The following is a 57671-nucleotide window of genomic DNA, read 5'->3' as shown; positions in this document are numbered from 1 at the left end:
CTGATGTATTGCTGTGTTATACCGAAACTAGCCAAACGATCAATGTTATATTCAATGATTGGTTTGTTCCCCACTTTGAGCATGGGCTTTGGCACCGAATCTGTTAGAGGTTTCAATCGTTCACCTTTGCCTCCCGCCATAATTAAGGCAGAAGCAGGAATCATTGATCGTTGTTTCTTCAGATCAAGTAGTTGAACAATTTCACCTGAACCGTTTAAAACTGGCACCAGGTAAATATCTTTTCCCCGGAATTCGTTGATCTGCTCTAAACTGATGTTTGATTCACTCAAGCGTTTAAACCCAGGGTTCATGAATACCGTACAGTTGTCGGAAATCTCTTTATCATTCAACAATCCTCGTCGTATATCACCATCAGTTATCGATCCTAATAATTTATTGGTATCATCAATTACAAAAAGCGTACGATCTTCCAATGAAGGGAGGTTATCCAACTTACGTAATGCATCACGGGCAGAAGCCGTATTTAAAATGATATGTTTACTAAAATCTTTCAATTCGTTGCTTTAACTATAACTTTTTTAAGTACTGCTATTATATTATCAGCAACATTACCCTGATAATAGCTATTGCGTCCTATATATTCACCTAGTTGCTTTGCTTTTTTGCAAGCTACCAGTATTTCATGCTTTGTTGGAGCCACCTGAATAATGTTTTCTGAAACAGCACGTCCTTTTTGTCTATCGCCAACATTGATAACGTACTTATTCAACGAAGCAGCTTCAATAATTCCACTGGATGTATTACCCAACAAATAGGCTGCATATTTCATACATGAAAAATAGCCTTTAATCCCAAAATGTTCAATGCCAATTACATTCTCTTTTCCATCAATAAATTGCTGATACTCCTTGCGCATGGCATTTCCCATTGTGTCAGCATTTGGCATGGTGATCACAATCTGCTCCTCTAGCTCATCCAAAGCAGCAATCAGCTCCTTCACATAATCAATATTCTTCTCTACAGAAACCGTTTCAGGGTGAAAAGTAACCAAAACGGTTGGCTTTAAAATGTCTATTCCAAAAGCTTGATTAAATCCTTCTTTAGAATACAATTCTACATCTTTCAGATTGTCTAAACTCAATGCGCCTACATTGAAAACGTTTTCATCATTACCAATTATCTCCTTAACTCGCTGAGCATAATCAGCTGTAGCTGTAAAGTGAATTACAGAAAAAAGGCTTAAGCAATGCCTGAATTTATTATCAATGGCCCCGAGCGTTGTTTCTCCTCCATGCAAATGTGCCATTCTTATATTAAAAGGAACCGAGGCAGCTACAGCGGCAAACATCTCATAGCGGTCGCCCAAACAAAAGACTAAATCATAATTTTCCTTTTCTTGCTCCCATACAGTTGAAAACTTTTGCATGGTGATAGCCATTGACTCAGCAATATCCTTTTCAGTATCACCCTCTACAACCGTTTCAATACGATGATCGATGGCAAACCCATCTTTTTCTATTTCAGATATCGTATAACCATGTTGATAACTAAGATGCGTACCAAAAACAATTAACCGCAGATCAAAAAGGGGATCTGCATTTAATTTGCGTAACAAAGGTTGATAAATGCCGTAATCAGCCCTCGAGCTTGTTAACAGGCCAACTCTAAGCTTTGATTTTTCCACAGTTATCGATTTTACTTTAGCCTCCAACGAATTCGCCATCTAATTTAACTTATATCAAATCGCTCCAATTTAGTATTGACTCAGCGGGTAAGTTATTCTTTAGTTTTCTGCCAACCACATTAGGCAATTCCATAGGACTAATGCCTGTTCCTGGTCGTTTCATTTCCAAATCTTGTTCGGTTATAAGATGACCAGCCTGAAGGCTTGCAACAACATGAATACTCTTTCTGGCAATTGGCTTATTCTTAAGTTCAGACGCAGAAGGAGCCTTTATACCCGATCCTAATGCTACTTCAATATTTCGAATAGCAGCAACCATTGACTTTAGCTCATTAGGTTCCAAAGATGCCTTATGATCCGGGCCGTCCATGGTATTATCAAGTGTAAAATGCTTTTCTATACAAACTGCTCCTAAGGCAACAGCCGCAACAGGAACTTCAATACCTAACGTATGATCGGAATACCCCACTTTCACGCCAAACTCACTAGCAATATGATTCATTGCCAATAAATTCACATCATGCATTGGTGTGGGGTATTCAGTATTACAATGTAAAACGGTAATATCATCCTGTTTCGTTCCGGCCTGCTGCAAAACGGCTAAAGCATCACTGATTTCTTTCATATCAGCCATTCCTGTTGAAACAATCACCGGCTTTCCCATTCCTCCAATCTTTTTTAAGTAAGGATAATTTGTGATCTCTCCTGAAGGAATCTTAAACAAATCAATATTCAAGGAACTTAGCAGATCAATACTTTCAAGATCAAATGCTGTTGAAAGGAACTTAATTCCTTTTTGCTGACAATACTGAATCAACTCCTGATGATCATCCTCACTTAATTCCAGTTTCTTAAGCATCTCTAGCTGAGACTCCTTACCATTACCGGTATTTTCCACTTGATAATCGGCTTTCTTAGCTTGCTTACTGACCAATTTTTCGGCTTTAAAAGTCTGAAACTTTACGTAATCCACTCCGGCTTCAACAGCTACATCCACCAATTTTTTAGCAAGCTCAATACTTCCGTTATGATTAACTCCTGCCTCGGCAATGATTAACACATGCTTAGAACTTGTTTGTTTTGTATCACCCATTTGTTCCAACATCTTCAAGCTATTACTAAATCTTTACAGTGCTAGGTAAATTCACAAGTCGATCTTCAATCCATTCAGAAGTTGAAAGGTCGCCCTTAATCGCATTCTTAAACATTACCAGTTTATGCATCAATGTCCAGCAAGGCCGCGTCATTATGCCATTATCATTGGTATAAGTTAAAAACTCATCCCTTTCAGTTCTGTCCTTTAAGAGTATAGCATTTAGCCAATAATTCGATTTTGAATTCTCAGGCTCTTTGCAGAATGTTATTGCTGTTGACTCAAAAAACTGTTCATATTGGTTTGCCCAATTACGCTTTAGCTCGATAAACTTATCCAACTGCTCGAGTTGTGCGCAGGCCATTGCAGCGTTAAGATTAGGTAAACGGTAATTATATCCTATATGATCATGTACAAAATCCCACCGATGCGGAACCTTGGCCTGAGTAGTTAAATGTTTTGCCATTTTACCCAAATGTTCATCATTGGTAACAATCACTCCACCACCTCCACAGGTAATGGTTTTATTGCCGTTGAAACTAAATATCCCCAACAATCCAAATGTTCCGGTTTGTTGATTTTTATAAGTTGAACCGATAGATTCAGCAGCATCTTCAATTAAACAAATATGAAAACGATCACAGATTTCTTTTATACGATCAATTTCTGCCGGATGTCCAAAAGTATGCATAGGAACACATGCAGAAATTCTTCTCCCGGTTTCAATATGAAAGCACTCGTTATTGATTACTTCGGCATTTTCATTCAAAAAAACTTCCAGTTTCTCCGGAGAAAGTGACAAGGTTTTCAGATCAACATCTACAAAAACAGGTTCAGCATTTAAATAACTTATTGCATTGCAGGTTGCAATGAAGCTCAAAGATTGGGTAATAACCAAATCGTTGGAATTAACACCAGCAACCAACATAGCCATATGTAACGCGGCTGTACCATTAACTGTTGCTACGGCATACTTGGCTCCTGTATACTCGCGAATCATTTCTTCAAAACGATCAACGAATTTACCTACTGATGAAACAAAAGTTGAATCAATAGTTTCGAGCACATACGCTCGTTCGTTACCGATAAAAACAGGCTCATGCAAAGCAATGAAATTATCGGTCTGGTAATGACTCCGAATGAAATCAACAACGGGCTTATACATTGTAAATATCGGTTTTATATTGAGCTAAGTTCTTAGGATCGCGAAACCACTCAATGGTTTGTTTCAAGCCTTCTTCCAGAGAAAACTTTTGCGACCAGTTGGTGAGCTTCTTAATTTTTTCATTTGAGCCAAATAAGCGTTCTACTTCACTTTTTTCAGGACGCAGACGCTGATCGTCCGTTACTATTTTTGCATTAGGATTAATCAAATCGATTAGTTTTTGCGCCAAATCCCCCACTGAAATTTCAGAATTCGTAGCAATGTTTACTTCGTGACCTTGTAATGAATCACTCTTGGCAATTTCCGCAAAGCCGGCAACAGTATCTTTTACAAATAACAAATCGCGTGTAGGATGCAATGACCCTAGTTTGATTTCTTCTTTACCTGATAATAGCTGGGTAATAATAGTTGGGATTACTGCCCTGGCTGACTGACGCGGTCCGAAAGTATTAAACGGACGAACAATGGTTACCGGTGAATTGAAACTCCGATAATATGATTCGGCCATATGATCTGCTCCAATTTTGGTGGCAGAATAAGGCGACTGACCCTGTTTCGGGTGTTCCTCATCGATAGGAACACGTAAAGCTGTGCCATACACTTCTGAAGTAGAGGTTACCAATGTTTTTTCTATTCCAAAATCTCGTGCAGCATTTAATATATTTAAAGTTCCTTTAATATTAGTATCAACATAACTATCCGGGGAATGGTAGCTATATGGAATAGCAATTAATGCTGCCAGGTGTAATATTACATCGCATCCTTTCACTGCCGTACGAACGCCATAAGGATCACGAATATCGCCCGAAAAAATTTCAACTTCAGAAAGTACTTCTTTAGGAAAGGTATCCAACCAGCCCCAGCTATTGAATGAGTTATAATAAGTAAATGCTTTTACCTTGGCTCCTTCGTTAAGTAAATGCTCTACTAAATGGCTTCCAATGAAACCGTCTGCTCCGGTTATTAAAACCTTTTTATCTTTTAAAATCATTTTAATTTGAATAGTCAGCTGGCTAAATCCGACTTACGTAAATGCAATATTCGGAATTTAAGCTGCTCATTTTAGCGGTTGCTAAATTCGTAAGATTTATCAACTCTTTAAACTTAAAAAAGGGAATAATTATTCTTCAACTAGACGGCGACGATTCTGCCTGGATTACCTACAATGGTCACATTATCCGGAACATCATTCAATACCACACAACCTGCTCCAACAATTACATTTTTACCGATGCTTACACCTTGCTTCACCACCGAATTTGCTCCAATAAATGAATTATCTCCAACAGTAACGTTACCTGCTAAAACTGCTCCAGGAGCAATATGGACAAAATCACCTAATCGACATTCGTGCTCTACAGTGCAATTTGTATTAAGAATTACACCATTTCCAATTTCCGCAAGTGCATTCACCACAGCTCCTGCAAATATCATGACCCCTTTACCAGCTGTGATCAAAGGAGAGATTATTGCTGATGGATGATTAACATTAGTAATTTGTAATAACTCCGCCTCTAATGCCCTCTGAACTTTTTTTCTAATAAGATTATCCCCAATCGCAACTATAAAAGCATACTCTTTAAGCCCGTTTAAGCAGTCTTTATCCCCATCATTCCCTAAATAAGAAAGTCCATATGGATTGTTAGCCTTCTCTTCCTTTTCTAAATACCCTGCTATTTTAAATTTTGAAGATAATAAGGCATCTGCAACAACAAAAGCATGCCCAGAGTATCCGACAAGTACAACAGGTGACAATGAATTATTCATATTGCCTAAGTTACTATTCAAAAGTGAAACTGAAACAGATAATTTATTGGCACTTTATATGAAATTAACCTCAATAAAATCGAGTAGGAGGAAAAATAAAATAGGTTTTCCTCCTATTTCATTTTCCGACCTCTCACACCACCGTACGTACCGTTCGGTATACGGCGGTTTCTTAATTTACACAACGCAATTTTTGATAGTAGTCAGTAAAGAACAGGTAACCCGACTGCTTAAGGCGTTCATTGGTGATACTTCTGCTAAGGATTGGACTATTAGCTGTATGCCAGTAGCTTTTCCTTGTGTTGCCGTATTCCTTTGCCTTGTTTTTCGGGATATCCAGTTTTATCAGATTCCTAATTCGGGTTTTGATACTTTTCCATTGTTTCCATATCAATGACCTGATTCTTCTTCGATACCATTCATCTATGCGTTCCAACAATCCTTTCATGTCTGCCAGCTGAAAATAGTTAAGCCAGCCTGTGATGTACTGTCTTATTGCTTCCTTTCGGCGTTCATTGCCCCATCCGTTGCTCCGTGAGGTCAGTTCTCGGATTTTCTCTTTCATCTTTTCAACACTTTTCTTATGGGCGCGCATTTTGCAACCATTTTTGTTGAAGTAAAATCCATACCCCAAGAACTTAACGTCCTTGATGTGTGCAACCTTGGTTTTCTCCCTATTGACTTTCAGATAAAGCTTTTGTTCAATGTAGGTTGTAATGCCGACAAGCACCCTCTGGGCGGCTCGGCGGCTTTTACAGAATACCATACAATCATCAGCGTATCTGACAAAACGATGTCCTCTTTCCGTTAGCTCCTTGTCCAATTCGTTAAGCATTACATTACTCAATAATGGACTTAAATTCCCTCCCTGCGGAACCCCCATCGATGTCGCTTGAAAAACTCCATGCGTCATTACCCCTGCCTTTAGGTATTTATGTATCAATGACACCACCCTGCCATCAGGGATGGTTCGGGATAAAATCTCTATCAGCTTGCTTTGGTTAACAGTATCGAAGAATTTTTCCAAATCCATATCCACAACGTAACGATAACCCTCATTTGCGTTGACCTGGCATTGTTTTATTGCCTGATGAGCACTGCGTTTTGGACGAAAACCGTAACTGTTGGACGAGAACTGTCGTTCGTAAATAGGTGTTAATTGTTGGGTGATTGCCTGCTGAATGACCCTATCCACTACCGTGGGGATGCCTAAGGCTCGCTTTTTGCCGTTCTCTTTGGGTATTTCAACCCGGCGAACAGCTTGAGGCTTGTACCTCCCATTTTGTAGTGAATGAAGCAATACTTCTCGGTGGGAGTGTAAGTAGGGTAAAAGCAATTCTACGCTCATCCCGTCAACCCCACCTGTTCCATCATTACGCTTAACTTGTTTGTAGGCCGCATTAAGGTTCGACGGCGAGAGTATGTACTCCAGAAGTTGGGCTTGTTGCCCTTGCGTTGTGTTGGTGTTTCCTTTTTCAGTCATCCATAGATATGTCTGCCCTCCAGAGCTTGATTCGGTTGCCGACCTAGTTCCGCTCTGCCAGGTGTCTTGCTCCGTTTTCTGCTTTCTACCATTCATACAGTAACTTTCAGTTGATGCTCACCTCTTAAGATTCGACCCTTCCCCTGCTAGCTCGTAGCAGCGTACTTTGGTCTCTGCTGACTTCTGACAGCAATTGTTAGCCGTGTTTCATACTGCTTGTTTCCGCACGTCTGTCAGACCTCCCGTGGTAAACCTATACACTTTCTCCCCATGTAACCGCCTTATTTACACTCCAGTATCCGGGTAGTTATTGGACTTCGATTTGTGTTGCAATCTCATCCTGCTGGATATGCCTGATAGGGTTCGTGTGCCTCGGTTCAGGGATTTGCCTCAAGCTTCCTTCAGATTCCGCTTCGCAACGGACACCCTTGCTCTTGGCTAATGGTTGGTAACTACCGACCCCCATAGAGGACTTGCACCTCCTAGTTTATAGATATGCACGGCACACAACAAAAACAGGCAATGCTTCTTGCTTTGCCTGTTTTAATAGCGTAAAGAACTTCTTATTTAAAGAGTGAAATCACCAATGCTAACATTGACACCACACTTGTTGATATACCAACGGCTGCGGCCGGGCTTAATTTCTCACGCTGTTCCCGGACCGGAACATAAATTTCTGCTCCTGGTTTAATTGAAGGAAAGCTTCTAAAGAATAAAAAGTTACGTGTGCTTGCAACGGCCCCATTGGCATAAACTACATACGATTTCCCTTTTAATGCCTTTGTTGAAAAACCTCCGGCACCATTCACATAATCCTTGAATCCTTTGCTCTTATCATACCTAATTAATATAGGATATAAAACCTCTCCCTTGACTTCAACTGTTTGCAATTGAGTTGGCACCTTAAGCACATCGCCGTCTTCTAAAACTAGATCGTATTTAGAACCTGGTTTCTCCAAAATCTTTGAAAGATTGATTCCCAATAAATTCGTTTGATCTTCTAATTCCTCATCAACTGTTTTTTGGCTTGCAGTAGTATCTGTACTTTGTTTTTCCAAAGCCTCTAATCGCTTTTGCTGAAGCAACTTGTCGGTTTCGGTTAACAATTTCTTGCGAATTAAAACTGCTCCATTAGCATAGGCTAATGGAGATAAGCCTCCTGCGCGCTGAATAACATCTGAAATTCGGTCATTCTTTTTAACAATGGTATAAAGCCCTGGATACAATACCTCTCCTTCGAGTTTCACATTTTTTTGTGTTTGGTAACCCGGAGCAGGACGAATGCTCACTTCATCAAAGGGCTCTAACACAAAGGATGCCGCAGCTCCATCATCTTTTAAATCTTTGTCCAGAGCAAACTGGAAAATTTGTGCAGTTTGAGCTGTTTTCGACAATGAATCAGCCGATTTTAATCTACGAGCAACTTCAATTCTACTCAACGAAGCCCTATCTCTCAATCCACCTGCCAGAATAATCAGATCAGCAATTTTTGCATTTTCAGAGTATGGATAAATACCAGGATTTTGAACTTCCCCTTGAATCGAATATGTATAATTTTCTTTTAAATCAAATTTTGATGAGATAGTCACCACATCTTCACGTTTTAAGGCGATGTCGCTAGTCTTTCCGTTAATAATATCACCTACATTAAAGGATAAAACCTCAGGAGTATTATCTGACTTAAGGCGGTTAATCACACCACGACTCATAAAGGCATCTTCACGAACACCTTCTGCCTTAATTAACAACTGGCTCAGGGTAATACCTTCTTCCAAGGCATAAACGCCTGGTCGGAATACGGCACCATTAACTTGCACACGGTTTGCAAACCGATTAAGTACTTTTTCTACAGTATATACATCACCAGTTTGCGGTGTAAATAAGGAATACAATTCTGAAGATACATCGGCAACACTCCTTTCTTTGGCTGTGTTGCGTACCACTTTTACCATTTGACGGTAGGCATCATTCGTGAAACCACCTGTAAACTTCAACACATCCGCAAATGATTCATCCTTAGTCACCTCATAAATTCCAGGACGTTTTACCTCTCCTTCAAACTCAACTCGGGTTTCATAAGCTCCAACCTTAATTACATCCTGGTCTTGTAAACGAATGTTTTTGCTCTGATCACCTTTAACAAGAAAATCATAAACATCAATTACGGAAATAACTCGATTGTTTCTTATAATTTTGATATTACGGAAAGAACCATTCTCATTAGGACCTCCAGAAGCATATAATGCATTAAAGGCTGTTGCCAACGATGGTAGAGTAAATGTTCCAGGTAATTTAACTTCACCCAAAATCACCACTTTAATGGTGCGAATATTTCCCAATGTAATATTAACAGCAGTTTGTCCTGATTTAATACCCTGATAAACGGTTGCCAGTTGGCTTGTAATCCTTTTCTTGGCTTGTTCAATAGTTAAGCCGCTCACTGAAACCGGACCAACGTAAGGAATTCTAATGGATCCTTCAGGGCTAACCGTTAATTGGTAATTAGCTTCAGAATAACCATAAATATCCAGCAACAATTCATCACCAGGGCCTAATTGATATCCCTGAGGGGTTGCCATTTTCAGATTTGGCTCAAAACTCAATTTTTTATTATTGAAAAGCTCTGCTCCAAAAATTTTACTCTTTTTTAAAGTTGAGTCCTGCGATGGATTCTCATCTAACTCCTTTTCATCAAAACCCCTTAATTTATCTTTGTCGTTACCTTTAGTTTTAGCGTCAGACGTTTTTTGCAATCCTGTATAGCCTCCTAAACGAGTAATACGCTCCCGCAATTTGGCAAGTTCTGTTGCTGGCATACCTTTTTGCATGGCAAGTTGCTCTAACTGGGTTTCTGTAAACCCACTTTTTTGAGCCTGAGCCATAAACTGACGAATTTGGTCGTCCGTAAGATTATCAACTTTTACCGTTGACAAATTTTGCATTGTTAGCCCGGCATCTTGGGCTAAAACATTTGAAGAAAAAAACAGGGTTAAGACTAAAAGAAAGGAAACTACTTTTAAGAATCTAAAAAAGGTCATACAGGTTCGGTAAAATTGTCTATTCAAAATAATTCAGGGTTTTAAATCCTCCATCAGCCAGATACTTATCTTTCTTCATTAAATGAAGATCAGACAGTACCATATCAGTTACTAATCCCTGAAGATCGTATTTAGGCTTCCATCCTAATTTTTCGTTGGCTTTAGTTGGATCGCCTAATAACAAATCAACCTCCGTTGGGCGGTAATATTTAGGATCAACTTTTACTACAGTAGTACCTAAGTGCAAGTTTGAATTATCAATCCCAAGCTCTTTCAAGCGATCTTGATTTACATCGATAATTACTCCCTTCTCATTTTCATTTTTACCGCTGAATTCCAACTCAATTCCCAGCTCTGCAAATGCCAGTTTAACAAAGTCACGAACGCGAGTGGTTACACCGGTTGCAATTACATAATCTTCCGGTTGTTCTTGTTGTAAAATCAACCACATTGCCTCAACATAATCTTTAGCATGTCCCCAATCACGTTGTGCATCTAAGTTCCCTAAGTATAGCTTATCCTGCAATCCCAAGGCAATCTTGGCAGCTGCCCGGGTAATTTTACGAGTAACAAAAGTTTCCCCTCTAATCGGGCTTTCGTGATTAAACAAAATGCCATTACATGCGAACATCTTATAGGCTTCACGATAATTCACCGTAATCCAATAGCCATAAAGTTTGGCTACGGCATATGGTGAACGTGGATAAAACGGGGTAGTTTCACTTTGTGGAACAGCCTGTACCAAGCCATACAGTTCTGAAGTTGAAGCCTGGTAAACTCTTGTTTTTTCAGTTAATCCAAGCAAGCGAACAGCTTCCAAAATCCTTAATGTACCCAATCCATCCGCATTAGCAGTATACTCAGGGGTATCAAAACTTACCTTTACGTGGCTCATTGCTGCCAGATTGTAAATTTCGTCAGGTTGAGTTTCCTGAATTATACGAATAAGGTTGGTGGAGTCAGTCAGGTCGCTATAATGCAGTTTGAAATGCAAGTTCTCTTCATGCGGATCTTGGTACAAGTGATCAATACGATCTGTATTGAATAGCGAGCTTCGCCTCTTAAGACCATGAACGAAGTAGCCCTTTTTTAGCAAAAATTCCGCTAAGTAAGCTCCATCCTGTCCGGTTACCCCGGTAATTAAGGCTGTTTTCAATATGAAAAAAATTATAAATGAAATACGAGGCGTAAATTTTTACTCTTTACTCCTCGCAATAGATTATTGTTTACTTAAAAAATCTTTAAGCGCGTTGATGTTTGCTATTTGGTTAGAAACTGCAGCAGTTTTATCTGCAACTTGCAGTGATAACCAATCCAATTGATAAATAATGTGGAATAAGGTGTTTAGTGAATTATCTTTTACTAATAATTCCATCATTGAAGCATCAAACTTATTCAACAATTCTTTAACGAAAGCAAAACGCAAGTTAGTACGGTGATTATTGCGGCTGTTTAAGAAAATAAAGTTGGTTTCCGGCTTGTTGTAATAACTTTCAATCACATTATGATTAGCCTCCGGTAAAACATGAACAAAGGCTTCCAACTTAGCATTTTCTTGAATTTGCTGAGCAAAACGTGTTGCAACCCCTTCAAAGAATGTATCGGTAATGATTACAAACTTGCTTCTGATTGAAGGCTCAAAACGAGCTACAATTTCTGAAGTTTGCACAATGTAATCATCGCTATTTACTACAAACTCAGCAATTTTTTGAATATCGGCATTCTTATATTGACCTAATAAATCAAAAAACACTAAGAACAAATAAGTCAAAGGGCTACCCAAAGCCATACGAGGCTGAAGTCCTCCTTCTACATTATACACTAAATGACCATAATGTTCAGCCATTTTTTGCAATTCACCCCCACAGGTAATGACAATTATCTGACAACCTTTTTCTTGTGCAACTTTATATGCAGCAATAGTTTCTTCGGTATTACCAGAATATGAACAGAAAATTGCCAGTGTTTTCGAACCTACATAACGAGGTAAGTTATAATCATTAACCACTTCAACAGGCAGGTCAATTTTATCATTGAAATACCCTTTAACGATACGACCTGCAATTCCAGAACCACCCATACCGCAGATTATTATGTTAGATAATTTGCTTTTATCGATACCATGTGGTTTGTAATTATCAAGTGCGAATTTAATTTGCTTCGAAAACTGCTTTAATTCCTGGCTAATATGTTTCATGTGTATAATTGACTTTTAAAGGTTCTTATGCGGATACAATCGTTTTGTTCCCCTTCCTGTATCTATTACTTGACTATAAGTAAACTTCTTGTTGATTTAACAAATTATGCAAATAAGTACCATAACCACTTTTCTTTAATGGTTCAGCAATTTTATTTAGCTGCTCAGCATTGATAAAGCCCATTCGGTATGCCACCTCTTCAATGCAACCGATTTTTAAGCCCTGACGCTCTTCAATAACCTGTACAAATTGACCTGCTTGCATCAATGAGGCAAAAGTACCTGTATCAAGCCAAGCTGTTCCTCTATGGAGGGTTCTTACCTTAAGCTTACCCTTTTGCAGATATACATTATTTACATCTGTAATTTCGTACTCTCCACGCGCCGACGGTTTAATTTCATTTGCAATCTTTACAACTTCGTTATTGTAGAAATACAATCCAGGCACTGCAAAATTCGATTTAGGGTGTTTAGGCTTTTCCTCGATCGATATAACGTTATGATCAGCATCAAATTCAACCACTCCGTAACGCTCAGGATCAGAAACATGATAGGCAAATACAATTCCGCCATCCGGTTTATTACAAGTCTGGAGCAGCTCCGCTAATCCATCTGCAAAAAAGATATTATCTCCTAGGATTAGAGCCACGTCATCATCTCCAATAAACTCTTCCCCAATAACAAAAGCTTGTGCCAGGCCATTTGGCTGCTCCTGTACCTTATATGTGAACTTACAGCCTAATGATTCTCCGTTTCCAAGTAATCTTTCAAAATGAGGTAAATCATGTGGAGTAGAGATAATTAAGATTTCCTTTATACCTGCCAACATTAAAGTTGAAAGCGGATAATAAATCATAGGTTTGTCATAAACAGGCATTAACTGCTTGCTCATAGCCAAAGTAAGCGGGTGCAATCGAGTTCCTGAACCGCCTGCGAGAATAATTCCTTTCACGTACTGTAAGTTTACTTGATGTTAAATAATTACTTGTTCTATTTCAGTTAAGGACAGGCAATTTTCGCGGCGAATTTATGAAAATTTATTAAGAATGTGCTACATAGCAGCAACCTGCTCTTCCAATTCTTTAAACCACTGCTGGCCATACTTGCGAATCAGGGGATCTTTTAGAAATTGATAAACAGGGACCTTGAGAGCCTTGCCGTGTTCGCATGCTGCAGCACAAATATGCCACCGGTCGTAATTCAAAACCTCAAACTCTGGATACTTAGTAATCCTAATAGGGTATAAATGGCAAGAAATAGGCTTTTTAAATTCGATTATACCTTCACGATGAGCCTTCTCAATTCCGCAAAAGGCTATGCCATTTTCAAAAATGGTATAAGCACATTCTTTGTCTCCATCAACACAGGTTGTTGTATAATCATCCTCAAAGTCTTTTACATAAACACCATCCTTTTCAATGGCGGCAATTCCCTTTTCCGTCAGATAAGGCTTTACCTTTGGGTAGATTTCTTCCAAAATCTTCAACTCCTCCTCTTCTAAAGGGGCACCCGAATTCCCCATCACACAACATGCTCCTTTACAGCGGTTAAGATTACAAACAAATTCTTCCTTTATTAAATCTTCATGCACCAGGGAGTTCTCTACCAAAATCATCGTCTGAATATCTAATTATAATAAAACCCTTTAATCAACCTGTAAAAGTCAATTAAAGGGCAAAGTTACTTAAATATTTTATTGATGCCTGAAAATTACCGATATATAGAATGATAATGAATAATTTAGCGGCCTGCTCTATCTGTATCTGCAGTACCGGTGTAGCCTACAGGATATTTAAGATTTTTAAATCCAATTAGATCCAGACGAAGGGATCCGATTAAAATTTCAACCTCTGCACGAACAGGAACACGATTGGCATCATTAGTTACCCACAAATATATTTTACTATTCTTCCGAAATACGCGCCCCTCCGCTACGTCTGGAGAGAATTTCATGCATTCCACCTTTCCGAACGGTGTTTTTATATATTCATTTCCCAAATAAGTAATGGCAATTGGATAAGTTTGATCGTCAAGAAAAAAATCAATAGTAATCTTAGAGCCTTTTGAAAATTGATTCAAATCTAATGCACGCGCATAATAAAGTATGGAAAGTACATCAAGGGTATTATCACTAATAGGGAAAGAGCCTTTATTAGAATTGACTACTTTGTTTTTCCGGTCAAAACTTGCGTAGCTGTCTCTTTTGTAAGTACCTTCACGAACACTCTCAGTAAATAAAAAAGGCTTTAACGTTGCTGGATTTATATAAGAATCGTAACGATTACGCACCTTGGTTATTAATGCAACCGCACTTTTAGTTTCACCTTTAGCTATTAAACGAAAAGGCTTCACACTATTAAATTCTTTTGAGGATTCTTCTACCCTCATTACCCCTTCGGCACAATTCAAAAAACCATACTTAAACCTGTAATTAAGTTCTTCGCCTACCTGAAAAGGAGGAGGGATAAGGTCATACTTCCCCTGTGCCAGCAAAACATCTAAGGGTAATACAACAAGAGTTAAAATAAAAAGGATAAAATGCTTAGTTTTCATATTCCTGTTTTAAAGGCAGCATGCGGCAAGTTAAACGATTGTAAAGATTCTCGCAATGCTGCTATAAAATAAATTTACTCACCAAACGTACTAACCAAATTTAGTCTTTCCTTTTGTACAAGGGAACTGTCGAACAAGGTTCTCCGTACATAATGCTTTTAACTATCGGACGAAGTAATGCCGAAATTTCAACATAGGCCGAAACAGGAACCGGAATATCACCACAACCTTTCACTACAACACGTTGATCACGGTACTGTTCTAGATCAATTTTTGTTAATGCGTCTCTAAACAAGACGGTTTCTAACACCTCAAGGTTGCCAAACACTAAACGATTTACAAACGGCTCCAATTTTGTTGCCAACAACATATAGGCCCACGTAGGCACAATAGCATCAGCGGAACAGATGATTGCTACGTTCTTGCCTTCATATTGTGCCCAGTCATGATCTTTTACAAACTCTCTAAAATCCTTTTCCCTTAGTATTAACCCATGAAACAAGTTTTCTTTTATATCATATTCAATGCGTTCTCCATTATGATAATACGCCGAAAGATCAAAACTGATCAAACCACTGCTTGCAACTTTATTAACGATGTGTTCCTGTATTTCCATATGCTGAACTAAAGGTATATCTGATTTAAATTAAACTAATTACAAAAATAACTAAATCTGATCGATCTTGTTTTACTTCAATTCTAAAAAGCTAAAAAACAAAAAAAGCGTTCCGAATTGGAACGCTTTTTTATGTTGATGATTATTTATCCTAATAGAATTTTCCGCGGTTATCAACAATTTTAGCTTTGTCTTGTAAAGCCTCAAAAGTTCCGGCAGCAGAAGCTTGTTTTTGCATCATTTCTACCGAACGACGGAATGTTTTAATGTCAGCAATTGGAGTTGGATTGGTAAAGCTATCAACAACAAACGCATAAACTGATTTCTCGCCAACAACAGGTTTACCAATTTTACCGGCTTGAGAACCGAAAATCGATCCGTATAATTTCGGCTCCATTCCTGCTCCTTCAAGAACTGGATTTCCAAAGCTAACACCTTGTAATGGCTGAACAGGAGCTCCTAGCTTTTGAGCCACAGCATCAATTGAAGCTGCTCCCGCAATTGCACCTTTAACTTTTTCTGTTAATTTCTCAGCTTTTTTCTGTTGACGAACAGCAATCTCAATCTCTGATTTTACGTACTCTAAAGGCACATATCCTTTATTTCTGATTTGAATTAAGTGAGCAACAACATACTTATCGCCGGTTTCAAAAACATTCGAAACATCGTTTTGCTCAGCATTAAATGCCCAACGAGTAATCTCTCTTGATGACTCTAAACCTGGAATTTCTGAACCTGTTGCATTTAAGTTATCTGAAATGCGTTTAGCAAGTTTCGCTTTTTCGGCAGCCTCAGTAAAGCTCTTAGCCTCTTTAATTCCTGCAACAAAGCTATTTGCTTTAGCAAAAGCAGTTTGACGTGAGCTTTGACTCGGAGTGAAAACACGATCAACTACGGCAACTTGAACTGCTTTTGAAACGTTTTTCTGATCCTGAACTTCAATTAAGTGTGTTCCGAATTGAGTTTGAACAACCACTAAGTCACCTGGCTTTCCATTAAATGCAGCCTGTTCAAACTGAGGAACCATCATGTTACGACCAAAATAACCTAAATCGCCACCCTTAGCACCCGATCCTGGGTCATCAGAGTTGGCTTTAGCTAAATCAGCAAATGAAGCTTTACCACTTTGAACTAATTTTTTCAAGCTATCAGCTTTAGCTGCACCAGCTGGCGTTAAACCGCCTTTTTGTGCACCAATTAGAATATGACGAGCTTTTACCGAATCAGGCACATTTTTAACACCTAATAATTTGGCCACTTTATATGCACCGTTTTCAAAATAAGGTCCATATACAGTTCCTACTGCAGCATTAAATAACGCTGTATCTAATTTAGCGTCCAATTGTGCCTTTTTCATGAAAGTTAAAGGCATTTTGGTATCAGCGTTAGCCATATAAAACAATGAGTCCTGAGTAGAAGTTCTGAAGTCAGCAGCAACCTTGTCAATGTCTTTTTGAGCTGCCAATGAATCTTCTTTTGAAGGCACAACATCCATTACAACGTACTCAATTGTACGCTGATCTTGCTTTTGTTTGTATTTGTATTTGTTATCGTTGTAGTATTTCTCGATCTCGCTGTCTTCAACTTTAATTTCTGCATCAGGAACAGTTGAATAAGGCACTGCAACTAAACGAGCATTAGCCAATTTTGTATTAGCAGCATTAAGTTGAGTCAATTCTAATGAAGTAGCGTACATCGCACCACTCACCATGTTGATGTATTTCTGGATAGCACGGTTGCTTTGCAGGTTTTTCTCAAAATCTAACCATTGCTTCTTGGTAGCGCCGGTAGGATCGTTAGTTTCCATATTTTTAAGGAAAGTAACAACAGATTTTGGGTCAAACTCACCAGTCTGCGGGTTGGCAAAGATTCTGCGAATTTGAGGATCAGGATTTTTACCTTGGATTAGATCGAACAATTCTTCACCACCAACAGTAATTCCTGTTTTTTCAGTTTGCTTTTTGAAAACAATTTCCTGAACCATTTGATTCCAGGCTTGTTCTTGCGCATAGCCAGCCATTTGAGGAGGAACATTACCGCCCATTTGCTGCTTCATGGCTTCCATGTTTTGTTCAACCTTACCATTAAAATCTTGGTAAGAAACATCTTCACCAGCAATAACACCTACTTTATTGCGTCCATCTTGTAAAAAAGGACTTGAGGCTTTAAACATATCACTCACAATGAAGGCCACAATCGCGAGTCCGATAAACCCGATAATAATAAATCCTGCACGCTCGCGTAAGAAATTCATCAACATAATTCTTCTACTTTTATAGTTACGCTTTTAGTTTTTAGGTGCGCAAGATACAAATTTTTTTAATCTAGGAATTTTTTTTTGAAAGTAGTTACACGAATAGAAGAGTATTAGAATCAATGCTTTATTCAGCTATAAAAGCAACTAGGGGTAAAAATAGGATAGCAAATTAAGGCTGTTGCGGCACTGTTGGCTGCTTTAAATCAACCTCGCCGCTTAATTTTTTAAACTTGTATACACTTAGATCTTCAGGGGCTTCAAACCCGTATCCCTGAACAATCTTATCAGGAGATATAATTTTTACAAATTTATCAGAATAGATGATATGTTTATCCTCATCCCAAACCAACCTTTCGGAGGTAAGTTTATCTCCTTTACTATTGACCACCACAACACTATCACGCACTTCAATTTTACGCTCATTGGGCTGCCTTATTCCGTAACGGGCCGTTATAGTGCTTTCTACACGAGAGGTATTGGGAGCAAAGAATTCTACTTTCAACCCTTTGGGCATTTCGTCGTATGGTTTTTCTGTTTTGTATTGTAAAAGCAAAGGAGTAGTAAGTCGTGCCTTCACCTTGGCCGAGTCTGAGTAAATCATCTCCACACCCTTGCTGGTCTCGACTGATTTTTCCGTAATCTTTGCAGAAATAGCATTTACTTTGGCAAGATCATTCTCGCAAGCAGTAAATGCCATTCCGGCACCAATCATTACTATCAGCCTCGCTCTTTTCAATGAAGTATCCAGTTAAATTAGTCGAATTTACGCTTTATAAACCATCTGTCATTCAGCGTAAAGCCTAAATACAAATTAGCGTATTTTTCTTTAACCAATCCATTGGTAGTGGTACCACGAGTTCCTAACTGAATGCCCATATTCAGTTTTGAAGCCGTGTACAACAAACCTCCAAAATGTTGTTGAGATAATGGGAAACCCATACCTAAAGTAAGGTTCATCTCATTAATATCTTGTCCTCTTAAGTTAAGATAAGATTTATAGTAATTAAACCCGAAACGATAATCAACTCGTTTCATATAACTAGAAACCGAATAAACATCAGGTGTGTACTGAGCACCTAAACGCACCCCGTACATATTCTTAAAATTACGATTTTGACCATTCACAGCATATTGAGTCCACTGTTGGTAATCAAAATCAGCCCCAGCAAGCAGTTTATACCCTTTATTGAAAGTAAATCCAAGGCTATGTGTTGTCGGTAAAATGAAATCGCCTTTTATACCTTGAGAAGATGCAATCGTGTCAACAGAACTCGCATTTCCGTCTGATGAAGTTAAATAGCGATCAAAAACATAATCTTGTTTGGTATTCACCTTGGTTTTAAAAGATCCAGAGTAACCAATAGTCCAACGCTTTTCAGCACTCTGCACTAGCGTGTATTGTAAGCCATATTTCACTAAAAATCCACTTGCACTCGTACTTAATATAGTTCTGCTATTGTAGCTATATGCGTCATTAAGTTCGGTAGAAACGCTACGTTTAATAGTTCCGAACATATAACCCACGTTAATGCCTAAGGAAAGGTTTTTTACAATCTGTAAAGCTCCGCCCATATATACTTGTGAGTATCCGCCGTCACCACTTAATGCATTTTTACCGATTACGGTATCAACATTCTTAAAAGTAGTGTCACTACCCACTTTATACCCAGAGGTAGAAAAAGGAATTATCCCAATAGAACCTCCCATTTTGCGAGAAATCGGAAAGCCTATCGCAAAATGATCTAATGTATAGTCGTAATTATTTTGTTTAAGAGACGATGTGCTTAGCTGATTAATTCCACCATGCATACCTAAATCGATATTTGTCATTACCAATGCCGAATAAGAAGCAGGATTGGAGAGATTAATATTATCAGGAGTACGTAAACCTGCAGCTATGTTTCCCATTCCTTTTGACAAAGCAAATGTTTGTGGAACCAACGATCCAACTCCATAAGCCGAATAAGGAGAACTTGTTGTTGCCTGTGCAAAAACATTTGCACTGATAAATGTGAGTGAAATTAAGGTAAGTAACTTTGTAAATTTACGCATACTGATATTTTAATATGGCATTTAACCCGTACAACACCAAGTTAGGCTGCCAATTTACCTTGGGCGCAAAGATGCTATTTTTCAAACGACTGTCAAAAAATTTTGAATCGCCGCCACAAAGCACCACCGCAAGGTCCTCAAATTGCTTTTCGTATCTTGAAATAATGCCCTCCAGTTCGGCAATCAATCCATTTTGAACACCTGTAAGTATAGAGCTTTGGGTTGATGTACCGATCAAATTGTCGAACTCATTATCGAAACTAATTAACGGAAGTTTATCGGTAAAAGTATTCAATGCTGAAAAACGCATATTAAGCCCCGGAGAGATTCCTCCTCCCAGGTACTCATTCTTAGCAGTCAGCAATTCATAAGTAACGCAAGTCCCCCCATTGATTACCAGCACATTACTATTTTCATATAAACATTTTGCTCCACAAACAGCCGATAGTCTGTCAGTACCTAAAGTTGTAGGAGTATCATATTTATTTTTTATAGGAACAGGGGTTTGAGCACTTAATTGAGTAAAACTGGTGCTTTGGTTTAATAAACGAACAATTCCTTCATCATTAATAACTACCGATGAAAGAATTGAGTATTCCGGTTTATATTTTTCAATGAACTGCTGAATACTGTCAATTGGAGCATCTTCTATCGCCAGAAGCTCAATCAGCTTATCGTCTTCAAATGCAGCAATCTTAGTCCTAAAATTTCCGATATCAATTATCAGATTCATGAATAGTGCAAAAAGAAATAAAAAAGCAGAAAGTAAAACAACCGAAGTTAATTCACTTTCTGCTTTTATCGAAGATATTTTTTCGGATTATACTGTCTGTAAAATTGATTCGAACAATGACAAGCCATCTTGGTTTGACAAGATTGGGTCAGCAGCACGCTCAGGGTGCGGCATCATTCCAAATACATTACGATTTTTATTACAAACCCCCGCAATATTTTCCATTGCTCCATTAGGATTTGCCTCTGGAGTGATCAAGCCATTTTCATCACAATAACGGAACAATACTTGATCATTATCATTTATCATCTTCAAGGTCTCTGAATCAGCATAGTACTTTCCTTCACCATGGGCAATAGGAATTTTCAATGCTTTATCAAGCTCAACTTGTGAAGTAATTAATGAATTTTGTGTTTGAGCTTTTAAATAAACGTTTCTACCGATGAATTTGCGATTATCGTTATGTAACAAAACTCCAGGAAGTAGGTTGGCCTCAACTAATATTTGAAAACCATTGCAAATACCCATCAAATAGCCGCCTTTATTAGCAAACTCAATGATTTCTTTCATAATTGGCGAAAAGCGGGCAATAGCACCAGAACGTAAATAATCGCCGTATGAAAAACCACCAGGAAGCACTATAAAGTCGCATCCTTGTAAATCATGATCTTTATGCCAGAGGGTAACAACTTCCTGACCTAATACATTACCTAATAGATTAATGGCATCCTGATCACAATTGGAACCCGGGAAAACTACAACTCCAAATTTCATCTTGTATTTATTTTCAAAGCGCAAAGTTAGCAAATCTTATTGTAGTTCACCAGTTCAATTCGTTTTTAATTGTTTTATAAGAGTTTATGCTGAAGTATTATTCATCCTGCACTTAAATCCCTTAAAATAATTGAAAATAGAAAATAGAGATGATTAACAAAGCAAATACCCATTCATAAAACCAACGTACTTTGGCCGAAATAAAATAGAAGGTCATGAAAGTTGCAGCTGGGGCCGCTGCCAACAAAAGGTGGTTGATGCTTCTGTCAGGAATAAGAAAATAGGATGCAACAATAAGCACCATCAAAAAGCTCAGACACTGCAATGATTTACGTACCTGCACCACATTTTTAAAAAACATCACTCTTACCTGATTCAGTGACAACAATAGCACAATTACAATTGGCACTAAAGCAAAATAATCGCTTTTTTCTATTGCAAGCTCTTGAGGTAATACAAATTTAAATGGTAGCCAAAGGTGGTAAAAGTCGTTAAAGTCGTCATTCCAAAAATACCAGGTACCAAGTAATATATATGGAATAATAAGCCCAATTAAACCTGTAAACCATTCGCGCCATGAAAATGCCTTAAATACCAGCAAACTATACCAAACAATAGGAAAAATAAATAAAAAAGGAAAATACAGCAAAGAACCCAAACCTATAATAAATCCCATGTCGAAGACGCTTTGCAAAGTTGACTGGGTTCTATACAAAGAAAAAATCTTATCAAGAATCCAAAGCAAGAAGAAATTACAGAAAACTATGGGAGAAAAGGTCAGAAACTCTGTAAACATACTGCATACCACCACATACATCAATTCAGGCAAAAAGGTGGTTTTATTGAAAAAGTTATGGCGGGTAATAATTCTACCAAAAATAACAGCCTGAATAAAGACAACTACAGAAGTTATTAATATATTATTTACAGGGTTTGACAAAAAGTTAAACTGAAAGAAAACCAACAGTTTAACAAATGGTTGATAAACAATTAGGCCTTTGTATAAACCCGGATTTAGCAGTACTGCCAATCGCAACAATAAAATAACGGCTGCCAGTAAAAAAAAATTAAAAGTTTGGGCTCGGCGAAAAACGTTAATAACCATCTGAGGAAATAGAAATCTAATTGGCGCAATAATCCGTATTTTGGTTTAAAAAATGAAACCTTACTATCGTTTATTTATACAACCATATGGAAATCGATTTTTTTTGTCGCTTATACGACAACCCTTTGAGCGTACGTGGCCATTAAATGCTCTATAATTTGTGCTGTTTCATCAGGATAATTTACCGGAATATTTTTACCGTGATATACCCATTCCGTAACATTTTTAACAAACTCTTTATCAATTTTAGTCAATACCGGCACCCCAATCAACCGCAAGGCCTCTGCATTGCATTGCTGCTCCCACTGATTAGCCATAGGGACTGAAAGCACTTTTTTCCCTAAAAACAATGCCTCTGCCGGACCTTCAAATCCACCACCAGTAAGCAAACCTTCACAACCTGCCAAACTTTGATTGAAGTCTTCGTTATTAACCGGTTTAATTGAAACATTCTCTACCGAATAGCTTTTTGTAGTGTGCTTAGAGAAAATTTCCCATTTGATATCTTTTATTTGTTTCAAATGCTCAATAAGGGTACTATCAGCATAGGCTGGCAGGTATACTGTATAATGACCCAAGTTTCGGGGCTCAAGTGCCCTGATCTCTCCCCGTATTACCGGAGTATTTATAAAGCTATCGTATCGTTCAAAGTGAAATGCTACAGATTCTTGTACTGGAGCGTAATATTTGAGAACCAGCTCTTCCCAATGCGGAAAAACATGTTTAGGACGGGGAGTTTTTTCTGACAAAAATGCTGATTGATGACTCAACCCCACCATTGGCAATTTACGCAGTTTACATGCCCAGGCAGTAACCGGTTCAAAATCATTAATGATTAAATCATATTGCTCAAGAGGCATAGTCCTGATATCCTTTTGCAACTGATTTAGATTCATTATTTTATATGTCTTCCAATGATCAACACCTCCTTTTTTCCCAAACACAAAACTGAATCCGTGAAGTTTATATTGAACAGGTTGACTTAAGTTAATATCGGCTTGAGTACCGCTTATTAACAAATCGAGCGAACCAAAATTTTGCAAATGAGGTATAATCTCTTTGGCCCGGCTAACGTGCCCATTTCCGGTTCCTTGTATAGCGTAAAGTATCTTCAATGTTTGCTAGTTGGTAAATGAATTATAAAAAACAGAAATTTTTTAACTCAGTCTTTAACCATAAAGGATTGATACAACAAATTTATATCAATTTTAGCATTCAAATCTTCATTTTCTTCACTTGCAATTTCATTCTCCATATATTCAAACTCTTCCGCCGAATATTGAAACAACTCCCACTGCCCGTTTTTATATTCCAGTGCGGTTAAGCTCTCAACCCAGTCACCAGAGTTAAGATATTCCACCTTACCTTGTCCTGTTGTTATTGTTTTAATTTCAGGTTGATGAATATGTCCACAAATAACGTAATCATACCCTTTATCAATAGCTATTTCGGCGGCCGACATTTCAAAATCATTCATAAACTTAACCGCATTTTTTACGCTGCTTTTTATCTTCTTGGAAAAGCTCATCTTTTCCTTCCCTACAGCTTGCAACAGGTAATTAACAAACGTATTAAGTAAAATCAATGAATCGTAACCGATGGCACCCAATTTTGCCAGCCATTTGGAATGCTGCATGGTAATATCAAAAATATCGCCATGAAAAATCCAGGCACGCTTACCGTCAACAGGTAAAACTACTTTATTGGCAAGCCTGAAGGTTCCCATTTCAAAATCGGCAAATTTGCGCAGCATTTCGTCATGATTACCCGTAAGATAATAAACATCAACTCCCTGACTTACAAATTTCATAATCTTACGCATTACTTTCATGTGCGACTCGGGCCAATACGATTTGCTGAATTGCCAGATATCGATGATATCCCCATTTAAAACTAAAGTTTTGGGCTTTATACTTTTGAGGTACTTTAAAAGTTCTTTTGCATGACAGCCAAAAGTTCCGAGGTGCACATCGGAAATAACAACAATCTCAACTTCGCGCTTAGGCATCTTAGTTTTTACAAATTGGATAATAAACGCCGGAATTTGAGAAAGCAGGAAACATTTCTCAGCGGACAGACCTCAATCTTCTTCATCTTCAACATTGAAATCAAAAGGACTGAAATAGTATGCGCCTACAATGAAAAGACCAAAACCGACAATGAGTAAATAATTGAGCTCCATTTAATAATACTTATGGTTCAATTTGTTACGCAAATATCGTTCCGTCAAGTTACCGGCACATTTACTTCATGTTAATTTATTATAAACTAACACATTGATAATTTCCGTTCGATGCGTTCCAATTGTTCTAAGTGATGATTGGAGTGAATGAGCATAAATTGTATCCACTGATTGGCATTAAGATAACCTAATCGAGGATGCTCGATTCGTTGATTTTCTTCAGACTGCAAAATGTCCGAAATATTCAGGGCACTTACCCTTGAGTTCACTTTGGAAATTAGCTCTTTTGCCTCTGATTTATGAATATTTTGCACGCGTGACTTTACTGATTCAGGAGACTCATACTTGCCTGGCGGAAAATGCCCCAAGGCAAATAACTTTTCACCAAACTCATTCAAACCATCAGTATCGGTGGCACCATGCCCTTCAACGCAAAGCTCAAGAGCCTTTAAGTTCATTAAACCTGTAACAAAAATATGGCTGTACACTTCCCCTAACGACCATGCATTTGGCTCAGGGTGAAGTAGAAAGACCTCATCGGAATAATGATCAAGCCTGCTTTCGTATTCTTGTAAAGCTTGTTTCAACTGAGTTATAATTTCAAGCACATTCATACTCCTAGTTACAAAATTTGCAGCAGTTCGTCAAGAGATTTTATCTCATGATTTATTTTTACATTATGTTTTTCTTCCCTGGGATTAAAGAAAACACAATCCATACCTACATTAATTGCGCCCATGATATCCGCCTCAATGCTGTCTCCTATCATCATGCTTTCTGCAGCATTGGTTCCGGCCAATTGCATAGCATAATGAAATATAGCCGGATCGGGTTTATTAACTCCAATTTTTTCAGAAATATTGATATTATCGAAATACTTACCAATTCCTGTTGTCTCCACCTTAATCAACGTACTTTCATAAAATCCGTTGGAAATTAGGTGTAATTTGTATTTCGATTGTAGATAACTTAATGTGTCATGTGCCTTTGGAAAAAGATTAGTTTTAGTAGGACAAATGCGAACATAATCTGTTTCAAAACTCGTCGGAATCAATTCTTTATCTATACCAAACTCACGAAAAGTTTTGTTAAAACGCTCATGCCGCAAATGTTCTTTACTGATTAAGCCTTTATGATATTGGGCCCAAAGCTGATGATTATTTTCGGTGTAAGTTTCAATAAATAGATCAACAGAATTAATTCCAAGAGAAACCAGATTGTAGCTTACGAATAAATCTCGAAGTGTCTCCTCGGCATTTTTGTCAAAATCCCAAATGGTATGATCAAGGTCAAAAAAAAGATGGCGATAAGTTTTCATTGTAAACACAAAGGTAATAAGTTTGACACGTTGCCAATTGATGCTATAGATCTTATCTAACCGTGAAAACCCTGGTTCTTTTTAATAGATAATATGATAAAGTTTAGTTTATGATTTCATCTAAATCCATTCAGAAAAACACCATTAATCACTTAATTAAAAGACATTTATCCATGATCAATATTTTAAAATGACTGAGAAAAATGTATATTGTAAGACAGGATGACTTATACAGCTGTTTTGAACAAAGCTTGTTTCACTTTAAAAAGTTTTCATCATGTCAGCACCCGAAACTCTACCTAAACCCACTTCTTGGACGGCTAATGTCCCCCTGATAAAACCTGGCCGTTACTCTGACGGCTTGCCATTTAACGAGCCTAACTATCTTTCATTTAAATTAATACTAAAGCCTAATCATTTTGTATCTCGGAGCAGCTTTTTTGATTTTGCCAAAATAATAAAACGCCCGACTGTTAATGGAGGCATCACCTTTACTACCAATGGCTTTATTAATGAGCCTGTACAAATACGGGAGGTGCTCTTTGTGGATACACGTGATTTTAGACTTTACAACAATGGCTTTATACTACGCAGGCGAATCCGCTATCAGGATGGATTCCCGGTAGGAGATCCTGAAGTAGTCTTTAAATTCAGGCATCCGGATATTCAAAAAGTAGCAGAAACTGATGTCAGGCCACACATTTATGGCGATTATAAAATAAAATTCAAATGCCAGGCATTGCCGCTTAAAGATCAGCTTGGAGGCATCAGGCTGCTATACTCACACAATGTTCAGTTTCCGCGCTCTCATATTCGTGAAAACGATATACTTTCATTTGATGTCATCTCACAAATTTTCCCTGCCCTGGCTAATCTTAGAAAAAGTGCTGGAGAGAGGATTGAATTGGTTAATGAAACCATTATTGAAGAAGTCCTGCAGGATATTGGAACTTTTGATTTTGGCTCAGGTTTATTAGCTAAAGCAAACGTGGCTATTTGGCGTACACGCGGCGATCACCGACCACTTATTGGGGAGTTTGCTTACCAATTAAAATTCAATGATCGGAAGGAGTTGAAACTTGATGCTATGAGGCGAGCAGAAGCCCATTTTTTATCGCTTCAATATACCGTTAAAAATTGGCTGGCATTAAATGCTACCAAAACCGGTATTGTATATCGTCTGCTGGGCAATGCTCCTCAAACCTATGAATAAGTATGCCTAAACATCGAGAACAAAAAGCCCATCAAGTTCTAGATCAGCTTGCGCTAACATTTGATCAATTGCTGGCCATACGTTTTGCAGTGAATGTAGTTATTGCCACTTGGATTGTTTGGAATTCCTTACAGCTTTTAAACGACACCAACCCCATTTGGGCCATAGCATCAATGGTTGCCGCATCAGACCCACAACCTGAAGAAGCACGCAGGATGTTTAAAGCCCGGCTTACCAATGTTTTTGTAGGCTGCATAGTTGGGCTATTGTTTCTAATTTTAGGAGGTGCAAAAGAATGGATGCTGCCCGTTGCATTAGGCATAACTGTACTTATTTCCTCCTTTATCATTCGTATTAAAACCATGTGGCGCCAAGCTCCCATTACTGCCGCAGTGGTTATTGCCTCTGGGATAATGCATGGGTCATCACAAATTGGCATTGTTTACGGACTTCACAAAGTTGCAGAGGTCATTTTTGGATGTTTCGTTGGTTTGTTAGTCAGCTGGCTGATGTCGAAATTTTGGATTATACAACCGCCTGACAAAACTCCCAACGAAAAATCAAAAAACTAAGATTCTCATCATTCATTGATGAAAAAATATTTTCTAGACTCTTAATGAGCATCGAAACCCTCTTGCGGCATAATAGGATTCCGCACCATTGTGATACACAAAGACAGTGTTATAACGACGATCACAAAAGATGGCGCCGCCGAGCTTTCTAATATCAGAAGGTGTTACTATCCAACTGGACGTTTTCAAATCGAAATTTCCAAGTTTCTGTAAGGCTTGATATTGCTCTTCGGTTAAAAGCTCAATTCCCATGGCTGCAGCCATGTTAACCGCACTATCTGCAGGTTTATATTCTTTCCTTGACTCCAATGCGGCTTGATCATAACAAACACTTCTGCGGCCTTTCGGACTTTCCGCTGAACAATCATAAAAAATATATTCGCCCGTATTTTTATCCTGACCCACAACATCAGGCTCCCCTCCGGTACTTTCCATTTCATTAAGCGACCACAATTTTTCAGCATTAGCATCCAGCTTTGCTTGCACACTATCCCATTCAAGCCCCTCATGTCGGCCCCTGTTTTTCTCAAAACGGACTTTTAATATTTTGAGCAGCTCTTCACGTTGCTCAGGTAACAATTCCTTTTTATTAGGCATAATCTAATTAATGTTTTTTGCTTAGGTATTTTTCAAGCTTCTCCACATTTGATCCAGTCCCTTTGTCAGTTTTAAAAACTTCAACTCCTGCTTCAACCAATTCAATTGTTTCAAACTAATTCATTTATTTCTCATCGCGGACTAATCATTTAATCCTTTTCCACTGAGGATTTGCGGCATATACTTTTCAATCCTTGACTCTCGGGTTTTTGATTGTTTAGGTTGAGAAAAATGTAGCAGGTATGCTCGCTGCCGCCCCGGCGACAAGGCTTCAAAGGCCACTTTTAAGTCGGGAATTTCAGCTAATTTATGCTGAAATTCCTCAGGAATTGTAAACTCATCGGTCTTTTTAAATTCCACTTTCAAACCGGCTTTTTCAACTTCTAAAGCCTCATAAATATAAGCCTTAATGAGGGCTTCCATCTCAACAATTTCCCTAAGATTGCTGAACCGAATCTGACGGGCCGCCTGTACGTTTTTTGATTGTTGAATTAAAACATCTCTGGCATCCTTCAACAGGGCTCCTTTAAAAAACAAAAGCGCACAGTAGTCTTTAAACGTATGTATTAAAACAATGTTATTTTTCTGAAATGTATAACAAGGACAACCCCACTTCAATTCTTCTGTTAGATTGCAGTCAAGAACGATAAGTCTCAGTTTCTCTATTTCTTCTTGCCATTTTTCGGCGTTATTGAAGAACCAATCAACTTTTGGATTCATGCTATTCATACGGTATGATTGTTTTATTTAAAGGATAGATGGAATATTGTTTCTTTTATTGACTAACCGCTGTAATTCTTCTATCTGCAGGTCTAAAATTCCAAGATATTACAATCAGAGCTAACAATAACAACGAAGGAAACACTTCATTCATTGCACTGCCTGAGGCAATATGTGAAATTACCGCTCCCGACATTGCAAAGAAAAAGCCTGCATATGCCCATTCCTTTAGTAACGGAAATTTAGGAATAAGCACTATTATTACTCCCAAAAATTTCCAAATGGCTAATATTGTCAGAAAATAAATCGGATAACCTAAGTGTGTTATACTTTCTACACCTCCAGCACCCTCTTTCCCTTTAAATAACTGTACTGCTCCTGTTGATACCATTCCGAGTGATAGCCAGATAGTAGCAATCCAATAGATAATTTTATTTCGCTTTGTCATAGTTAGTTAGTTTAATTTATTAACGATGTCTTGTAATCTGTTATGGGCCATATTTATACCTTGAGCAAAAGGTAGCTGCAGTATTTGATTTCTGTGTGCAACCGATTTATACACAACATGCATAGTGAGCTTGCTGGTTTCATCAGTAAGTTGTTCAAATTCTAAAAACTCTAGCTGGGCTGGAAAAGGCATATTCTCCATTTCAAATGTTCGTGTGATTTTGCGGTTCTCTTCAAACTCATGAATTACTCCATTGAACCCGTGTTTATTCCCTTTAGCATCGGTCGTTTCAAATTGCCAGCTTCCATGCTTTTTATTTTCCAATTTCAGCACCTTAGTCCCCATCCATTGCTCAACAATCTCTGGCTCTACATATGCTTTAAAAAGCAATTCCAATGGCAAATCAAACTCCCTTGTTATTACTAGTTCCTGTTTACCGTCTTCGGCATGAATTTTTGTTTTTTGTTCCATATTAGGCTTTTTTTGATGTATAGTTTTTCATGATAGCTTCCAATTTATTAAACCTGTCATCCCACATTTGACGGAATGGTTCAATGAAATCAGCTACTTCTTTCATTTTTTTGGCATTGATGTGATAGTAAACTTCTCTACCGTTTTGTTCTTGTTCAAGCAATTGGCACTCGGTAAGTATTTGCAAGTGCTTTGAAACTGTTGGCCTTGCAGTGTCAAAGTTTGCAGCAATAGCACCGGCTGTCATAGATTGCGAAGCAACCAGTAGCAATATAGCCCTTCTCGTCGGGTCTGCTATAGCCTGAAAAACATCTCTCCTCAGATTCATCATGTAGTTATTTGACTACAAATATAAATGTAGCTATTTAACTACGCAAATTTTTTTGATTATTTAATGCAATAAAAAAGGGCATCAACTTTCGTCAATACCCTATAACAAAAATTCTTATTCAGTCTATACAGTAGCGCTCTCAGTGGCTACTTCTTTGCTTACTTTTTTCACTAAACCTTGCAATACATTACCAGGACCAACTTCGGTAAATGAACTTGCCCCATCAGACAACATAGCTTGTACGGTTTGGGTCCATCTCACAGCACCAGTTAATTGAGCAATCAAGTTTTTCTTAATCACTTCCGGGTCACTTGTTGGCTGAGCATTTACGTTTTGATAAACAGGACAAACAGGCGTATTAAATGCCGTAGCATTAATTGCATCCTCCAACTCAACTCGTGCTGGTTCCATTAACGGCGAGTGGAATGCTCCACCTACATTCAACACCAAAGCACGTTTTGCTCCGGCTTCCTTTAACTTTTCACAAGCAATATTCACCCCTTCAATACTACCCGAAATTACTAGCTGCCCCGGGCAGTTGTAATTAGCCGGAACCACCACTTCATCAATTGCAACGCAAATATCTTCTACTACATTATCTTCCAAACCTAAAATTGCCGCCATGGTTGATGGCTGCAACTCGCATGCTTTTTGCATTGCATTGGCACGTGCAATTACCAGTTTCAAACCGTCCTCAAAGCCTAATGTACCGTTGGCTACTAATGCTGAAAACTCACCCAATGAGTGTCCGGCTACCATTTCAGGCTTAAAGCTCTCGCCTAAAGTTTTAGCCAAAATAACCGAGTGCAGGAAAATTGCTGGTTGAGTAACCTTAGTTTGTTTTAAATCTTCGTCAGTTCCGTTAAACATCACATCCGTAATACGGAAACCGATAATTTCATTGGCTTTTTCAAACAACTCTTTGGCTTGGGCCGAAGTTTCGTATAACTCTTTACCCATACCTACAAATTGTGCTCCCTGACCAGGGAAAACATATGCTTTCATCTATAATTTGGTTTTAAATTGATTCAATAAATAAGTTTAAAAGAATAGCTAACTTAAATGAGCTGCTATTAACTGCATAAACTCATAACGGGTTTTTTCATTATTAATAAACTCTCCGGTAAAGGCTGAGGTGGTTGTTACCGAGTTTTGTTTTTGAATACCACGCATGCTCATGCACATGTGTTTACATTCAATAACAACAGCAACACCCAGCGGGTTCAGCGTTTCTTGAATACAATCACGTATTTCATTGGTTAAACGCTCTTGCACCTGTAAGCGACGTGAAAAGGCGTCGACCACACGTGGAAGTTTACTCAACCCAACAACCTTTCCGTTAGGAATATATGCAACATGTGCTTTACCAAAAAAAGGCAGCATATGGTGCTCGCACATTGAATATACTTCAATATCCTTTACTATCACCATTTGGCTGTATTCCTCGGTAAACATTGCTGATTTCAAGATTTCCTGTGGATCCAGATCATAACCGTGAGTTAAAAACTGAAGTGCCTTTGCCACACGCTCAGGAGTCTTAATTAAGCCCTCCCGATCAGGATTTTCACCAATATCTTTTAAAATATCATAATACTTTTCAGCAATATCTTTGATCTTGTCTTCGTTGTAACGGTCAATCTTTGCATAACCGTCCATCTCGTTTTCTTCCATCATTCCGGAAGCAATTTTTTTAAATTCGTCCATAAGCGTTTTGAGCGTTTAATCACCGAAATATTCAACAAAGTTATTTTCGGTTTCGTATAGTTTAACAGCATGCAACATTGCGCCTTGCTCTTTAATTGGTCCGTTCAGCTGATTGAAAATTTCCATGGCCAACACTTCTGTTGATGCCATTTTACCTTTCATAAAATCAACATCCAAATTCACGTTTTTGTGATCAATCTTATCAATAACTCGTGTATTAATGATGTCACGCAGATCTTTTAAATCAATAACAAATCCTGTTTCTGGATTCACATGCCCCTTGACTGTCACATAAAGTTCATAATTATGCCCATGCCAGTTAGGATTAGAGCATTTGCCAAATACTTCAGCATTTTTCTCTTGGCTCCATTCTTCACGAAATAATTTGTGAGCAGCATTAAACCGCTCCCTACGTGTAATATAAATCATGGGGCAAATATCGAAATTTTTTACTTGGGATGAGCGTCAAACAATTGTGCTAAATTCTTAACTCCTAAACTGGAAAATTGTTTAGTATAATTTCCTTCTATGTATATAGCCCAGGATGTTTATCCAAAGCATTCATTGAATTCTAATTCCATCCGTAATTCTAACATTTTCAAAATATATATTTCCTTACTTTTGCTTCCCATGAAACTTTTAGTTGTTGCAGCTACGCAAGCCGAAATTCAACCTTTTTTAGACACAAAGGCTGATTGCGATGTTTTGATAACAGGTATTGGCATGGTGGCTACAGCTTATCAGCTTACAAAAAAATTACTTTCCAATCGTTATGAACTGGTTATCAATGCCGGCATTGCAGGCAGTTTTGATCGGTCATTAGCACTTGGCTCGGTGGTACAGGTTGCATCCGACTGCTTCCCAGAATTAGGAGCCGAAGACGGAGATCAGTTTATCGACCTTTTTTCATTGGGTTTTGTTGATGAAAATGAAACTCCATTTTCAAACAAAAAGCTTATAAATCCATTTCAAATAGAGGGACTGCAAGTAGTTTCGGGTATTACTGTAAATAAAGTGCATGGCAACGAGGCCAGCATCACGGCCATTCAGCAACGTTTTGCTACCCAATCGGAAAGCATGGAAGGGGCTGCTGTATTATATGTTTGCCTGACTGAACAGGTTAAATGCCTGCAACTAAGAAGCATTTCCAATTACGTTGAAAGGCGTAATCGCAATGCCTGGAATATTCCGCTTGCAATTAGCAACCTTAACCAGGCTTTAATTACTATAGTCAATTCATTTAGTTAAGAACATCGATTAATGGCCCATAGTCTATTAATGATGTTAATTTAAAAACCATGGTTATAGAACCATTTACTATGAATTTAGAGTTATGAAACTAACATTAGGTTTTTCACCCTGCCCTAACGATACTTTTATTTTTGATGCATTGGTCAACAAAAAGATCGACACGGAAGGCTTGGAGTTCGAAATATTTTTTGACGATGTGGAAACACTGAACCAAAAGGCATTTAAAGGCGAACTGGATATTACCAAATTAAGTTACCATGCTTTTGCTTATGCGGCAGATCAGTATGCATTGCTTGACGCAGGTAGCGCCTTAGGTTTTGGCGTAGGTCCCTTGTTAATTTCTAAAACTGATATTTCTGAAGAAACCATGACGGATAAAGATCGGATTGCTGCCTGTTCAGGTCGCGAACCTGTTACCAAATTGGCTTTACGAGTGGCTCAAAAAGTAAACGAACTCAAAATTGGCATTCCTGGTAAGTATACTACTGCCAACTTTTTGTTAAGCCTGGCTTTTCCTATGGCTTTACAAAAACAAGAGTTGGTATTTTCCGAAATTGAGCCTAAACTTTTAAATGACGAAATTGATTTAGGTTTGATCATCCATGAAAATCGTTTCACCTATCAGCAAAAAGGGCTAAAAAAAGTGATTGATCTTGGTGAATATTGGGAACAGCTTACTGGTGCACCGATTCCATTAGGAGGTATTTGTGTTAAACGTGAGCTTCCAGTGGAAATTCAACAGAAAGTCAATCGAATTATTCGCAAAAGTGTGGAGTTTGCCTGCAAAAACCCGAAAGAACCATTGGCTTTTGTTAAGGCGCATGCACAGGAAATGGATGAGGAGGTAATGTATAAACATATTACCACTTATGTAAATAAGTTTTCGATCGACTTAGGTCACGATGGAAAAAAAGCGGTACAAACAATGTTTAACATCGCTGCCGAAAAAGGAATTATCCAATCATCAACCCAAAACCTTTTTGTATCATGATCATTTTAATTGGCGGAGCAGAACAGACGGGAGCTGAAATTGTATCATTTTTGAACACGGCAAACTTTAATGACCTTGTGATAGTGCATGACCATAAAAGTGAGTTGGAAAACGAACAACTTGTGGGAAAACGATACACCAAAAAAATACGTTATAAAGAAACAAGTCGTTTTTTAGCTGCAAATCAATTGCATGTACAATTTGTAATTGTTACATCTGAAAAAGGAATTGATTATGCTGAAGATATTTGGAATGCTTGCATTAAATGGGGTATTCCTTTGATTTTTGCATCAAAAACAGAAAGCAAGTTTGATGAGTTAATTTCTATAAATAGCAAGCAACCATTTTACTGGGCCTCTGTCCGCTACAGTGAAAAAAATAGTGCGCTTTTGCCGAAATTGGTTCTGCATTTGATGGAGAATCGTAAGCAGCCAATACAAATTGACTTAAACAATGAAGCGATCCGGCTTCAGTTTGAACATGTTTAGCCCTAAACAGATATGACTTTACTAGAGAACTTAGCTAAAATTGACAAAGCCCCGTTAGTTGACTTTAATCCGGCTACCGATCGGATGATGGAGGTGAATTTTGATGAAATTGGTGCCGAGTTGAGTGAAGATGTAATTGCTGAAACAAAAAGCTTTACAGAATGGGTTGAGAAAAAACGGATAAGCGCAGGTGCCAAATTTGGTATCGGCGGCTATGATGAATATCGCGAAATTTATAGTCGAAGTGAGCATTTTAATGGTACCGAACCACGTCGTTTGCACTTAGGAGTTGATATATGGGGCCCAGCCGGGACAGCTGTTTACGCTCCTTTAGCTGGCACTGTTCATAGTTTTAAAAACAATAACAATTTTGGTGATTACGGCCCAGCCATTGTGTTAAAGCATAAAATTGGGAATGCTGTAATTCATACCCTGTACGGGCATTTATCTTTAAGCAGCCTGGAAAATCTTGAAGAAGGACAAAAGATTGAGAAAGGTCAAAAAATAGCTGAATTTGGGTTGGATCGTGAGAATGGAGGATGGCCTCCTCACTTGCATTTTCAACTGATTCGAGACATGGGGAGCTTTAAAGGTGATTACCCTGGTGTTTGTAAACTATCAGAAAGGGGAATTTACTTGGCCAATTGCCCTGACCCGGCCCTGCTAATTCAATTCCAATAGCATCTTAAAGAATATAAACATAAAGGCAACCATGGGGTTGCCTTTATGTTTTCAAAGACCCTGAGACCATTTACTATACTTCAAAGCGTTCCTTCATAAATGTTTCCAATGCAAACATCTCATCTCTTAGCTTGGCAGCAAGCAAGAAATCCATTTCTTTAGAAGCCTTCATCATTTCTTTACGAGTGTTTTCTATAGCTTTTTGAAGCTCATTCTTACTCATATATTCCACAATTGGGTCGGATATCAGTGTAGGAATTTCACTTTCTACATAGGCTTGCTGAACACCTCCTCTAAAGTCTATCACCGATGTTTGCTCAATAATGGCCGCTTTTTCTTTTTTCACTGTGCGCGGCACTATACCATGGGCTTCATTATATTTTATCTGTTTCTCACGCCTGCGCATGGTTTCATTGATAGTCCGATCCATAGAATCGGTAATCTTATCAGCATACATAATTACTCGACCATCCTCGTTACGAGCAGCTCGACCAATAGTTTGTATCAGGGCGCGATCAGAACGTAAAAACCCTTCCTTATCTGCATCCAATATGGCTACTAATGACACCTCCGGCAAATCCAGCCCTTCACGCAACAAGTTGATACCTATCAGAACATCAAACTCTCCTAAACGCAACCCGCGTAAGATCTCTACACGTTCCAATGTTTTTATCTCTGAGTGAATGTACCTACATTTAATATTCAGCTTTGCCATGTACTTAGCCAATTCCTCGGCCATTCTTTTTGTAAGCGTGGTAACCAGCACTCGATCACCTTTCTTCACCGTTTTGTCAATCTCATCAAGCAGGTCATCAACCTGGTTTTGCACCGGTCGAACCTCTATAACAGGATCGAGCAAGCCGGTAGGCCTGATTACCTGCTCTATATAAACACCCTCGGTCCTCTCCAATTCATAATCTCCTGGGGTAGCACTCACATAAATGGTCTGATGGGTTAGACTTTCAAACTCATTAAAATTCAATGGCCTGTTATCCAATGCGGCAGGTAAACGAAAGCCATACTCCACCAAAGAAAGCTTGCGTGAACGGTCGCCACCATACATCGCCCTGATTTGGGGAATTGTAACATGGCTTTCATCAATAACTAATAAAAAGTCATCAGGAAAATAATCAAGCAAGCAGAATGGGCGCATTCCAGGCTTACGGCCATCAAAAAAGCGGGAATAATTCTCAATACCGGAACAATAACCCAATTCACGCATCATTTCAAGATCATAATTCACCCGTTCATCCAGGCGCTTAGCTTCCAGCATGCGTTTATCATCAAATAGCTGTTGTTTTCGAACCTCCAATTCCTCACCAATAGCCCAAATAGCTTTGGTCATTTTATCTTTGGGAGTAACAAATAAATTGGCGGGGAAAATAGCCAACTGCTCCATTCTTTCAAGTGTTTTCGCTGAAATCGGATCAATTACACTCAGCTCTTCAATATCATCACCAAAAAATGAAATCCGATAGGCAAAATCAGCATAAGCCGGATACACATCCACAGTATCACCTTTGACCCTAAATGTACCTCTACGAAAATCAGCGGTGGTTCTTGAATACAGAATTTCTACCAACCGATGCAGAAATGCATTTCTGCTAATACGCGTACCAACTCCAATGCGAAATACTGAATTGGCAAAATCCTCTGGATTACCCATACCGTAAATGCACGAAACGGAAGAAACTACAATTACATCTCTCCTTCCCGACATCAGCGCAGAAGTAGTCCGTAACCGCAGCTTTTCAATCTCCTCATTTATTTGCAAATCCTTTTCGATATAGGTATTAGTTGTAGGCATATAAGCTTCCGGCTGGTAATAATCGTAATAGGAAACGAAATAATTAACTGCATTCTCCGGAAAAAACTGCTTAAACTCTCCATAAAGCTGAGCCGCCAAGGTTTTGTTGTGACTTAATATGAGTGTTGGCCGCTGTGTTTGAGCAATTACATTTGCTACTGTAAATGTCTTTCCTGAGCCGGTAACTCCCAATAAAGTTTGGAACTGTTCATTTGCATTAACGCCTTCAACCAATTGGCGTATTGCTTCTGGTTGATCTCCGGTAGGATAATATGCTGAGGTGAGTTGAAATTTCATGTAATTCAAATATAACCAGAAGAAGCTTATCACTTCACAAAGGTTTATAACGATTTTGTTCTTTTATTGTTTAGGTTCCATATAACCGAATTAAGCATTATATTTTCGACCCATTTTCGTTATCTTAGATAAAACATCACTCATTATGATTACTGTTTTTAGCAAAAACAACTCTATAGCCAATCAGTTTCTGGCTGAATTGCGCCATATTGATATTCAAAATGACCGGATGCGTTTCAGACGAAATCTTGAACGCTTAGGAGAGGTTTTCGCCTATGAAATCAGCAAAAAATTGTCCTATGAGGAGCAAGAAGTTATCACCCCGCTTGGTGTTGCATCAGTCCCATTGCTTACTGAATTCCCCGTACTGGTAACCATACTTCGGGCTGGCCTTCCATTGCACCAGGGCCTGATGAACTTTTTCGATAAATCCGATTCAGGTTACATCTCAGCTTATCGAAAAGCAAAAAAAAACAATGACTTTGAGATAAAAATGGAGTACTTTTCAACTACTGACCTCAGCGATAAAACAGTAATCGTTTCTGATCCGATGATTGCAACCGGTCAGTCTATGGTGATTGTTTGCAAAGAGTTACTTGCCCGTTTTGACATTAAGGAGCTGCATTTGGTAAGCGTTATTGCAAGCACTGAAGGCATCTCTCATGTGAGATCTAACCTGCCTAAAGCATTCCTATGGCTTGGCGCCGTTGATGAGGAACTTACCTCTAAGGCTTACATTGTTCCGGGGCTGGGAGATGCCGGAGACCTTTGCTTTGGAGAAAAACTCTAGTAATGAGTTTAAAATTACTTTAAAATTACCGCCCCTAATTCTTGAGAAATATCCTTTTTAACCTGCGTTAGTTGCATGTGCAATGTTTGCAGAGCAATGATCTCATCATCAGTTGTTGCAGTTTTCATCTTCTCTTGATTTTCTTTGATCAACCGCATTACCTTACGCATTTTTATATGAAACACAGCGCTTAACACCGCCTGCTTTAATTTCGACTTTTCATCGGGGACAGGAATCTCATGCATTTTCTCCCAGTTTTCACTCAATGAATGAGGCGATGTTAATAGAGTTGCCGTTAGATTTCTGATTTCATTATTAGGATGATGTATGAAGAAACGCTCATCAATAACTTCTCCTTCATTTACTTTAAAACGGGTTTCTTCAAAAAAAGTACCATATAAAGCATTACCAAACTCAATGTCATCCAAAGCGTGTATCAGAAACTGCGCGATTGTCAAATCCTCTTCCCAAACTTCTCCACAATAATTAACCAGCAATCGTACAATTTCTTCTTCCTGAGGGTCCTCATTATTCACTGAGATTTCCTCTTTTACCTGCGCCTGTATTTCAAGTCCATACAATTCTTCTGGCGAAGGTTCATCTGGTGGAAAATTATCTGAGCGGGGAGGCTTTTCTTTAGCCTGAGCATTTTTAAGCTTAAGCTTATTCAGCTCAGAAAGCAAAATGCGCTCTTCCACCTGCAATAAACGACTGGTTTCTGAAATGAAAACAGATGCCTTAATGCTATCCGGAATTTTAGCAATACTTTCAACAATATCACGAATAACTTCAGCACGTTTTAGCGGATCATTATTAGCGTCTTGTAATAGTATTGATGTTTTAAAAAGAATGAAGTCTTTTTGATTTTCCTTAACGTACTCTCTGAAGGCTGTTCCTCCGACACTTTTCACATAAGAATCCGGATCATGTCCATCTGGAAATAACACCACCTTTACATTAAGCCCTTCCTCAAGAATCATATCAATTCCGCGCAGAGAAGCTTTAATACCGGCAGCGTCACCATCATATAAAATGGTTACATTTTTGGTAAATCGATTTATTAACCTGATTTGCTCAACAGTGAGAGAGGTTCCCGAGGAAGCAACCGCATTTTCTATACCCGATTGATGAAGTGAAATAACGTCGGTATAACCTTCGGCCAGGAAACAATTATCCTCATCACGTATTTTATTCTTGGCAAAATAAATACCGTATAGCGTCTGGCTTTTGTGATAAATTAACGACTCAGGTGAGTTTACGTATTTGGCAGTTTTATCACCGGTTTTTAAAACACGTCCACCAAAACCAATAACGCGCCCTGTAAGGCTGTGGATTGGGAAAATCACCCGACCTTTATAGCGATCAAAAGCTTTCCCATCATCTTTTTTAATGGTTAGCCCCGTTTTAACAAGGTATTCTTCATTATACCCGGCTTTTAAAGCACCTTGTGTAAAATCATCCCACCGATCAATACAATAGCCGAGTTGAAACTTTTTCATCGTTTCTTCCCGAAAACCACGCTCTTTAAAATAGCTTTGACCTATATTGATTCCTTCTTCACGATCAAAAAGAGTTTCAGAAAAATAGTTACGCGCAAATTCATTCACAATGAACAAACTTTCACGTTCATCATTAATAGGAGATTCCTCCCATTTGCGATCTTCTTCTATTTCAATCTGATATTTGTTGGCCAACCACTTAAGCGCTTCCGGATAGCTAAACTTTTCCAGTTCCATTAAAAAGGTGACAACACTGCCGCCTTTTCCAGTACTAAAATCTTTGAAAATTTGTTTAGCCGGAGAAACCGTAAATGAAGGAGTTTTCTCGTTGGCAAAAGGACTCAGTCCAACGTAGTTAGCTCCCCTTTTTTTAAGATTCACAAACTCGCCGATCACTTCCACAATGTCGGCAGCATCCATAATTCTATCTACGGTATCTTTTGTAATCAATGCTTTTGATGGTTTGCTGCAAAGTTGCTAAGTTTTATCAGATTTTTAAGTGTTTGGCTTTTAAAATATTCAGCCTGTGGCTTTCATTGTTTGGCGTCAAACAAACAATACTTACTGAAGCTACTTTTTATTGTACCCGTAATGCTTTACGTTAAAAGCTGCTATTTCCTTTTTCTTAAAAGGCACATCCCAGTTTCCGTTGTAGCTGATGCGAACCGGCAATAAGTCATCATTAACGTAATTCATTTCAATATTCATCTTAACATCAAAACTAAAAGCCATGTTATCGTAGCTCATATCAATGTAACGGCCTACAATTTGAAAAGTTCGCTTGTCAAAAATGGTGGTTAATTCTTTTATCATAACCTTATCTGAATTGACATACTCAGGTTTGGCAGTACACTTAAACCTGTAAACAGGAAGGTTACCCATGTAAGTTCCGCTAAAGAATTTATAGTCGTAATACTTACGCATTTCAGGCTCAAAGATGGCCGTCTTTTCACTTACAAACGGAACCCCCTTAACTGGCTTCCCAGGACTGAAAATCAATACTTTCAGTTTATCTTTATATCCTTCTTCACTTTTTTCACTTCTACCAGGAGTAGTACTTGTAAATTCTGTACTGTTCATGTTCTCAAAAATATAGCTGAACATTTGAACCGTAAACAATTCGTATTTGCCATTTCGCTTATAAATCTCCCCACTGTCAAGCTTATTTATCACTTTCTGAGCATAATTAGCTCCAGTATTATCATGGTAGATTTTTTTATAGATATGTGCTGACCTGTTATATTTTTTATCGAACGTTACAATGTCATTTTCGGCAAAAAAGTTGTATTGCTTCATCTTTTTGAAACCCATATAAAATACCGTATCGTTTAAGATTTCGTCTATAAAATCCTGAACGAACAAGCCTTTCTTGCCTGTAACAACAATAGCTGAGTCGAGCTGAAAATTTAGAATAGTATCTGGATTCAACTCTTTTATCGACTTAGGTTGTTTTTTAATTTGAGCAAATAGTGGATTGATAAAAGAAAATAACGCGACAATTACAAAAAGCCTCTTCATGAAATACCGTAAATGTTTATTAAGAAACGCTGCGAAGTTAAGCTTATTTTTATCAAGGTAGATTATGTCAGCGTTAGGTTACAAACCGAAGTTCGGTAAATCAACTATTATTGCTTTTGAAACAAGTGTGAATTAAACCAGATTTACAATTATTGGCCCCCAGATAGCCAGTAAAACATTACCAATTGCGTATGTTACCGTAAAACCTAGCACCGGAGTTGTACTTTCGGCTTCTTCAGATATAGCAGATAATGCAGCAGCCACGGTTTGGCTTCCACATAGCCCCCCAAAAAGAATGATTGGATTTAGCTTTAGAAACTTGTGCCCTACGATCAATCCCACTACTTGAGGTACCAAAGCCACTAAAACACCCAATACAATTAGAATAGCACCCGAATTTTGTAAGGCTACAATTGCGTCTCTACCCGCCGACAATCCAACAACCGCTGCAAAAGCACTTAGACCAAATTCCTGCAGCACCCACTGTGCGGCCCCTGGTAAGCTTCCAAATACAGGATATTTAGAACGAAGCCAGCCAAAAAATAAGCCAGAAACCAGCACGCCCCCTCCAACACCCAAGGTAATTGGAACTCCTCCAATGTTAACAGATAACAGTCCTAATAAAATCCCCGCAACAATTCCTGCTGTCAGCATCACCAAATCGCTTTTATCACTTGATTTCTCTACATAACCTACTTTATTTGCAATCCGGTCCACTTGGATTTCATCGCCCATCAATTGCATCACATCCCCTCTACGCAAAACTGTATTTCTAAATAATGGAATATCATTCTCCTGCCTTTTTATACTGATAAGAAAAACACCCCGCAAGTCATGAGTATCTGCCTGATCCACTATTTCTTTAAGGCTTTTATTATGATATTGAGAATTTGTTAACACTACTTTTATCAATTTACCATTGAACTGAAGTGCTCTGGGATCATTAACCTCGGGTCCCAAAATCTGCTCGGCTTTCATTATGGTATTGTAATTACCCATCATTGCCACAACATCTCCCTTCTTGACCGGAGTAGCAAGTTCTGTTTCAATAATTTGATCCTCTCTAACAACTCTAAACACTGCAGTTCGGTCGCCAATCAACTGCTCAATGTCTCCAGCGGTTTTAACACTATCCGGAATAAACACTAACTTATAAGCTCTAGCAATTACGGGCGAGTAAGGGTTTATTGAGCCAGACATTCCTTTTCCATACCCTCCAGCCAGTGACTGCTCCAGATCTTTAGCAGCCTGCTTTAAATTTACTTTTAAAAACTTTGGCGCTATATTCCTTAGAAATATAATGACCGTAATGGTTCCTAGCACATAGGTTATAGCAAATGCAACAGCCATACTGGAACTTAAACTGCGGGTTTCCTCCGCACTCAGATTTAATCGGCTTATTGCATCCGATGCAGTACCCATTGTTGCCGACTCTGTTAATGCTCCGGCTGCCAAGCCAGCAGCCAATCCCTTATTCAGATGAAGCAAGTGTCCAAGCGCTACTACTAAAATCAAACCCGTAACGCATACAACCACTGCCAAAATCATCAGCTTCACTGTTCCTCTATTTAAGCTTCCGAAAAACTCAGGCCCGCTTTTAAATCCAATTGAATAAACAAAAAGCGCAAAGCAAGCAGTTTTAAAAACAGGAGAAAGCGTAACGCCCAGTTGGCCGATAATCAAGGCTATTATTAAGGTGCTTGCTACACTTCCAAGACTAAAACTTCCAATTTTTATTCTTCCAATAGCATGTCCAAGTGCCAAAGAGAAAAACACTGCAAATTCAGGCGCATGATGAATTATGTATTTCAGAAGTTCCATAATGGTCGTAATTTCAAAAGGAAAGGTCGTAGATGAGGTGAAAAGACTGATACGAGGGTTATACTTTTAGACCAATATTAATTTAAGGGAAAAAAATGACATAAAGAATTTCTGCTATATGACTTTAAATAATTGGCACCGAAAATTGCCGAAATTAGTTATTTTGTAAAGTCGTTTCGTAAAAGACTTAGACATGTATTTATATCGATTGAACTTAACATGTATTCTTACAAATCATTTATACTGATAACAATTATTGCATTCGCTTTTAACTTCACTGCTTGTCATAAGACTTCAAACTCCCAATCAGCCCAGTTGCTAAAAAGCAGCAGGATAGAGGGGATGGCGGCTTGTACATCTAATGGTTTGTTCCCGTCTGATAGTGTTTTGTATATGCAAGGAGGAGGAAAAGAGTTCTACGAATCTATAATTAATGCCCAAAAGCCTATAGGCAAAGTACCGGAAGGGATGGTATACATTCCTGGTGGGGAATTTAGCATGGGAGGAGTAAACCCTGTGGGTATGGGTGACGGAGGGAATCAGCCGATGAATGATGCCCGCCCAATTCACCGTGTGTATGTTTCGGGCTTTTTTATGGATGCCACAGAAGTTACCAATGCTCAATTTGAGGCATTTGTTAAAGCCACCGGATACGTTACTATAGCTGAAAAAAAGCCAACAAAAGAAGAGTTTCCTAATGCCCCTGAAGAAAACTTATTTACAGGCTCTGTAGTCTTTACTCCTCCTAATGAAGATATTCCTTTAAATGATTATCTTCAATGGTGGCAATATGTCAAGGGGGCTGATTGGCGACATCCTCTGGGCCCAAACAGTACAATTAAAGGCAAAGAATACTATCCGGTTGTACACATTTCATGGGAGGATGCTCAAGCTTATGCCCAATGGGCCGGAAAACGACTTCCAACGGAAGCGGAATGGGAATTTGCAGCCAGGGGAGGTGAGTATGGCAAACTGTATCCTTGGGGCAATCAATTTAAACCTGATGGCAAATGGATGGCTAATATTTTCCAGGGTAAATTTCCTAAAAATGATACTGGAGCAGACGGTTTTACAGGCATTGCGCCGGTAAAACAATTTCCATCCAACCCTTACGGCCTGTACGATATAGCGGGTAACGTTTGGGAATGGTGTCAAGATTGGTATCAATCTGACTATTATGAAAAACTTGCCAAGCAGACAATCGCAAAGAATCCTCAAGGACCAGAATCATCATATGACCCTGACGAACCAACTCAAAAGAAGAAGGTTCAACGCGGAGGTTCGTTTCTGTGTACTGACCAATACTGTACCCGCTACATGGTTGGCACACGAGGAAAAGGTGAATACCGTTCTGCATCGAACCATATTGGATTCAGATGTGTTAAAGACACTAAATAATTACGCTATATGATACAAGTTAAGGGTTATGCAGCCGCACAGGCTAAGGCGCCTCTTGCGCCATTTAACTTTGAAAGAAGAGAAACCGGCCCATTTGATGTTCAGATCGAAATTTTATACTGTGGTGTTTGTCATTCCGACATCCATCAGGTACGCGATGAATGGGGCGGGGCTATCTTCCCAATGGTTCCGGGTCATGAGATTGTGGGTAAGGTTACTAAAGTAGGTGAAAAGGTAACGAAGTTCAAAGCCGGAGATCTTGCCGGTGTTGGCTGTCTGGTTGACTCTTGCCGTACCTGCAGCAGTTGTGTTCAAGGCTATGAACAATATTGCGAAGTCCACTGGGTTGGAACCTACAACAGTTTAGAAATGGACATGAAAACTCCTACTTATGGTGGCTATTCAAACATGATTGTTGTTGATGAAAGTTTCGTTCTTAAAATTTCAGAAAAGCTGGATTTAAAACGGGTTGCTCCTTTGTTATGTGCAGGAATCACCACCTACTCTCCTTTAAAAGAATGGAAAGTTGGCAAAGGCGATAAAGTTGGTGTTATGGGCTTGGGAGGTTTAGGTCATATGGCCGTTAAGCTGGCAGCTTCTATGGGTGCAGAAGTTACCGTTTTAAGTACTTCGGCATCCAAAGAAAAAGATGCACTGGCATTGGGAGCTCATAAATTTGTGGTCACTAAAAACCCTGATGCCCTGGCCGAAGTAACCAACTATTTTGACATTATTATTGACACAGTTTCAGCTCAACACGATCTGAATGTATATCTAAATCTGCTAAGATTAAACGGAACTATGGTATTGCTAGGTGTCCCGCCAGAAGCCCCCATAATACAAACCTTTAATCTTATTGCAAAACGCAGAAGGCTTGCTGGTTCTCTTATAGGTGGAATTCAGGAGACACAAGAAATGCTGGATTATTGCGCAGAACATAATATCATGTCAGATGTTGAAGTCATTTCCATGAACCAAATCAATGAAGCATATGAACGAATGATAAAAGGAGATGTGCATTATCGATTTGTGATTGATATGGCTACACTCTAATGTATACCGCTTCTGCCGTTCCTTAAAAAGGCAGAAGCGGATTTCCTTCTCTATCCCTTTGAAATCACTTCCCATACCTCTTCAGTTTAAATTACTTAAATCATCAATGATCAATGGTAATATTGCTTAATTCTTGGTCAATTTGCTGAAATAGATTCTTAACGAAATCCTTTTTATTTGTTGTCCAAAGTTTGTTAAGTAAGGCACTTTGTTTAATTCATTAAACAATTTTGATATGCATGATGAATTTTCGTCTGATATTATGCCAAAATGATAATACACGAGAAGATGAGAGTAGCCTTATTTGTTCCTTGCTATATTGATCAATTCTATCCAAATGTAGGAATTGCCACCTTACAACTATTGGAAAAGCTAGGCGTTGATGTTGATTTCCCTCCACAACAAACCTGTTGCGGTCAGCCCATGGCAAATACAGGATTCGAAAAAGACTCAATTCCTGTTTACCATCATTTTGTAAAAACATTTTCAGGATACGATTATGTTGTAACTCCATCTGGCAGCTGTGCCTATCATGTAAAAAAACATTATAACATTATCGAGCAAACAACTGAAGTTAATGAAGTGCGCAGCAACACCATTGAGCTCGTTTCGTTTATTACTGATGTGTTGAATGTCAAAGAAATTCCCGTTACGTTTCCCTATAAAGTTGGTATGCACTTAAGTTGCCATGGCCAACGTGGACTGATGAATGCAACTGCATCAGAAATTACACCTGAAAAAGATGGAAACGCCTGGAGACTATTAAAAACGATTGAAGGCATTCAACTCACCACCTTAAATAGAAATGATGAATGTTGTGGATTTGGTGGTTCATTTTGTGTAAGTGAAGAAGCTGTTTCGGCCCGAATGGGTCTTGACAGGGTAAACGATCATTTGACAAATGGAACGCAGATTTTAACCGGTGCTGACATGAGCTGTCTTATGCACCTGGAAGGCATTGTCAGAAGAGAGAAACTACCAATGAAAGTGATGCACATTGCTGAAATTTTAAATGGAAATCGACCATGAATCACTCAAAACAGGCAGCTATATTCAATAAAGACATTGACCGTACCTCGTGGCATGATGAAACACTATGGTTTGTAAGGCAAAAAAGAGACAAGTCCGTATACAATATTCCTGATTTTCAGCTACTAAGAGAGCTTGCTTCCCAAATAAAAGAACATACTTTAAGTAAGCTGAATGATTACCTAACAGCGTTTGAGCAGAATGCCAATAGGAATGGCGTAAAGGTACATTGGGCTGCCGATGCAAAAGCGCATAATGACATTGTCTTAGGTATATTGCAACAACACAAAGCTCAAAAAATTGTCAAAAGCAAATCGATGCTTACTGAAGAATGTCATCTTAATCCATTTTTGGAGAAAAATGGCATTGAAGTAGTCGATACAGATTTAGGGGAACGCATCATTCAACTGCGTGGTGAATCACCTAGCCATATTGTTCTACCTGCAATTCACCTAAAAAAAGAGGATGTTGGCAAAACCTTTCATCAGCATTTGCATACACCAAAAGGAGAAAAAGATCCACAACGGCTGACTCAAGCGGCACGCCAGCATTTACGTGAAAAATTCCTGAAAGCGGATGCGGCACTCACTGGAGTTAATTTTGCAATTGCCGAAACCGGAAGTGTGGTTGTGTGTACCAATGAAGGAAATGCCGACTTAGGGGTTAACCTGGCTAAGGTGCATATTGCTTGTATGGGTATTGAAAAAATCATTCCACGCTTTAAAGACCTGTCGGTATTTACTCGTCTATTGGCAAGGAGTGCTACCGGACAACCAGTTACTACATATACATCGCACTTTACCAAACCTCGCTCGGGTGCTGAAATGCATATAATAATTGTTGATAATGGGCGTACTCAGCAATTGGGAAGAAAGGATTTTTATAATTCACTCAAGTGCATTCGTTGTGGTGCTTGTATGAATACGTGTCCAGTCTATCGTCGTAGTGGCGGACATAGTTATGATTTTACAGTTCCTGGGCCAATAGGTTCCATTCTCGCTCCCAACCTTGATTTAAAGAAATACAGTTCATTACCCTTTGCATCAACTTTATGCGGAAGCTGCACAAATGTATGTCCTGTAAAAATTAATATTCATGAGCAGTTATACAAATGGCGACAAGAGATCGGAGAAGCAAACTCTTTACCTGTTATGAAAAAATGGACCATGAAAGGAATGGCAAAGGTGCTTGCTTCAGCCAGGTTATTTTCTTTCATTGGAGCTATGGGACGACAAGTACTTAAATGGACCCCTCATTTTATCACCCATAACAAAATGATCAATCCTTGGGCAAAAGCCAGGGAGTTACCAAAAACACCACAAGAAAGTTTCCGTGAATGGTACAGTAAAAACAGGCAAAAAAATTAAACCATGAGTGCAAGAGATAAGATCAAGAACGCGATTATACAAAACAAGCCTTCAGCAGTTGAACTTCCTAAGATTCCCTTATTTTTAGAGGAAGAACAGAATGCAATAGAAACCTTTAGCAGGATGGTAGAACTGGTTGGAGGTTCAGTAATTGAATTGAGCACCCTGTCAGAAATCAATGAATTTGTACAAAGCCGGTTTTCTGATACTCACAAAATAGCGTCATCAATAGTTTATTCAACTATTGATGTAAACGAAGACTGTCCTCATTACCTTTTGGAGAAAATAGATCTTGCGATTTTGGAAGGAGTAATTGGTGTAGCCGAGAATGGAGCAGTATGGCTACCGGAGAAAAACATGCTTCACAGGGCACTTCCATTTATAACACAACATCTCCTATTGGTACTAAAGAAAGAAAATATCGTTGCTAATATGCACTATGCATATGAAAAAGTGGCAGAGATTAACTATGGTGTTTTCATTTCAGGTCCGTCAAAAACTGCAGACATCGAGCAATCGTTAGTAATTGGAGCTCATGGCGCCAGAAGCTTGACGGTAATACTGACTAATTAAGTCAAACAAGGAAACCAAACGGGAATCATCACACCTAGGAAGCCGGTTCCATAACCTTCCGTAATGCAGCAGGAAGTTGTACCAAGTCAAAATCATTTTCATAGATGAGATATTTATTAAGCCATTGCGACGCATATTTCTCTTTAAATTCTCGCAGACCTTGGTAGTGTTTGAATCTGCTGATTTTTTCATAGGCGTATTTTACCAACCGCTCTGCTGTGCTTTCCGGCTGGTCAATACCCGACATGGGCACCAGGCCAAGGTTCAGGTAATGGGAACCACTTTCTTTCGCGTATTCGGTTAATTTTATGATCAATGCATCCATACATCCTCCGGGCGCATCCGCCGTTTTACGAATTAAATCGTATGTGCATTCATCAGGAGTGTAATCCGGGATGATGGTCAAAAAAGCTACTGTTTTGTTTGCTTCATCGTGAACCGCAATCACCTCCTGTTGGCTAATTAAGGATGGATTGAACATACCTTGGGAAAAAGTAATTTCAATTTTATCATAGGCCTTGAGCCATTCATCAGATACTGCTTTTAATTCATTAATGAATTGCCTCGTATGTGGTGCTTTGTGGACCCGGGTCTGATATCCTTTTTTTTGCAAACTATTCAATGAGTTGCGCAGCGCTTTGTTTTGTTTTCCTTCCAAGCTAAAACTGTTAATATCCATCACCGCCTCCTGTCCAATAAGCAGTTTCTTTTTTTTCAACGTAGAGAAATGGTATAAACTCTCCTCATCAATCCTGTAAAAAGCAGGCTTTAATCCTTCTTTAATACAGAACTGGTCAAACTCAATCAGAAACTTAAGCTTATGTTCTTCTAAACAAACAGGCTCTTCCAATACAATTGCAAAACCGTTGGCAACTCTATAAGCAATAAAGCCTTCATTTTCATTGGAGAAAAACAACAATTTGTCAGCATCAGCTTTAAAATAATCTACAGGAGATGAACCATATTGATTTATCCAAAAAAAGGCTTTTTCATAGTCTTGGGATTTAAAAAATGTCGCAGAAAGATAGGGCCGAAATACAGTATAGAGAAAAAAAGCCCAGGCTCCAATTCCTAAAACTCTGATCGACATTATAAACTCTGTTCCAAAATGAGTGATGGGTTGCAAGTCATTTTGTATCAACAAAAAATTAGTAAATGCATAGCGAATCGATTGCCAAAGGCTGAAATCGAGACCAAAATGTTTTTCATCCAACCAATAAAACCCAATCGAACCAAAAATTAGAACTGTAATTAATGTGGCGATACCAGTTACGGTGCCGATGTTTATAAAGCGAGGATCACTCCTTAAACGATATTGTTTACGGGACGAATACAATACAATGATTACAAATAAGGATAAAGTAGCCTCCTCATAGTCAAGTGCCTTTGTAAGATGCCCTATCAAAGAAAGAGCAGAAACAGCAATTGCCAGCCACCAGGCTCCTTTTAATCCTCTAATAAGAAAGGCTGCCGTAACGATAAGAACTAAGCCCAGTAAGATTACCAGCCAATTTGATGCATGAATAGATTCCAATGGAATGTACTCTTTCAGCAAATGTAACCGGGAGGCAATTGGAGGGGTAAGTACTGAAAATATATTTACCGTTCCCAAGAGGAAGATTAATAAAGGAGGAGCTAGCCTCAAAAAGAGATTCTTCCCTTTCCATGCCCAGGCAATGATACCCGCTACTAAAGGCAGCCAAAACTCAAGTAAACGATAGAGCAAGGCTATTTCGACAGCTTGTAATGTATTATAACCGTATAATTTTAGTATGTAAGAAATGGATAATTCAACAGCACCTAACCCTTTCAATAAAGGGGAAAAAATTAGAAATAGTGTTGAAACAATATAGGCGGTAAATGCGGCTTCCCATGAGGCATCGGTCCCACTTGCCAACATGGCAATATATAAATGAACAATGCCACAAAATTCTACCAAAACTGAAAACAAAGTAGCAACGATTAGCTTAGATGCGGAAAGTTCGATGATTAGAATTTCTTCTAAAAACGTTTCCGCCTTTGGAAAAACTTTCATCAGGAAATTCTGTATTTTCCCTCTTCGCCTAAATGTTAAAAATAGTAGAATTAGCAAAAGGCTTAAGGCAGCCGTTCCAACAAAAATGTTTGTTTCACTTACAACAGCTTGATGGGTTAGTAAGGCATAAAAGATAACCGGAAGACCCACCAAAATAACGGTAAAGATTCCAATAAAGCCTTGCAATCCGCCGGCAAGGTATATTTTATGCCGCTCAATACGCTCTTTCCGGAGCATTGCAGGAAGGTAGGCAAAAGTAGTAACACCTCCTCCGGGAAGAAAAATACTAATGAAATTTTGCTTTAAGAAAAGGAGAATGCTAGCAGGCCATGGCAAATCTGCTTTCACCGCCTTAAAACAGTATAAAAGCAAACCCGATTGAAGAAAGATGTATACCGCGGTAAGGATTACCCCAACAGAGATCCAATATTGATCGGCTTTTTTTATAAACAGGGATAGAGAACGTAGCTCGTGCCGCTCTTGGCGAAAGAAATAAACACCTAATAAAATGAATAAGATAGCAACAAGCTCTTTCCAGTGTATTCTTCTTAAAAAGGCCAAAAATTGGTTGTGAAACTTTTGCAAAGGCATTTGTTCTCAAGCATGTCTTAAACACAAATTAGGTTTAATTGCCCTTTTATACAAAAAGAAAAGGAATAAGAATCAACGCTTATTCCTTTTCCTTCCTTAAATTTTTTTAGGAATACTAACTTTCCAGTTCCTTCAATGCCATATAAGCCATTAACCCCGTACTCGTTTCTAATGCAGTTTCATCAATATCAAAGGTAGGAGTATGCACCGATGAAGTGATTCCTCTTGCTTCGTTTCGGGTTCCTAAACGGTAAAAACATGCATTAGTAACTTGAGAGTAATAGGCAAAGTCCTCTGCTGCCATCCATATATCAAGATCCAGAACATTTTCTTTACCTAAATATTCTTCCGCCGCTGCTCTTGCTCTTTGAGTCAACTTCTCTTCATTTACCAAGAAAGGATAACCATGGGCAATAGTAAACTCACAGCTACCGCCCATACTTTCGGCAATACCTTCAGCCATTTTCTTCATTCGCTTGTGGGCTTCCTTCCGCCAGCTCTCATCAAGTGTACGGAATGTTCCTTCCATATTCACTTCATTAGGAATCACATTGGTCGCGCCATTAGCAATGACCTTACCTATAGACAATACTGAAGGAAGCCGAGGATCGGCAATTCGACTTATTACCTGCTGAAGAGCAACAATAATATGAGCCGAAATCAGCACGGGATCAACATTCATATGCGGTTGCGCTCCGTGCCCGCCTTTGCCTTTTACCGTAATGTATAACTCATCCGTTGAGGCCATGTATTGCCCTGAACGAAAACCTACTTTTCCGGCATCGATCAATGGCATAACATGTTGGCCAATGATGCCTTGAGGTGCCGGGTTTTCAAGCACTCCTTCTTTAATCATAATACTTGCTCCCCCGGGCAGCAACTCTTCTCCCGGTTGAAAAATCAGTTTCACAGTTCCACCAAACTCTGTCTTTAACTGAGAAAGGATTTTGGCAGTACCTAACAAAGAAGCACTGTGTACATCGTGTCCGCAAGCATGCATAACTCCTTCATTCTTCGACTTGTATTCCACCTCATTGGTCTCTACAATGGGTAAAGCATCCATATCAGCACGTAATGCCAATACTTTATCAGAAGGCTTTTCGCCCTTAATTAACCCCACAAGGCCAGTTCCTGCTTTTTTCTCAAATGGGATACCCCATTCAGTCAATTTGGAAGCAATAAATTCACTGGTTTTGAATTCTTTAAATGAAAGCTCAGGGTTCGCATGTATATGACGACGATTGGCAATGGTTTCCTGATGAATATCCTTTGCCAAGGTCTGTATTTTTTCCTTCAACATATTTGGGGAAGAAAGTTGGTTATTATTTATTTATTTCAAAAGTAAAGCCTAAAGGCTATTAAGATCAATGAAGCTTATTGGGGTAATTCAGTCTCGCCCTCCTGATAAACCTTTTGAGGGTTTAGTTTATCAGATACAATAAATGCAACATCAAATTCCTTATCAAGGAGTTTCTTTACCTTTTCAGCATCTGCACGGGTAGCAAAATCCCCTACACGAAGCTTGTAGTTAGGCATTTGATAACTTAAATAGCTTCCTAATTCAGGAAACTTAAGTGCAAACTTAATTTGCAAACTATACGCTTCATTACGGTTAGGACCTGAATAAATTTGTAATCTATAACCGAATGCTGGTGGCTTGCGATTAATTTCAATTCGTTTTGACAACAATTCATTTATACCTGGCTGCGCAACAACATCAACATTCGACATTAGGATAGTATCCCGTGAGTTTGAAGTATTTTCAAATCCTGAGTTATCATCTATCTGAACTTTTTTTGGAGTTTCAACTGGCGACCGCTCCGGTTTGGTCTGGGGTATTAATGTTGATTTGTCTTTTGTTGTTGCAGGCTTACCGGCTGGTGCATTTTGCTTTGCCGGTGTTGAGGTGGCTGGCTTTGTGGTGGCAGGCTTCGTAGTTGACTTAGTTGGTTTTTGCTGAGCATAAACTATTGTACTCATTAACAGAAACATTGCAACAATTGATATTATGTGTTTTCCGCTTAACATTTACTGAAGATAGGATTTAGAATTACAACGTATACTTGATTAAAGCATTATTTTCATGGAAAGATTTCAGTTTAATCAACAAACGCAGTCTGATTTAATTAATTCACATACAATTTAACAAAGTTCAGTCTTAATACCTCAAAAACAAAGTACGATTTTAGCTTTACTGGATAAATCTAAAATCGTACTTCTATCATAATTAAAATCAACTTTTAAGCCAGACCTGCTCCGTGACAGTTTTTATACTTTTTGCCACTTCCGCAAGGACAAGGATCATTACGTCCGATTTTAGGTTCAACACGTACAGGGTGTTGTTTAACTGAAATTTCACCCGCTAAATCTTCTGGCAAATGTCCACCGTTGTCATGGAACTCAGGGTGACTTGCCTGTAAGTTGCTTAAGTCAGTACGTTGAACAGGAGCTGCTTCCTGAACTTCTTCTGGTTCTCCCATCGGAATAGTTCCTTTAAACAAGAAATCAAGCGCCTCTTTGTTAATATTTGAAATACGTTGTTTAAATAAATTGAACGATTCAAATTTATACACTAACAATGGATCTTTTTGTTCATAAACAGCGTTTTGAACAGACTGTTTCAGCTCATCCATTTCACGCAAGTGCTCTCTCCAAGCATCATCAATTGTATAAAGCAATACAGAACGCTCAAACGCTCTAACTACCTCGATACCATTTGTTTCGTAAGCTTTCTTCAAGCTAACCGGAATCTGAACGCCACGAACACCATCAGAGAACGGAACAACAATGTTTTCAATTACATCTCCTCTGGTCTCAAATACATCTTTAATTACCGGATATGCATTTTGAGCAATAAATTCTGATTTACGGCGATAGTGATCAGCAATCTGTTGATAAACTGACAAAACCACATTGTCGGTGTTTTCATCCAAGAATTCTTTATCAGCCATCTCGGTGTGATAAGCGAACACACGAAGCAAATCTAGCTTAAAGCCTTCAAAATTTTTATCCTCGCGATATTGTTGAACAAGTTCTTCAACTGTATCGAAGATCATGTTGTCAATATCAACCTCTAAACGCTCGCCAAATAATGCATTATGGCGTTTGCTATAGATAACGGTACGTTGAGAATTCATCACGTCGTCGTACTCCAACAAACGTTTACGTGTACCGAAATGGTTTTCTTCTACTTTTTTCTGAGCACGCTCAATAGACTTGGTAATCATTGAGTGCTGAATTACTTCACCTTCTTCTAAGCCCATTTTGTCCATCAGTGCTGCAATACGCTCTGATCCGAACAAGCGCATTAACTCATCCTGCAATGAAACGAAGAATTGGGAAGAACCAGGGTCACCTTGACGACCAGAACGACCACGTAACTGACGGTCAACGCGGCGCGACTCATGACGCTCCGTACCGATGATGGCTAAACCTCCGGCTTCTTTAACACCTGGACCTAACTTAATGTCGGTACCACGACCAGCCATGTTGGTAGCAATAGTTACTGTACCTGCCTGTCCTGCCTCAGCCACAATTTCCGCCTCACGTTGGTGTAATTTGGCATTCAGTACGTTGTGCTTGATACCACGTAACTTAAGCATACGGCTTAATAACTCTGAAATCTCAACAGAAGTAGTACCCACAAGCACCGGACGGCCTATTTGAGTTAACTTTACAATTTCATCTACTACAGCGTTATATTTTTCGCGAGCAGTTTTATAAACAAGGTCTTCTTGGTCTTTGCGTTGAATTCCTTTATTGGTAGGAACTTCAACAACATCAAGTTTATAGATTTGCCAGAACTCACCAGCTTCTGTCGTTGCAGTACCGGTCATACCACACAGTTTATGGTACATACGGAAATAATTCTGCAACGTAATGGTAGCAAATGTTTGAGTGGCATCTTCAACCTTAACATTTTCTTTAGCTTCAATAGCTTGGTGCAAACCGTCTGAATAACGACGACCTTCCATAATACGGCCAGTTTGCTCGTCAACTATTTTTACTTTGCCTTCATCAATAATGTATTCTACATCTTTCTCGAACAAAGTATAAGCCTTTAATAATTGGTTGATTGAGTGAATACGCTCCGATTTAATAGAGAAGTCACGCATCAACTCATCTTTTTTGGCTACTTTTTCATCGTCACTTAACGAAGATTTTTCGATTTCAGCAATCTCAGAACCTACATCAGGCATAATAAAGAAATGAGGATCCTCGCCATTGGCGGTAATCATTTCAATACCTTTTTCAGTAAGTTCAATTGAATTATGCTTTTCGTCGATAACGAAATATAGTTCAGCATCAGCTTTAGGCATTTCCTTTTGCTGATCCTGCAAGTAATAGTTTTCTGTTTTTTGTAAAACCTGGCGAATACCTTGCTCACTTAAAAACTTGATCAGGGCTTTATTTTTAGGCAAGCCACGGAAGGCACGTAACAAAGCCAAACCGCCTTGGTCAGCTTTATTTTCAGCCAGCATTTTTTTAGCATCAGTTAAAAAGCCGTTTACCGCGTTTTTTTGAGCATTTACCAAACGCTCAATACGTGGCTTAAGATCATAAAACTCATGCTGATCCCCACGAGGAATAGGACCTGAAATAATCAATGGAGTACGGGCATCGTCTACCAAAACTGAGTCAACCTCATCCACCATTGCAAAGTGAAGTTTGCGTTGAACCAATTCATCAGGATTACGTGCCATGTTATCGCGCAGATAATCAAAGCCGAATTCGTTGTTGGTACCAAAAGTAATATCAGATAAATATGCTTTACGACGTTCCTCTGAGTTAGGCTGATGTTTATCAATACAATCAACCGTTAAACCATGAAACTCATATAAAGGCCCCATCCATTCACTGTCACGACGAGCCAGATAATCGTTTACTGTTACAATATGCACTCCTTGGCCGGCAAGTGCATTTAAATAAGCAGGCAAAGTAGCAACAAGGGTTTTACCTTCACCGGTTGCCATTTCAGAAATTTTACCCTGGTGCAATACAGTACCTCCAAACAACTGAACGTCATAATGTACCATGTTCCATGTAACTTCGTTACCTGCTGCAATCCAAGTATTTTTGTGAATAGCTTTGTCGCCGTTAATAATTACATTGCTTTTACGAGCAGCTAATTCTCTATCAGCCTGAGTAGCCGTTACTTCAACTTCACTATTCTCGGTAAAACGACGCGCAGTTTCTTTAACAACGGCAAATGCTTCTGGCAGAACTTCCATCAACACTATTTCCAATTGCTGATCGCGTTCTTTCTTTAATTTATCAACTCTGTCATAGATGGCAACTTTTTCATTAACACCCAAACTCAAGTCTTCAGCTTCTTTCTGAAGATTGTCGATTTGTGCATCAATTTCACTTAAAAAGTCTGCAATTCTTTTTTTAAACTCAATGGTTTTCGCCCTGAGTTCATCATGACTTAGGCTTGAAAGCTTTGAGTATTCTGCCTTAATCTGCTCAACTATTGGGAGCAAAGCTTTAATATCTCTTTCCGACTTGCTGCCGAATAGTTTCGTTAAAAAACTTAACATTCTTCTTAAAATTTAACTGCGATAAAAAATCAAGTATCGAGCCAATTGAATTTTACCGACAATTTGACACTATACAAAGGGGTAAAGTTAATGTTTTTTACTTATTAGCGTTTATAAGGTTTTAAAGTTTTACACTTTACAAACGACACCAAATTTGTCAGCCGACTTCATTGCGCTGCAGGATATTAATAGTGCGCTGAGTAGATTTAGGAATAGCACCAACCTTAAGATTATGAACTAATTACTAACATGAACCATATGTATTTCGGTTAGAGAAAATTGAAAATGGCTCATCTTAAATTTTGCTTTTATTGAAATGACCGAAAGCGATGGAGGTTCTTAACACTTTAACTAAAGAGGCCAAAGCTCTGACAATCCAGTTATTTTTGCCGGTTATTTAAGTATCAGTCATGACGATATCGCATTTGATGTCATTAGGAATAAATGGCAGGATACAGGCAACTCGGCATATACCTACGACTTTGATGGCCAACAAAAACGAATTGATTATTTTATTTTGTTACCAAGAAACATGTTTGGAATATTGAGACATACAAGGTATAACCCTACCGGTTATCAGATCATTATCCTCTAGAAACCAAAATTGATTTGTTTTAAAGTTGAATGATTAGCACTTGAAGGTTAATTTTGTTCGTTTATAAATATTAAACAAAACTAATGGAAGAACATTTGTTGATTCAAATTAGCACTAAAATAAGAGATTACCGTAAAGAAAGAGGCATGACCTTGCAAGAACTGGCTGATAAAGCCAATGTAAGCAAAGGCCTTATTTCACAGATTGAAAACAATCGAACAATACCTTCATTAATGGTACTGCTTGATATTGTATCAGCCTTAGAAGTTGATTTGAACCAGTTTTTTAAAGGTATTGGGCAAAACAATAATAC

General features: G+C 38.6%; 53 protein-coding genes (2 of these 53 running past the window's edge). 13 read left to right on the top strand and 40 right to left on the bottom strand.

The annotated features are described in order from the left end of the window. The 24 genes from L2B55_RS03440 to L2B55_RS03325 all read right to left on the bottom strand — a co-directional run. A protein-coding gene (locus L2B55_RS03440) for a nucleotidyltransferase family protein (protein ID WP_237848897.1) crosses the window boundary here: on the bottom strand, positions 1 to 515 show its beginning. 538 nt of this gene lie to the left of the window's left edge; only the first 515 of its 1053 coding nucleotides appear in the window; it begins with the start codon at positions 513 to 515; its stop codon lies beyond the left edge, outside the window. Beyond that, the gene (neuC, locus tag L2B55_RS03435) at positions 512 to 1684 is read right to left on the bottom strand and encodes a UDP-N-acetylglucosamine 2-epimerase (protein WP_237848896.1); all 1173 of its coding nucleotides are present in this window, start codon (positions 1682 to 1684) and stop codon (positions 512 to 514) included. Before neuC ends, L2B55_RS03440 begins: the two co-directional genes overlap by 4 nt. A 10-nt stretch (positions 1685 to 1694) precedes the next feature. Next, entirely contained in the window at positions 1695 to 2750 is a 1056-nt protein-coding gene (gene neuB, locus L2B55_RS03430) for an N-acetylneuraminate synthase (RefSeq protein ID WP_237848895.1), read from the bottom strand. Between the two features lie 13 nt (positions 2751 to 2763). Continuing rightward, the gene (locus L2B55_RS03425; RefSeq protein ID WP_237848894.1) at positions 2764 to 3903 is read right to left on the bottom strand and encodes a LegC family aminotransferase; all 1140 of its coding nucleotides are present in this window, start codon (positions 3901 to 3903) and stop codon (positions 2764 to 2766) included. Next, a complete protein-coding gene (locus tag L2B55_RS03420; protein WP_237848893.1) occupies positions 3896 to 4894 on the bottom strand; it encodes an NAD-dependent 4,6-dehydratase LegB in 999 nt (332 codons plus the stop codon). The genes L2B55_RS03425 and L2B55_RS03420 overlap by 8 nt, the downstream gene beginning before the upstream one ends. A 140-nt stretch (positions 4895 to 5034) precedes the next feature. Further along, the gene (locus L2B55_RS03415) at positions 5035 to 5670 is read right to left on the bottom strand and encodes an acetyltransferase (protein WP_237848892.1); all 636 of its coding nucleotides are present in this window, start codon (positions 5668 to 5670) and stop codon (positions 5035 to 5037) included. Positions 5671 to 5842: 172 nt separating this feature from the next. Then, on the bottom strand, positions 5843 to 7249 hold the full coding sequence (gene ltrA, locus L2B55_RS03410; RefSeq protein ID WP_237848891.1) for a group II intron reverse transcriptase/maturase: 1407 nt from the start codon (positions 7247 to 7249) through the stop codon (positions 5843 to 5845). Between the two features lie 467 nt (positions 7250 to 7716). Continuing rightward, positions 7717 to 10191 (bottom strand): SLBB domain-containing protein, encoded by a 2475-nt coding sequence (locus tag L2B55_RS03405; RefSeq protein WP_237848890.1) that lies wholly within the window; start codon positions 10189 to 10191, stop codon positions 7717 to 7719. A 19-nt stretch (positions 10192 to 10210) separates the two neighbouring features. Further along, the gene (gene gmd, locus L2B55_RS03400) at positions 10211 to 11347 is read right to left on the bottom strand and encodes a GDP-mannose 4,6-dehydratase (RefSeq protein WP_237848889.1); all 1137 of its coding nucleotides are present in this window, start codon (positions 11345 to 11347) and stop codon (positions 10211 to 10213) included. Positions 11348 to 11410: 63 nt separating this feature from the next. Next, entirely contained in the window at positions 11411 to 12388 is a 978-nt protein-coding gene (locus tag L2B55_RS03395) for a bifunctional phosphoglucose/phosphomannose isomerase (RefSeq protein WP_237848888.1), read from the bottom strand. A gap of 73 nt (positions 12389 to 12461) precedes the next feature. Then, complete coding sequence (gene rfbA, locus L2B55_RS03390; RefSeq protein ID WP_237848887.1) at positions 12462 to 13340, bottom strand: glucose-1-phosphate thymidylyltransferase RfbA; 879 nt, start codon at positions 13338 to 13340, stop codon at positions 12462 to 12464. A 99-nt stretch (positions 13341 to 13439) separates the two neighbouring features. After that, complete coding sequence (locus L2B55_RS03385) at positions 13440 to 14003, bottom strand: DUF3109 family protein (RefSeq protein WP_237848886.1); 564 nt, start codon at positions 14001 to 14003, stop codon at positions 13440 to 13442. 125 nt (positions 14004 to 14128) lie between these two features. Beyond that, positions 14129 to 14941: a DUF3108 domain-containing protein gene (locus L2B55_RS03380; protein WP_237848885.1), complete on the bottom strand. Its 813-nt coding sequence runs from the start codon at positions 14939 to 14941 to the stop codon at positions 14129 to 14131. Positions 14942 to 15041: 100 nt separating this feature from the next. Next, positions 15042 to 15557, bottom strand: a complete 516-nt coding sequence (locus L2B55_RS03375) for a DUF2480 family protein (protein ID WP_237848884.1) — start codon at positions 15555 to 15557, stop codon at positions 15042 to 15044. 151 nt (positions 15558 to 15708) lie between these two features. Further along, on the bottom strand, positions 15709 to 17817 hold the full coding sequence (locus L2B55_RS03370; protein ID WP_237848883.1) for a peptidylprolyl isomerase: 2109 nt from the start codon (positions 17815 to 17817) through the stop codon (positions 15709 to 15711). Positions 17818 to 17983: 166 nt separating this feature from the next. Next, entirely contained in the window at positions 17984 to 18550 is a 567-nt protein-coding gene (lptC, locus tag L2B55_RS03365) for an LPS export ABC transporter periplasmic protein LptC (RefSeq protein ID WP_237848882.1), read from the bottom strand. Positions 18551 to 18567: 17 nt separating this feature from the next. Further along, entirely contained in the window at positions 18568 to 19866 is a 1299-nt protein-coding gene (bamG, locus tag L2B55_RS03360) for a BamG family beta-barrel-assembly machinery protein (RefSeq protein ID WP_237848881.1), read from the bottom strand. Beyond that, positions 19859 to 20599: a type III pantothenate kinase gene (locus L2B55_RS03355; protein WP_237848880.1), complete on the bottom strand. Its 741-nt coding sequence runs from the start codon at positions 20597 to 20599 to the stop codon at positions 19859 to 19861. The genes bamG and L2B55_RS03355 overlap by 8 nt, the downstream gene beginning before the upstream one ends. 87 nt (positions 20600 to 20686) lie before the next feature. Continuing rightward, positions 20687 to 21373 (bottom strand): phosphoribosylformylglycinamidine synthase subunit PurQ, encoded by a 687-nt coding sequence (purQ, locus tag L2B55_RS03350; protein ID WP_237848879.1) that lies wholly within the window; start codon positions 21371 to 21373, stop codon positions 20687 to 20689. A 121-nt stretch (positions 21374 to 21494) separates the two neighbouring features. After that, positions 21495 to 22478 (bottom strand): DUF6427 family protein, encoded by a 984-nt coding sequence (locus L2B55_RS03345; RefSeq protein ID WP_237848878.1) that lies wholly within the window; start codon positions 22476 to 22478, stop codon positions 21495 to 21497. Positions 22479 to 22588: 110 nt separating this feature from the next. Continuing rightward, entirely contained in the window at positions 22589 to 23593 is a 1005-nt protein-coding gene (locus L2B55_RS03340) for a glycosyltransferase family protein (protein WP_237848877.1), read from the bottom strand. A 47-nt stretch (positions 23594 to 23640) separates the two neighbouring features. Beyond that, positions 23641 to 24486, bottom strand: coding sequence for a UDP-2,3-diacylglucosamine diphosphatase (locus tag L2B55_RS03335; protein ID WP_237848876.1), 846 nt, complete (start codon positions 24484 to 24486; stop codon positions 23641 to 23643). A gap of 260 nt (positions 24487 to 24746) precedes the next feature. After that, entirely contained in the window at positions 24747 to 25274 is a 528-nt protein-coding gene (locus L2B55_RS03330; RefSeq protein ID WP_237848875.1) for a DinB family protein, read from the bottom strand. Positions 25275 to 25282: 8 nt separating this feature from the next. Continuing rightward, a complete protein-coding gene (locus tag L2B55_RS03325; RefSeq protein ID WP_237848874.1) occupies positions 25283 to 25978 on the bottom strand; it encodes a YjjG family noncanonical pyrimidine nucleotidase in 696 nt (231 codons plus the stop codon). 277 nt (positions 25979 to 26255) lie between these two features. Here L2B55_RS03325 and L2B55_RS03320 point away from each other — a divergent pair, with 277 nt between their 5' ends. After that, the gene (locus tag L2B55_RS03320) at positions 26256 to 27191 is read left to right on the top strand and encodes a hypothetical protein (protein ID WP_237848873.1); all 936 of its coding nucleotides are present in this window, start codon (positions 26256 to 26258) and stop codon (positions 27189 to 27191) included. A 2-nt stretch (positions 27192 to 27193) separates the two neighbouring features. Further along, positions 27194 to 27763, top strand: coding sequence for an FUSC family protein (locus L2B55_RS03315; protein WP_237848872.1), 570 nt, complete (start codon positions 27194 to 27196; stop codon positions 27761 to 27763). Positions 27764 to 27796: 33 nt separating this feature from the next. Here L2B55_RS03315 and L2B55_RS03310 read toward each other — a convergent pair whose 3' ends face one another. The 8 genes from L2B55_RS03310 to L2B55_RS03275 all read right to left on the bottom strand — a co-directional run bounded on the left by L2B55_RS03310 (position 27797) and on the right by L2B55_RS03275 (position 32463). Continuing rightward, positions 27797 to 28360, bottom strand: coding sequence for a DUF4256 domain-containing protein (locus tag L2B55_RS03310; protein WP_237848871.1), 564 nt, complete (start codon positions 28358 to 28360; stop codon positions 27797 to 27799). Between the two features lie 141 nt (positions 28361 to 28501). Next, a complete protein-coding gene (locus L2B55_RS03305; RefSeq protein ID WP_237848870.1) occupies positions 28502 to 29080 on the bottom strand; it encodes a YdeI/OmpD-associated family protein in 579 nt (192 codons plus the stop codon). 55 nt (positions 29081 to 29135) lie between these two features. Beyond that, positions 29136 to 29528 (bottom strand): DoxX family protein, encoded by a 393-nt coding sequence (locus L2B55_RS03300; protein ID WP_237848869.1) that lies wholly within the window; start codon positions 29526 to 29528, stop codon positions 29136 to 29138. Positions 29529 to 29534: 6 nt separating this feature from the next. After that, on the bottom strand, positions 29535 to 29999 hold the full coding sequence (locus tag L2B55_RS03295; protein WP_237848868.1) for an SRPBCC domain-containing protein: 465 nt from the start codon (positions 29997 to 29999) through the stop codon (positions 29535 to 29537). 1 nt (position 30000) lies between these two features. Then, positions 30001 to 30327: an ArsR/SmtB family transcription factor gene (locus L2B55_RS03290; RefSeq protein ID WP_237850321.1), complete on the bottom strand. Its 327-nt coding sequence runs from the start codon at positions 30325 to 30327 to the stop codon at positions 30001 to 30003. A gap of 126 nt (positions 30328 to 30453) precedes the next feature. Then, the gene (gene fabD / locus L2B55_RS03285) at positions 30454 to 31335 is read right to left on the bottom strand and encodes an ACP S-malonyltransferase (RefSeq protein ID WP_237848867.1); all 882 of its coding nucleotides are present in this window, start codon (positions 31333 to 31335) and stop codon (positions 30454 to 30456) included. 48 nt (positions 31336 to 31383) lie between these two features. Continuing rightward, entirely contained in the window at positions 31384 to 32034 is a 651-nt protein-coding gene (gene folE / locus L2B55_RS03280) for a GTP cyclohydrolase I FolE (protein WP_237848866.1), read from the bottom strand. A gap of 15 nt (positions 32035 to 32049) precedes the next feature. After that, positions 32050 to 32463 carry a 6-pyruvoyl trahydropterin synthase family protein gene (locus L2B55_RS03275; RefSeq protein WP_237848865.1) on the bottom strand — a complete coding sequence of 138 codons (414 nt, stop codon included), beginning with the start codon at positions 32461 to 32463 and terminating at the stop codon, positions 32050 to 32052. A 201-nt stretch (positions 32464 to 32664) separates the two neighbouring features. On the opposite strand from L2B55_RS03275, the gene mqnB reads away from it, so the two are divergent. The 4 genes from mqnB (at position 32665) to L2B55_RS03255 (ending at position 35445) form a co-directional block, all read left to right on the top strand. Then, positions 32665 to 33282 carry a futalosine hydrolase gene (mqnB, locus tag L2B55_RS03270; RefSeq protein WP_237848864.1) on the top strand — a complete coding sequence of 206 codons (618 nt, stop codon included), beginning with the start codon at positions 32665 to 32667 and terminating at the stop codon, positions 33280 to 33282. A gap of 85 nt (positions 33283 to 33367) precedes the next feature. Continuing rightward, positions 33368 to 34276 (top strand): menaquinone biosynthesis family protein, encoded by a 909-nt coding sequence (locus tag L2B55_RS03265; protein ID WP_237848863.1) that lies wholly within the window; start codon positions 33368 to 33370, stop codon positions 34274 to 34276. Further along, positions 34273 to 34764, top strand: a complete 492-nt coding sequence (locus L2B55_RS03260; protein ID WP_237848862.1) for a Rossmann-fold NAD(P)-binding domain-containing protein — start codon at positions 34273 to 34275, stop codon at positions 34762 to 34764. Before L2B55_RS03265 ends, L2B55_RS03260 begins: the two co-directional genes overlap by 4 nt. A gap of 12 nt (positions 34765 to 34776) precedes the next feature. Next, complete coding sequence (locus L2B55_RS03255) at positions 34777 to 35445, top strand: peptidoglycan DD-metalloendopeptidase family protein (protein WP_237848861.1); 669 nt, start codon at positions 34777 to 34779, stop codon at positions 35443 to 35445. Positions 35446 to 35518: 73 nt separating this feature from the next. Here the strand turns inward: L2B55_RS03255 and uvrB are convergent, their stop codons facing one another. Further along, positions 35519 to 37549 (bottom strand): excinuclease ABC subunit UvrB, encoded by a 2031-nt coding sequence (gene uvrB / locus L2B55_RS03250; protein ID WP_237848860.1) that lies wholly within the window; start codon positions 37547 to 37549, stop codon positions 35519 to 35521. A gap of 145 nt (positions 37550 to 37694) precedes the next feature. Here uvrB and upp point away from each other — a divergent pair, with 145 nt between their 5' ends. Further along, entirely contained in the window at positions 37695 to 38339 is a 645-nt protein-coding gene (upp, locus tag L2B55_RS03245) for a uracil phosphoribosyltransferase (RefSeq protein WP_237848859.1), read from the top strand. Between the two features lie 14 nt (positions 38340 to 38353). Here the strand turns inward: upp and dnaG are convergent, their stop codons facing one another. The 3 genes from dnaG to aspT form a co-directional block, all read right to left on the bottom strand. Beyond that, positions 38354 to 40288: a DNA primase gene (gene dnaG / locus L2B55_RS03240; protein ID WP_237848858.1), complete on the bottom strand. Its 1935-nt coding sequence runs from the start codon at positions 40286 to 40288 to the stop codon at positions 38354 to 38356. Positions 40289 to 40408: 120 nt separating this feature from the next. Continuing rightward, complete coding sequence (locus tag L2B55_RS03235) at positions 40409 to 41356, bottom strand: hypothetical protein (protein WP_237848857.1); 948 nt, start codon at positions 41354 to 41356, stop codon at positions 40409 to 40411. 132 nt (positions 41357 to 41488) lie between these two features. Next, complete coding sequence (gene aspT / locus L2B55_RS03230; protein ID WP_237848856.1) at positions 41489 to 43177, bottom strand: aspartate-alanine antiporter; 1689 nt, start codon at positions 43175 to 43177, stop codon at positions 41489 to 41491. Between the two features lie 219 nt (positions 43178 to 43396). Here aspT and L2B55_RS03225 point away from each other — a divergent pair, with 219 nt between their 5' ends. The 5 genes from L2B55_RS03225 to L2B55_RS03205 all read left to right on the top strand — a co-directional run bounded on the left by L2B55_RS03225 (position 43397) and on the right by L2B55_RS03205 (position 48597). Continuing rightward, positions 43397 to 44575, top strand: coding sequence for a formylglycine-generating enzyme family protein (locus L2B55_RS03225; RefSeq protein WP_237848855.1), 1179 nt, complete (start codon positions 43397 to 43399; stop codon positions 44573 to 44575). A 9-nt stretch (positions 44576 to 44584) separates the two neighbouring features. Beyond that, positions 44585 to 45628 (top strand): NAD(P)-dependent alcohol dehydrogenase, encoded by a 1044-nt coding sequence (locus L2B55_RS03220; protein ID WP_237848854.1) that lies wholly within the window; start codon positions 44585 to 44587, stop codon positions 45626 to 45628. Positions 45629 to 45916: 288 nt separating this feature from the next. Continuing rightward, on the top strand, positions 45917 to 46657 hold the full coding sequence (locus tag L2B55_RS03215; RefSeq protein ID WP_237848853.1) for a (Fe-S)-binding protein: 741 nt from the start codon (positions 45917 to 45919) through the stop codon (positions 46655 to 46657). Further along, on the top strand, positions 46654 to 48024 hold the full coding sequence (locus L2B55_RS03210; RefSeq protein ID WP_237848852.1) for a lactate utilization protein B: 1371 nt from the start codon (positions 46654 to 46656) through the stop codon (positions 48022 to 48024). Before L2B55_RS03215 ends, L2B55_RS03210 begins: the two co-directional genes overlap by 4 nt. Positions 48025 to 48027: 3 nt before the next feature. After that, positions 48028 to 48597: a LutC/YkgG family protein gene (locus tag L2B55_RS03205; RefSeq protein ID WP_237848851.1), complete on the top strand. Its 570-nt coding sequence runs from the start codon at positions 48028 to 48030 to the stop codon at positions 48595 to 48597. Positions 48598 to 48631: 34 nt separating this feature from the next. Here L2B55_RS03205 and L2B55_RS03200 read toward each other — a convergent pair whose 3' ends face one another. The 4 genes from L2B55_RS03200 to secA all read right to left on the bottom strand — a co-directional run bounded on the left by L2B55_RS03200 (position 48632) and on the right by secA (position 56763). Beyond that, a complete protein-coding gene (locus L2B55_RS03200) occupies positions 48632 to 51223 on the bottom strand; it encodes a phosphatidylglycerol lysyltransferase domain-containing protein (protein ID WP_237848850.1) in 2592 nt (863 codons plus the stop codon). A gap of 115 nt (positions 51224 to 51338) precedes the next feature. Beyond that, complete coding sequence (locus L2B55_RS03195) at positions 51339 to 52523, bottom strand: M20 metallopeptidase family protein (protein ID WP_237848849.1); 1185 nt, start codon at positions 52521 to 52523, stop codon at positions 51339 to 51341. 74 nt (positions 52524 to 52597) lie between these two features. Further along, the gene (locus L2B55_RS03190) at positions 52598 to 53203 is read right to left on the bottom strand and encodes an SPOR domain-containing protein (RefSeq protein WP_237848848.1); all 606 of its coding nucleotides are present in this window, start codon (positions 53201 to 53203) and stop codon (positions 52598 to 52600) included. 260 nt (positions 53204 to 53463) lie between these two features. Continuing rightward, the gene (gene secA, locus L2B55_RS03185) at positions 53464 to 56763 is read right to left on the bottom strand and encodes a preprotein translocase subunit SecA (protein WP_237848847.1); all 3300 of its coding nucleotides are present in this window, start codon (positions 56761 to 56763) and stop codon (positions 53464 to 53466) included. A gap of 678 nt (positions 56764 to 57441) precedes the next feature. Between secA and L2B55_RS03180 the strand changes: the two genes are divergently transcribed. Continuing rightward, positions 57442 to 57671, top strand: partial view of a helix-turn-helix domain-containing protein gene (locus L2B55_RS03180; protein ID WP_237848846.1) — the beginning only. It continues 346 nt past the right edge of the window; the window shows 230 of its 576 coding nt (coding positions 1-230); its start codon is at positions 57442 to 57444; the stop codon falls past the right edge of the window.

It is taken from the genome of Solitalea lacus (assembly GCF_022014595.1).
In the GTDB taxonomy this organism is placed as follows: Bacteria; Bacteroidota; Bacteroidia; order Sphingobacteriales; family Sphingobacteriaceae; genus Solitalea; species Solitalea lacus.
This window is presented reverse-complemented; position numbering and strand designations above follow the sequence as displayed.

Excerpts from the sequence above, each read along its gene's own strand:
- neuC (WP_237848896.1), bottom strand. The coding sequence starts at position 1,684 with ATGGCGAATTCGTTGGAGGCTAAAGTAAAATCGATAACTGTGGAAAAA.
- neuB (WP_237848895.1), bottom strand. The coding sequence starts at position 2,750 with ATGTTGGAACAAATGGGTGATACAAAACAAACAAGTTCTAAGCATGTG.
- L2B55_RS03425 (WP_237848894.1), bottom strand. The coding sequence starts at position 3,903 with ATGTATAAGCCCGTTGTTGATTTCATTCGGAGTCATTACCAGACCGAT.
- L2B55_RS03420 (WP_237848893.1), bottom strand. The coding sequence starts at position 4,894 with ATGATTTTAAAAGATAAAAAGGTTTTAATAACCGGAGCAGACGGTTTC.
- L2B55_RS03415 (WP_237848892.1), bottom strand. The coding sequence starts at position 5,670 with ATGAATAATTCATTGTCACCTGTTGTACTTGTCGGATACTCTGGGCAT.
- ltrA (WP_237848891.1), bottom strand. The coding sequence starts at position 7,249 with ATGAATGGTAGAAAGCAGAAAACGGAGCAAGACACCTGGCAGAGCGGA.
- L2B55_RS03405 (WP_237848890.1), bottom strand. The coding sequence starts at position 10,191 with ATGACCTTTTTTAGATTCTTAAAAGTAGTTTCCTTTCTTTTAGTCTTA.
- L2B55_RS03395 (WP_237848888.1), bottom strand. The coding sequence starts at position 12,388 with ATGAAACATATTAGCCAGGAATTAAAGCAGTTTTCGAAGCAAATTAAA.
- L2B55_RS03385 (WP_237848886.1), bottom strand. The coding sequence starts at position 14,003 with ATGATTTTGGTAGAGAACTCCCTGGTGCATGAAGATTTAATAAAGGAA.
- L2B55_RS03380 (WP_237848885.1), bottom strand. The coding sequence starts at position 14,941 with ATGAAAACTAAGCATTTTATCCTTTTTATTTTAACTCTTGTTGTATTA.
- L2B55_RS03375 (WP_237848884.1), bottom strand. The coding sequence starts at position 15,557 with ATGGAAATACAGGAACACATCGTTAATAAAGTTGCAAGCAGTGGTTTG.
- L2B55_RS03370 (WP_237848883.1), bottom strand. The coding sequence starts at position 17,817 with ATGTTGATGAATTTCTTACGCGAGCGTGCAGGATTTATTATTATCGGG.
- bamG (WP_237848881.1), bottom strand. The coding sequence starts at position 19,866 with ATGCGTAAATTTACAAAGTTACTTACCTTAATTTCACTCACATTTATC.
- L2B55_RS03355 (WP_237848880.1), bottom strand. The coding sequence starts at position 20,599 with ATGAATCTGATAATTGATATCGGAAATTTTAGGACTAAGATTGCTGCA.
- purQ (WP_237848879.1), bottom strand. The coding sequence starts at position 21,373 with ATGAAATTTGGAGTTGTAGTTTTCCCGGGTTCCAATTGTGATCAGGAT.
- L2B55_RS03345 (WP_237848878.1), bottom strand. The coding sequence starts at position 22,478 with ATGGTTATTAACGTTTTTCGCCGAGCCCAAACTTTTAATTTTTTTTTA.
- L2B55_RS03335 (WP_237848876.1), bottom strand. The coding sequence starts at position 24,486 with ATGCCTAAGCGCGAAGTTGAGATTGTTGTTATTTCCGATGTGCACCTC.
- L2B55_RS03330 (WP_237848875.1), bottom strand. The coding sequence starts at position 25,274 with ATGAATGTGCTTGAAATTATAACTCAGTTGAAACAAGCTTTACAAGAA.
- L2B55_RS03325 (WP_237848874.1), bottom strand. The coding sequence starts at position 25,978 with ATGAAAACTTATCGCCATCTTTTTTTTGACCTTGATCATACCATTTGG.
- L2B55_RS03320 (WP_237848873.1), top strand. The coding sequence starts at position 26,256 with ATGTCAGCACCCGAAACTCTACCTAAACCCACTTCTTGGACGGCTAAT.
- L2B55_RS03315 (WP_237848872.1), top strand. The coding sequence starts at position 27,194 with ATGCCTAAACATCGAGAACAAAAAGCCCATCAAGTTCTAGATCAGCTT.
- L2B55_RS03310 (WP_237848871.1), bottom strand. The coding sequence starts at position 28,360 with ATGCCTAATAAAAAGGAATTGTTACCTGAGCAACGTGAAGAGCTGCTC.
- L2B55_RS03305 (WP_237848870.1), bottom strand. The coding sequence starts at position 29,080 with ATGAATCCAAAAGTTGATTGGTTCTTCAATAACGCCGAAAAATGGCAA.
- L2B55_RS03300 (WP_237848869.1), bottom strand. The coding sequence starts at position 29,528 with ATGACAAAGCGAAATAAAATTATCTATTGGATTGCTACTATCTGGCTA.
- L2B55_RS03295 (WP_237848868.1), bottom strand. The coding sequence starts at position 29,999 with ATGGAACAAAAAACAAAAATTCATGCCGAAGACGGTAAACAGGAACTA.
- L2B55_RS03290 (WP_237850321.1), bottom strand. The coding sequence starts at position 30,327 with ATGAATCTGAGGAGAGATGTTTTTCAGGCTATAGCAGACCCGACGAGA.
- fabD (WP_237848867.1), bottom strand. The coding sequence starts at position 31,335 with ATGAAAGCATATGTTTTCCCTGGTCAGGGAGCACAATTTGTAGGTATG.
- folE (WP_237848866.1), bottom strand. The coding sequence starts at position 32,034 with ATGGACGAATTTAAAAAAATTGCTTCCGGAATGATGGAAGAAAACGAG.
- L2B55_RS03275 (WP_237848865.1), bottom strand. The coding sequence starts at position 32,463 with ATGATTTATATTACACGTAGGGAGCGGTTTAATGCTGCTCACAAATTA.
- mqnB (WP_237848864.1), top strand. The coding sequence starts at position 32,665 with ATGAAACTTTTAGTTGTTGCAGCTACGCAAGCCGAAATTCAACCTTTT.
- L2B55_RS03265 (WP_237848863.1), top strand. The coding sequence starts at position 33,368 with ATGAAACTAACATTAGGTTTTTCACCCTGCCCTAACGATACTTTTATT.
- L2B55_RS03260 (WP_237848862.1), top strand. The coding sequence starts at position 34,273 with ATGATCATTTTAATTGGCGGAGCAGAACAGACGGGAGCTGAAATTGTA.
- L2B55_RS03255 (WP_237848861.1), top strand. The coding sequence starts at position 34,777 with ATGACTTTACTAGAGAACTTAGCTAAAATTGACAAAGCCCCGTTAGTT.
- uvrB (WP_237848860.1), bottom strand. The coding sequence starts at position 37,549 with ATGAAATTTCAACTCACCTCAGCATATTATCCTACCGGAGATCAACCA.
- upp (WP_237848859.1), top strand. The coding sequence starts at position 37,695 with ATGATTACTGTTTTTAGCAAAAACAACTCTATAGCCAATCAGTTTCTG.
- L2B55_RS03235 (WP_237848857.1), bottom strand. The coding sequence starts at position 41,356 with ATGAAGAGGCTTTTTGTAATTGTCGCGTTATTTTCTTTTATCAATCCA.
- aspT (WP_237848856.1), bottom strand. The coding sequence starts at position 43,177 with ATGGAACTTCTGAAATACATAATTCATCATGCGCCTGAATTTGCAGTG.
- L2B55_RS03225 (WP_237848855.1), top strand. The coding sequence starts at position 43,397 with ATGTATTCTTACAAATCATTTATACTGATAACAATTATTGCATTCGCT.
- L2B55_RS03220 (WP_237848854.1), top strand. The coding sequence starts at position 44,585 with ATGATACAAGTTAAGGGTTATGCAGCCGCACAGGCTAAGGCGCCTCTT.
- L2B55_RS03215 (WP_237848853.1), top strand. The coding sequence starts at position 45,917 with ATGAGAGTAGCCTTATTTGTTCCTTGCTATATTGATCAATTCTATCCA.
- L2B55_RS03210 (WP_237848852.1), top strand. The coding sequence starts at position 46,654 with ATGAATCACTCAAAACAGGCAGCTATATTCAATAAAGACATTGACCGT.
- L2B55_RS03205 (WP_237848851.1), top strand. The coding sequence starts at position 48,028 with ATGAGTGCAAGAGATAAGATCAAGAACGCGATTATACAAAACAAGCCT.
- L2B55_RS03200 (WP_237848850.1), bottom strand. The coding sequence starts at position 51,223 with ATGCCTTTGCAAAAGTTTCACAACCAATTTTTGGCCTTTTTAAGAAGA.
- L2B55_RS03195 (WP_237848849.1), bottom strand. The coding sequence starts at position 52,523 with ATGTTGAAGGAAAAAATACAGACCTTGGCAAAGGATATTCATCAGGAA.
- L2B55_RS03190 (WP_237848848.1), bottom strand. The coding sequence starts at position 53,203 with ATGAGTACAATAGTTTATGCTCAGCAAAAACCAACTAAGTCAACTACG.
- secA (WP_237848847.1), bottom strand. The coding sequence starts at position 56,763 with ATGTTAAGTTTTTTAACGAAACTATTCGGCAGCAAGTCGGAAAGAGAT.